General features: G+C 53.3%; 39 protein-coding genes and 1 pseudogene. 20 read left to right on the top strand and 20 right to left on the bottom strand.

What is annotated here, in order from left to right:
- Positions 1-278: pseudogene (locus PEL01S_RS30360) on the bottom strand (hypothetical protein); the annotation flags it as partial.
- A gap of 58 nt (positions 279-336) precedes the next feature.
- Complete coding sequence (locus PEL01S_RS30355) at positions 337-2385, bottom strand: alkaline phosphatase (protein WP_127462894.1); 2049 nt, start codon at positions 2383-2385, stop codon at positions 337-339.
- Between the two features lie 265 nt (positions 2386-2650).
- Between PEL01S_RS30355 and PEL01S_RS30350 the strand changes: the two genes are divergently transcribed.
- The 5 genes from PEL01S_RS30350 (at position 2651) to PEL01S_RS30330 (ending at position 9784) form a co-directional block, all read left to right on the top strand.
- On the top strand, positions 2651-3595 hold the full coding sequence (locus tag PEL01S_RS30350; RefSeq protein ID WP_255320175.1) for an ABC transporter permease: 945 nt from the start codon (positions 2651-2653) through the stop codon (positions 3593-3595).
- A gap of 19 nt (positions 3596-3614) precedes the next feature.
- Positions 3615-4502: a carbohydrate ABC transporter permease gene (locus tag PEL01S_RS30345; protein ID WP_108532792.1), complete on the top strand. Its 888-nt coding sequence runs from the start codon at positions 3615-3617 to the stop codon at positions 4500-4502.
- A gap of 45 nt (positions 4503-4547) precedes the next feature.
- A complete protein-coding gene (locus tag PEL01S_RS30340; RefSeq protein ID WP_127462896.1) occupies positions 4548-6230 on the top strand; it encodes a type 2 periplasmic-binding domain-containing protein in 1683 nt (560 codons plus the stop codon).
- Positions 6231-6336: 106 nt separating this feature from the next.
- Positions 6337-8241 (top strand): cache domain-containing sensor histidine kinase, encoded by a 1905-nt coding sequence (locus PEL01S_RS30335; protein WP_127462892.1) that lies wholly within the window; start codon positions 6337-6339, stop codon positions 8239-8241.
- The gene (locus PEL01S_RS30330; protein WP_127462891.1) at positions 8219-9784 is read left to right on the top strand and encodes a response regulator; all 1566 of its coding nucleotides are present in this window, start codon (positions 8219-8221) and stop codon (positions 9782-9784) included. Before PEL01S_RS30335 ends, PEL01S_RS30330 begins: the two co-directional genes overlap by 23 nt.
- A 140-nt stretch (positions 9785-9924) precedes the next feature.
- Here PEL01S_RS30330 and PEL01S_RS30325 read toward each other — a convergent pair whose 3' ends face one another.
- The 5 genes from PEL01S_RS30325 to PEL01S_RS30305 form a co-directional block, all read right to left on the bottom strand.
- The gene (locus PEL01S_RS30325) at positions 9925-10767 is read right to left on the bottom strand and encodes an Rpn family recombination-promoting nuclease/putative transposase (protein WP_127462890.1); all 843 of its coding nucleotides are present in this window, start codon (positions 10765-10767) and stop codon (positions 9925-9927) included.
- Between the two features lie 73 nt (positions 10768-10840).
- On the bottom strand, positions 10841-11314 hold the full coding sequence (locus PEL01S_RS30320; protein WP_127462889.1) for a VanZ family protein: 474 nt from the start codon (positions 11312-11314) through the stop codon (positions 10841-10843).
- Between the two features lie 7 nt (positions 11315-11321).
- On the bottom strand, positions 11322-12293 hold the full coding sequence (locus tag PEL01S_RS30315; protein WP_127462888.1) for a nucleotidyltransferase domain-containing protein: 972 nt from the start codon (positions 12291-12293) through the stop codon (positions 11322-11324).
- Positions 12294-12373: 80 nt separating this feature from the next.
- A complete protein-coding gene (locus tag PEL01S_RS30310; protein WP_127462887.1) occupies positions 12374-12925 on the bottom strand; it encodes a hypothetical protein in 552 nt (183 codons plus the stop codon).
- Positions 12926-13287: 362 nt separating this feature from the next.
- Positions 13288-13569 carry a GYF domain-containing protein gene (locus PEL01S_RS30305; protein ID WP_127462886.1) on the bottom strand — a complete coding sequence of 94 codons (282 nt, stop codon included), beginning with the start codon at positions 13567-13569 and terminating at the stop codon, positions 13288-13290.
- Positions 13570-13647: 78 nt separating this feature from the next.
- Between PEL01S_RS30305 and PEL01S_RS30300 the strand changes: the two genes are divergently transcribed.
- Positions 13648-14931 carry an NCS2 family permease gene (locus PEL01S_RS30300; RefSeq protein WP_063182636.1) on the top strand — a complete coding sequence of 428 codons (1284 nt, stop codon included), beginning with the start codon at positions 13648-13650 and terminating at the stop codon, positions 14929-14931.
- A gap of 4 nt (positions 14932-14935) precedes the next feature.
- On the opposite strand, the gene PEL01S_RS30295 is transcribed toward PEL01S_RS30300, so the two are convergent.
- The 6 genes from PEL01S_RS30295 to PEL01S_RS30270 all read right to left on the bottom strand — a co-directional run bounded on the left by PEL01S_RS30295 (position 14936) and on the right by PEL01S_RS30270 (position 18831).
- The gene (locus PEL01S_RS30295; RefSeq protein ID WP_127462885.1) at positions 14936-15829 is read right to left on the bottom strand and encodes an ATP-grasp domain-containing protein; all 894 of its coding nucleotides are present in this window, start codon (positions 15827-15829) and stop codon (positions 14936-14938) included.
- Positions 15830-15903: 74 nt separating this feature from the next.
- A complete protein-coding gene (locus PEL01S_RS30290; RefSeq protein ID WP_204343680.1) occupies positions 15904-16614 on the bottom strand; it encodes a GNAT family N-acetyltransferase in 711 nt (236 codons plus the stop codon).
- Between the two features lie 83 nt (positions 16615-16697).
- Positions 16698-17339, bottom strand: coding sequence for a histidine phosphatase family protein (locus tag PEL01S_RS30285; RefSeq protein WP_127462883.1), 642 nt, complete (start codon positions 17337-17339; stop codon positions 16698-16700).
- A gap of 10 nt (positions 17340-17349) precedes the next feature.
- Positions 17350-17874: a hypothetical protein gene (locus PEL01S_RS30280; protein WP_127462882.1), complete on the bottom strand. Its 525-nt coding sequence runs from the start codon at positions 17872-17874 to the stop codon at positions 17350-17352.
- A 4-nt stretch (positions 17875-17878) separates the two neighbouring features.
- Positions 17879-18394, bottom strand: coding sequence for a GNAT family N-acetyltransferase (locus tag PEL01S_RS30275; protein ID WP_127462881.1), 516 nt, complete (start codon positions 18392-18394; stop codon positions 17879-17881).
- 5 nt (positions 18395-18399) lie between these two features.
- Positions 18400-18831, bottom strand: coding sequence for a GNAT family N-acetyltransferase (locus PEL01S_RS30270; protein ID WP_127462880.1), 432 nt, complete (start codon positions 18829-18831; stop codon positions 18400-18402).
- A gap of 340 nt (positions 18832-19171) precedes the next feature.
- Between PEL01S_RS30270 and PEL01S_RS30265 the strand changes: the two genes are divergently transcribed.
- From PEL01S_RS30265 to PEL01S_RS30210, 12 genes are all read left to right on the top strand, one after another.
- Positions 19172-20173, top strand: coding sequence for a PHP domain-containing protein (locus PEL01S_RS30265; RefSeq protein ID WP_127462879.1), 1002 nt, complete (start codon positions 19172-19174; stop codon positions 20171-20173).
- A 12-nt stretch (positions 20174-20185) separates the two neighbouring features.
- The gene (locus PEL01S_RS30260; RefSeq protein WP_127462878.1) at positions 20186-20959 is read left to right on the top strand and encodes an MgtC/SapB family protein; all 774 of its coding nucleotides are present in this window, start codon (positions 20186-20188) and stop codon (positions 20957-20959) included.
- Between the two features lie 112 nt (positions 20960-21071).
- Positions 21072-22001 (top strand): metallophosphoesterase family protein, encoded by a 930-nt coding sequence (locus tag PEL01S_RS30255; RefSeq protein ID WP_127462877.1) that lies wholly within the window; start codon positions 21072-21074, stop codon positions 21999-22001.
- Positions 22002-22349: 348 nt separating this feature from the next.
- On the top strand, positions 22350-24623 hold the full coding sequence (locus PEL01S_RS30250; RefSeq protein WP_127462876.1) for an AraC family transcriptional regulator: 2274 nt from the start codon (positions 22350-22352) through the stop codon (positions 24621-24623).
- The gene (locus PEL01S_RS30245) at positions 24620-26146 is read left to right on the top strand and encodes an ABC transporter substrate-binding protein (protein WP_127462875.1); all 1527 of its coding nucleotides are present in this window, start codon (positions 24620-24622) and stop codon (positions 26144-26146) included. The genes PEL01S_RS30250 and PEL01S_RS30245 overlap by 4 nt, the downstream gene beginning before the upstream one ends.
- A 365-nt stretch (positions 26147-26511) precedes the next feature.
- On the top strand, positions 26512-27864 hold the full coding sequence (locus tag PEL01S_RS30240; RefSeq protein WP_127462874.1) for an ABC transporter substrate-binding protein: 1353 nt from the start codon (positions 26512-26514) through the stop codon (positions 27862-27864).
- A 75-nt stretch (positions 27865-27939) separates the two neighbouring features.
- A complete protein-coding gene (locus PEL01S_RS30235) occupies positions 27940-28866 on the top strand; it encodes a carbohydrate ABC transporter permease (RefSeq protein ID WP_063182612.1) in 927 nt (308 codons plus the stop codon).
- The gene (locus PEL01S_RS30230; protein WP_127462873.1) at positions 28866-29753 is read left to right on the top strand and encodes a carbohydrate ABC transporter permease; all 888 of its coding nucleotides are present in this window, start codon (positions 28866-28868) and stop codon (positions 29751-29753) included. The genes PEL01S_RS30235 and PEL01S_RS30230 overlap by 1 nt, the downstream gene beginning before the upstream one ends.
- A 30-nt stretch (positions 29754-29783) precedes the next feature.
- On the top strand, positions 29784-30647 hold the full coding sequence (locus tag PEL01S_RS30225) for a sugar phosphate isomerase/epimerase family protein (RefSeq protein ID WP_063182608.1): 864 nt from the start codon (positions 29784-29786) through the stop codon (positions 30645-30647).
- A 32-nt stretch (positions 30648-30679) separates the two neighbouring features.
- Positions 30680-31735, top strand: coding sequence for a Gfo/Idh/MocA family protein (locus PEL01S_RS30220; RefSeq protein WP_127462872.1), 1056 nt, complete (start codon positions 30680-30682; stop codon positions 31733-31735).
- 29 nt (positions 31736-31764) lie between these two features.
- The gene (locus tag PEL01S_RS30215) at positions 31765-32442 is read left to right on the top strand and encodes an N-acetylmannosamine-6-phosphate 2-epimerase (protein WP_063182606.1); all 678 of its coding nucleotides are present in this window, start codon (positions 31765-31767) and stop codon (positions 32440-32442) included.
- Positions 32443-32471: 29 nt separating this feature from the next.
- Positions 32472-33998 (top strand): DUF4127 family protein, encoded by a 1527-nt coding sequence (locus tag PEL01S_RS30210; protein WP_239551465.1) that lies wholly within the window; start codon positions 32472-32474, stop codon positions 33996-33998.
- Between the two features lie 64 nt (positions 33999-34062).
- Here the strand turns inward: PEL01S_RS30210 and PEL01S_RS30205 are convergent, their stop codons facing one another.
- The 7 genes from PEL01S_RS30205 to PEL01S_RS30175 all read right to left on the bottom strand — a co-directional run bounded on the left by PEL01S_RS30205 (position 34063) and on the right by PEL01S_RS30175 (position 38667).
- Positions 34063-34521, bottom strand: a complete 459-nt coding sequence (locus tag PEL01S_RS30205; RefSeq protein WP_127462870.1) for a DinB family protein — start codon at positions 34519-34521, stop codon at positions 34063-34065.
- Positions 34522-34563: 42 nt separating this feature from the next.
- On the bottom strand, positions 34564-35181 hold the full coding sequence (locus tag PEL01S_RS30200) for a hypothetical protein (protein ID WP_127462869.1): 618 nt from the start codon (positions 35179-35181) through the stop codon (positions 34564-34566).
- 206 nt (positions 35182-35387) lie between these two features.
- Positions 35388-36239, bottom strand: a complete 852-nt coding sequence (locus tag PEL01S_RS30195; RefSeq protein ID WP_127462868.1) for a hypothetical protein — start codon at positions 36237-36239, stop codon at positions 35388-35390.
- Positions 36240-36337: 98 nt separating this feature from the next.
- Positions 36338-37288, bottom strand: coding sequence for a Gfo/Idh/MocA family protein (locus tag PEL01S_RS30190; protein ID WP_127462867.1), 951 nt, complete (start codon positions 37286-37288; stop codon positions 36338-36340).
- A gap of 33 nt (positions 37289-37321) precedes the next feature.
- On the bottom strand, positions 37322-37663 hold the full coding sequence (locus PEL01S_RS30185) for a cupin domain-containing protein (RefSeq protein WP_127462866.1): 342 nt from the start codon (positions 37661-37663) through the stop codon (positions 37322-37324).
- Between the two features lie 32 nt (positions 37664-37695).
- On the bottom strand, positions 37696-38469 hold the full coding sequence (locus tag PEL01S_RS30180; RefSeq protein WP_127462865.1) for a methyltransferase domain-containing protein: 774 nt from the start codon (positions 38467-38469) through the stop codon (positions 37696-37698).
- Positions 38470-38484: 15 nt separating this feature from the next.
- Positions 38485-38667 carry a hypothetical protein gene (locus tag PEL01S_RS30175; protein WP_127462864.1) on the bottom strand — a complete coding sequence of 61 codons (183 nt, stop codon included), beginning with the start codon at positions 38665-38667 and terminating at the stop codon, positions 38485-38487.
- 456 nt (positions 38668-39123) lie between these two features.
- Between PEL01S_RS30175 and PEL01S_RS30170 the strand changes: the two genes are divergently transcribed.
- Both PEL01S_RS30170 and PEL01S_RS30165 read left to right on the top strand, forming a co-directional pair.
- Positions 39124-41526: a fibronectin type III domain-containing protein gene (locus PEL01S_RS30170; RefSeq protein WP_127462863.1), complete on the top strand. Its 2403-nt coding sequence runs from the start codon at positions 39124-39126 to the stop codon at positions 41524-41526.
- Between the two features lie 22 nt (positions 41527-41548).
- On the top strand, positions 41549-41864 hold a 316-nt coding region (locus PEL01S_RS30165; RefSeq protein ID WP_164824340.1), incomplete at its 3' end, for a hypothetical protein.

The raw sequence follows: 41864 nt of genomic DNA, 5'->3' as shown, positions 1-41864 counted from the left end.
CCCGCTTGCCCTGCATCCGCCGCCGCCGCTGGCAGAGCGGCTTTGCCGGCCTCTCCCGCGCTTGTCGCGGCCTGGCTCCCCGCCGCAGCGTCTGCCTGCTTCGGCTGCGCTCCGACAGCCGAAGTCTCCGCCGCCGGGGCGGACGCTGCCGCCGAAACGGAAGAATCAACCGGCCCCCCGGAAGACAGGGGAACCGGTTGATTGCAGCCGGAAACGAGGAGCGTAACGGCGATCAGGCCGACGGTTAAGGCGGTCATGCCTCTTGGTTTAAGCCGCATGGGTAACGCCTCCATTCACTCCGTAATTTCCATTTATCGTTTGATCTTGCGAGCCTGCTTACTTCGCGAGCACTTCCAGGATGGAGCTGCCGGACACGAACGTCGTGCCGTTCTCGAATTTATGCTCCAATGTAACATCCTTGCCGTTTTTCGTTGCTTTGCCGCTGTTCAGATTCAAAACAACCGTGCTGTCGTTCATTTGAATCGTAATTTCTCTTGTCGACGCGTTGAACTTCACCGTACCGCCCATCATATTGACGAAGCTGGCCAGCGGAACCCAGTTTTTGCCGTCCGATTTCGCATCGGATGCATTTAGGCCAAGCGCGTTAGCCATGCCAAAGAACACATCGGTGTTATCCATCGTGCCTTTGAAATATTGCGATCCCGGGCCGTAGGCCATCAGCGGCACGTCATCGGCCGTATGGACGCCTTGGCTGTCCGCCTGACTAATGGTGCCCGATCTCAGGAAACGGTCGCGGTTCGGATCGTCCGGATTCGCCAGCTTGGCCGGATTGGCTATATATTGGCCGTCTTTGTTTTTCACCGTCGGGGAAGTCGGCACCGCATCGAATTTGTAATCTTCATAGTAGTCGGGGTGAGAGCCGAACACGACAGCCAGCTTGCGGTCAACGTCCGGCGTGTCCGGGAACCCGTCACCGTTGCTGTCGACATACGTCGGGAACTTGGAATCCTCGTACGTGCGCAGCGCTTCGCGGCCGGATTTGCCGTCGCCTTCCCAATACGTTCCTGCTACGCTGACGGAGTGCGAATGGTCCGCCGTAACGATGATCATCGTCTCGCCGTTCTGCTCGGCGAACCGCTTCGCGACGCCGATTGCTTTGTCCATCTCGATCGTATCGTAAGCGGCGCGCTCCCAATCCAGCGGGTGAAGCTGCTTGTCGATGCTTGCGCCTTCGACCATCAGGAAGAAGCCTTTGTCATTTTTGCTGAGCGTATCGAGCGCTTTTTGCGTCATGTCCCACAGGTTCGGCTGATCCGTGAACGATTTCAGCTCCGCTTTGTTGTTCGTCGAGCGGTCGTAGTATACGCTCATGTCCGACGTATGGAACAGGCCGAGCAGCTTGTCCGGCGCATTCGCCGCTTTCAGTTGGGTGGCGTTTTCTGCGATCGTGTAGCCTTTTTGCTGGAACATATCGAACAGGTTTTTCTCGTCTTTCCGTTTGGAGCCCGGCGTCGTTTTCGGAAGGAAGTACGCCGATCCGCCGCCCAGAATCACTTCCGGCTGCAGCTTGTACAGCATTTCGGCGATTTCCGGCTTGTCCGAGCGTCTGCGCGTATGGGAGACGACGGCCGCCGGGGTGGCATCCTCGATTTCCGACGTCGTGACGACGCCGACCGACATGCCGCGGGTGCGCTTAAGCATTTCCGCCAGCGTCTCGACCTTCGGATCGTCAAGCGAGCTTTCCGTATTGTCCGGGTAGATGCCCAGGCCGTTGACCGCGGACTTGTGTCCGGTATTGTACGCGCTGGCGCTGTTGGCGGAGTCCGTCACGAGCGCATCCATGCCGGAGGTCGTCACGACCGCGCGCTGATCGAATTTATCCATTTCGAGCAGACTGTTGTACTTGCCCTCGGTGATGCCTCTGGACATGATGCGGGACATCGTAATATCCGGGAAAGCCATGCCGTCCCCGACGAACAGGATGACGTTTTTCGCCTTTTTGCCGCCTTGGTCGGCGAGCACGACTTCGTATTTCACGGTTTTCGCCAAGCCGTTGTCGGCTTTGACGGCGACTTCATAGGTGCCGGGTTCATTGATTTTGACGTCCCGGATCGTGAACTCCTGGCTTTTGTCTGTGTTGGTTTTGACAAGAGGCTTGCCGAAAAATTGCTCGGCATCTTTGCCGTTCACCGTAATGCTGACGGACGACGGCATCGCCGTCAGGTGATTTAATTCCACACGGAAGTCGAAGAGGCTTCCGGCTAAAAATTTCGCTCGGTCGATAGGTGCGATATACACGGATGGAGCTTGCGCGGTTTCCGCCGCATAAGCCGCCGGTACAGGCTCGGTAACGAATCCCGTGCCGCTTGCAAGCAGGCTGCCGGTGACCGCGATGGTGGTTAAGACTTTAAAAGCCTTTTTCATTATAAATAAGCACCTCCACTAGAATTGGACAACTCGATTATAGGCAAGTTGTGTAAAGGGGGATGAATGATTACGTTAAGAAATTATGAAGAATTTGACTTGCTTGTCCCAAAACGAACAAAACCCGAAAAAAAGCAACCTCAGCTGAAATTTTCCTCCTTACGCCGGAAGCGGCGGGCCACTACAATGAAAGTGATGAAAATGCTTACATACGAAAGTGCGAGCCGGAGGTGCAGTAGATTTGAGCTCTAACACACATACGCCGATTCGGCGACAGGAGCCGGAAGCCCTGAGCCGTTCGGCGTCCAAGCTGCTTCGCAGGCTCTACGGACAGCGTCATCTGCAAGTCATGGCGCTGCTTGGCGTCCTATGGATCGTCGTTTTCAACTATGTCCCCATGTACGGCATTGTCATTGCCTTCAAGGATTTCAATATCACGGCGCCGATTTCCGCAGCGCCCTGGGTGGGACTGGAGCATTTCAAAGCTTTTCTGGAAGACGACAGCTTGGCCGATGTGGTCAAAAATACGATCGGAATGAGCGTGCTCAAGCTGCTCTTCGGATTCCCCCTGCCGATCGTCTTCGCGCTCTTCCTGAACGAGCTGCGTTCCGTGCGCTACAAGAAGGCGGTACAAACGATTTCTTATTTACCCCACTTTTTGTCTTGGGTCATTCTGGGAGGCATCTTGGCGACCTGGCTGGCCGACGTCGGGATCGTCAACCGGCTGCTCCTAGCGATGAACCTGATCGAGGAGCCGATCAGCTATTTGGCCGAGCCCGGATATTTCTGGACCATTATCGTCACCTCGGACATATGGAAGGAGCTGGGCTGGTCCGCTATCATTTATTTAGCCGCCATCTCCGGCGTTTCTCCGGAAATGTACGAAGCGGCGACGATCGACGGCGCAGGCCGGTTTCAGAAAATGATTTATGTGACGCTTCCGGCGATCAAAGGCACGATAACCATCCTGTTCGTTCTTGCCGTCAGCGGCATTTTGAATTCGAACTTCGACCAGATTCTCGTGCTCAAAAATCAATTGAACGAGAGTGCCAGCAACGTCGTCGACGTGTACGTGTATCAGGTCGGGCTGAAGCAAAGCCGCTTCTCCTATGCAACCGCCGTCGGCTTGCTCAAATCGTTCATTTCGCTCGCTCTTCTGCTTTCGGCAAACTACATCACGAAGCGATTGAACAACACGTCCTTATTCTAGGAAAGGAGAGGATCGCAGGATGATTTCCATGAGCCGCAGAACGCTGCGGGAGGTTATATTCGACCGGCTGAACGATATCTTCATGCTCGTGATCTGCTTCGTTACGCTGTACCCGATCTGGTATGTGCTCGTGAATTCCCTTAACGATGGCAACGACGCGATGCGGGGCGGCATTTATTGGTGGCCCCGCATGTTCAGCTTCGACAGCTATTTTGCCGTATTCGCCAACGACGGCATCATGCTGGCGATGGGCGTGACGATCGCCAAGACGGTCGTCGGGACGGTCGTGCACGTGCTGTTCACCGCCATGGTGGCGTATGCGTTCTCACGTAGAGAACTGATCGGGCGCCGGGCCTATATGATGCTGGGCACAGTCACGTTGTTTTTCAGCGGAGGGCTCATTCCCTCGTACTTGCTCATTCGGGATCTGGGGCTGCTCGACAGCTTCTGGGTTTACATTATTCCGGTGATGTTCAGCTTCTTCGATCTGATCGTTTTCCAGGCGTTCTTCCGGGAGATTCCCGACGGGCTGGAGGAGGCGGCGAAGCTGGACGGCGCGAACGATTTCAAGATTTTCCGCTCGATCATTCTCCCGGTCTCGATGCCTGTCGTTGCGACGATTGCGCTTTTCCACGGGGTGTACCAGTGGAACGATTACTTTACGGGAATGATCTACATCAACAAAAGCGAGCTTCAGCCAATCCAGACGTATCTGTACAGAGTCGTGGCTCAATCCAGCTCTAATCAGATGATGGCCGCCACCTCCGGCACGATCGCGAAGTCCGTGTCCTCCCAGTCGATCAAGCTGGCGACGATGGTCATTACGTCCTTACCGATTGTGATCGTGTATCCGTTTTTGCAGAAATATTTTGTGAAAGGCTTCATGATCGGCTCCATCAAGGGCTGATTCCATATAATTACGAATACAGAAAAGGGGAAAATACAGATGGGAATGAGTAAAACGCGCAAAACGTTCGCTATGCTGCTTGCCTTGGTCACGGCCGTATCCGTGAGCGCCTGTTCCGCAGATCGCGGCAACGAACCGGCCAAAGAGGCAAAAACCGCTTCCACAGACCCGGCGGCTCCGGTCGGAAATCCCGATGAGCCGGGCTGGAAGTCCGACACGAAGCCGATTACGTTCGACTGGTATTTGAACTTCTCCTGGTTTCCGAACAAGTGGGGCGTCGATCCGACCTCCCAATACGTCACGAAGAAGACGGGCGTGAACATCAATTTTATCGTTCCGGCCGGCAACGAAAACGAAAAGCTGAATACGATGATCGCTTCCGGCAAGCTGCCCGATTTCATTACGCTGGGGTGGTATGAAGACGCGGTCAAGAAAATGATCGAAGGCAATATGGTTCTGCCTCTGGACGAATTGGCGAAGCAATACGATCCGTATTTCTTCAAGGTGACGGACCCGGCCAAGACGACTTGGTATACGCAGAAGGACGGCCATTTTTACGGGTATCCGAACGCGTCCTCTTCCCCGCAGGATTACAAGAAATACGGGGAGAATTTCGTTTCCAACCAGACCTTTATGGTCCGCAAGGATATGTACGAAGCTCTCGGCAAGCCGGATATGAGAACGCCGGAAGGCTTTCTGAAGGCGCTGCAGGCGGCCAAAGAGAAGTTCCCGAGCGTGAACGGCCAGCCGCTCATTCCGCTGGGGCTGAGCGAGTTTGGAGATACCGGCAACTACTCGCTGTTCGATGCAAACCAGAATTCCTCCATGCTGGCTAACTTTCTGGCCATTCCTTACGAAAAAGACGGCAAGCTCTACGACCGGTACACCGACCCCGAATTCGTGAAGTGGCTGAAGACGTTCCGTCAAGCGAACGAGCTCGGCTTGCTCGCCAAAGACATCTTCATCGACAAGCGTCCGCAGATGGAGGAGAAAATCGCCCAGGGCCGTTACTTCGCCATGCTGTTCCAACGCTCCGATATGGCCAACCAAAATATTTCGCTGTATCAAAAAGATCCGAACACGGCGTACATTGCCATCGATGGACCTGCTAACGCGAAGCAGGACCCGCCGACGTTGGCAGGTCCGGGAATTGCGGGCTGGACGGTGACGCTGATCTCCAAGGATGTGAAAGACAAGGCGAGAGCGATCAAGTTCCTCAGTTACCTGATCAGCGAAGAAGGGAATAAGGATCTGTTCTTGGGCGAAAAGGGCGTCAGCTACGATACCATTGACGGAAAAGACCAATTCAAGCCTGAAGCGCTCGACCTGCTGAACAAGGACCGCTCCGCTTTCGATAAGAAGTACGGTTCCTCTCATACCTTCTGGATGCTGATGGATACGAACATGAGCCTCAAATGGGCGCCGCCCAGCGTCGATCCGATCAAGCAACCGGAAGCGTGGACCCGGGGCAAGACAAAGAGCTTCTCGCAATACGATAACATCGTGCCGACAGGCAACTCCGTCGAAGGGATCGCCAACACGAAGATTGCCCAGCTCTGGGGCAAGGCGCTGCCGAAGCTGCTGCTTGCCAAGTCCGATGCGGAATTCGATCAGCTCTTCGACAAATTCCAGAAGGATCGGCAGGCCGGCGGATGGGAGAAGGTAAGAGCGTATCAGCAAAAAGAATTCGAGGCCAATACTCAAAAGATTGCGCAATTTGCCAAGTAATTCAAGCGGTTCGGCCCGCGAGCCCGGCTTCCGGGGGCTCCGGGCTTTTTTCTACTTTCCGTATTACAATAAGGGAACAAACGTTGGATAAAGGCTGGGGACGGAAATGAAAAACATGCGGAGCATGAGGCTCGCTCGATGGACGGACCGCATTTCGATACAGTTCAAACTGATCGGGGCGTATATTTTCATTATTTTGATCCCTATCATTTTGTTTTCATGGTATATATTCAACGGCTTTTATCATAATACGATTCAAGATACGCTCAAGAAAAATCAATATGCGCTGTCCAGCGAGAAAACGTATATTTTGAATAATATGGAAATTATGATGCGCACGGCACAGTTCTACACGGCGAACAAAGAGCTCATGAATTATATGCAAAGTCCGGACGATCTGGAGGTTCCCGAGCTCGTCGATTTCAATACGAAGTCGTTCTCCAATTTGCAAAGGCTCATGTTCAATAACCCGAACATTACGAATGTCCGCCTGTTTACGGACAATCCGAATACGATGGAAATCTGGCCGATGATTTTCCATGAAAGCCGAATCTCCAACAGGCCGTGGTACAAGAGTGTGCTGGAGCAGCGGGGCGAATTGCGCTGGGAGATTTTAGAGGACGAAAAAGACATCATGAACCGGGCCACGGCGGACAACCGGGCTGCGTCGACCTATGTCTCGCTGTTGAAAGAAATTGAATACCCGAGCGACAGGCATGTCGGCCTTCTTGAGGTAGACATGAAAATCGATAAGTTTTTTCAAAAAGTGTTCAGCCCTCTTCAAGACGACCAATCCCGCATGCTGGTCATCGACCGTTCGGGCCGAATGTTTACCGATACGGGCAGCACATTTTTCAAGGACATCGACATGGAGCGGCTTCGGCGCGATTGGGCGGAGCGTCCTCATGAGGAAGGGGCCAGCTTCACGTTCACGGTCGGGGACACGCCGTATTTGTGCCTGACGACGCCGATCGACCAGATGGACGCCCATCTGCTCAATATCGTATCTCTGGAAAACCAGGTGACGCAAATTCGGCATACGCGCAATCTTTTCATCGCCGCAGCGGTCGTCCTCATCGCGCTGTTGTCTGTGATCACTTATTTTTTGCAGTCGCTGATCTTGAAAAAGCTGCACATTTTGCGCGATTCGATGAAAAAGGTGCGCCGGGGAGATCTGAATGTGCAGATCGATATCGATGCGGGCGGCGAGGTAGGCGAGCTTGCGCATCATTTTCGGCAGATGATGAAGAAAATGAACGAGTTAATCGTGGAAGCGGTGAATAAACAAGCGGCGAAAAAGGAGGCGGAGCTGCATGCCCTTAAAAATCAGATCGATGCCCATTTCCTCTACAATACGCTGGAAAATCTGAAGATGCTGGCCGAAGTGGAGGCGCAGTACACCATCTCGGACGCGCTGACCTCTCTCGGGGCGCTGATGCGCTACAGCCTGAAGTGGTCGAGTGAGTACGTGCAGCTTCGGGACGAACTACAGCACATCCGCAATTACATCGCCATTATGAATATGCGCTACGACGATAAGCTTGACCTGCAGCTGGATGTTCCCGAAGGATACCGGGAGCAGGAGATGCTGAAGATGTCGCTGCAGCCTCTGGTGGAAAATGCGGTGAAGCACGGCATGCGGACGGAACGCACGCGACGGGAGGGGATGGCGATTCGGATTCGCGCTTGGCGAGGGGACGAATCGACGTACATTGAGGTGACGGACAAGGGGGCCGGCATGTCGGAGGAGAAGCTTACCGAGCTGCGCGAGAAGCTCGCTATGGACGACGTTCGATTTCAGGCCCGATATGGGCACAGGCTTTCTGGAGAGCAAGAAGGCAGAGGGATCGGCCTGCGCAATGTGATGCAAAGAATCGCCATGCATTACGGCGGCGAGTATGGACTGGCCGTGGACAGCGAGGAGGGAGCTTACACCCGGGTAACGATAAAGCTGCCCTATTTGATTTTATCGGGAGGGTTGTCTGCAGATGAGAAAAGTGCTTATCGTTGATGACGAGAAAAATATTAGGCTCGGTCTGCGAGCGATGATCGACCGTCTGTTCCCGGATGCTTATACGTTCGATTTTGCCGAAGACGGGGCGGAGGCGCTGGAGCTTTTGAATCGGGCGCCCGTGGACGTCGTGATTACCGACATCCGAATGCCGGTGATGGACGGAATTGCGCTGATTCAGCGGATTCAGGAGCTGGAGCGGAAGCCGGCCGTCGTTATTTTGAGCGGCCACGATGACTTTCCATACGCGAAAGAAGCGATCCGCTGCGATGTGTCGGAATATTTGCTCAAGCCGATCGTCCGTGACGAGTTGGCGCGGACGATGCTGAAGCTGGAGAAGGAATTGAAGCAGAGGGAGCGCATCGACGAACAATTGACAAGCTCGATGCGGCAGCAGGAAGCCTATCGGGAAAGTCAGCTAAGCTATTTGCTGCGCCATCCGCATCCGGAGGAACCGGGGCTGCCGGATCGGTTGAAGGGATGCGGTCTGGAGTGGCTGGAGGAGGGCTTTCAGCTGGCGGTGCTGCAATATCGCGGTTCTGTCCAAGGCATGAGGCCGCCCGAATTTCTGGGGCGTATTCAAGCCGAGCTGGAAAACGCTCCGGAGTCGGCCGGACAGCGTCGCGCGCATGTGTGGGATAAGGAGAATCAGCTTGTGCTGATCGCCCAGCGCCGCGAGCTTTTTCAGTTTTTAGCCGGACGCATTGCGGAAACGGGTTATTTCGCCTACAGCATGGGGCTGAGCGGCTATACCCAAGGCGTGGCGCGCGTACGTGCGGCCCATCAAGAGGCGGAGCAGGCGCTGAAATATACGTTTCTTCAATCCGCGCCGGGGGTCGTCTCCTACGAGCGCATCGCCGGGAAAAGCAGGGACTTTACGATCCCTGCGGACAAGATCAGAAAGCTGGGCAATATGCTGGGAGCCGGCCGGGAGAAGGAAATGACGTCGCTGCTCATGGAAGTGCTCGATATCCGGACGGTGGCGCGATACGATATTGCGTATTTGGAAGGCGTCAGCCGCGCGTTCAACGAGCTGATTTTTGACAAAGTGTTTCATATTTACGGGGGCGAGTCGGTCGAGATTCTCCGGTTATTCAAGAAGGTCGGAGATCTTTGGAATTTTTATTATTTTCATGATTACTACCACAGCGTGGAGGGGCTGCTGCATCGGCTGGATGATTATGTGCGCAGCATGAAGACATTCCATATCGATCACAAGGAAATGAAGCAGGCCGTGCAGTATATGCAGGATAATTTCCATAAAGATTTGAACATGGCCGTCGTTTCCAATCACGTGTCGTTGAACTATTCCTATTTCAGCCAAGCCTTTAAAGAATATACAGGCGAAAGCTTCGTAAGCTATTTGAAAAAGCTGCGTATTGATAAAGCCAAGGAGCTGCTTGTCACGACCGGGCTCAAAGTGTACGAGATCAGCGGGCTGACCGGGTTCGAGAATACGAAGCATTTTAGCCGCGTATTCAAGGAAATGGAGGGGGTCAGCCCGCAGGATTACCGGGAGCTGCATGAAGCGCTGAAGCGGTAGCGGTTTACGCTGGACGAAGTGTGCGGTTTTTCGTCGGGGGCAGGGACTGGCGCCGGAAGCGAAAACGACTGTGATTCAGGAAGACACGCTCTCAATTGAACGTGTTTCCTGAATTGCGGATGAAATTCTATACATGGCAATTAATGAAGCTGCTCTTTTAGTTTTTTGACTTCGCTTTCGGGCAATCCCGTCGCTTTAACGATCTTAGCCACGTCCATGCCCATCTCCAGCAAATTTTTGGCGACTTCAATTTCTTTTTCCCGTTTTCCTTCTTCTCTGGCTCCATCGATCATGGACGCTTCGTCGTGCAGCGCTTTTTGCCGCATTTCATACAATCGCCGGGCTTCTTCGTTCTGGCTAAGAAAATCCAGCGTATCCATCGCTTTTTGCAATGTCGGTTCGTTCATGGCGATGACCTCCCATAGTTCTTGTTTATCCACGCCTTTCAGGAACAATAACCATTTCACCAGCTTATCGGATAAGCTAGCCCTCTGCGATTGCAGCTTAGGCAGCTCCATGAAATGAATCTCGATATCATCGGTAAGCCTCAATCCGCTATGGTGTTCCCTTAAATGAAAAAGATTATAGTAACGATCATTCGCGATAAAATTGAAATTTAAGATATTAATGGTAATCGTCTTTTTCAAATCTTTATATTTTTGTCCTTCTTCAAGCTGGCTGGAATACATTTTGCTCCAGTAATACAACGTCCGTTTCTCTATATCGTACCGGTTGAACAGTTGAATTTCGATGTTCACTTGCTTTCCGTCTGCCGTACGGGCATGCAGATCGAGAATTGATTGCTTGTCGTGCAGCGCGTTTTTATCAATATACGGATTGAGGATCTGAATATCCGTGATCGGAGAAGGCTCGCTTTCTCTCAAGGTCACATTCAAAAAATCCAACAGTACGTCTTTATTTTCTTCAACACCGAAAATGCGTTTGAAAACGAAATCGACTTTAGGGTCAAGTCTGTTGGTCATCCTCTCAACTCCATTTCGTCTGCCATATTATTATACCACGACGGAAAATGTTCAGACATATGACAATATATTCTCACACCATGGAAATACCGGACGAACCTTTATGGCCCTTCCTGCCGAACACAACCCTGTACAGCACATACCCGAGAGAGGCGCCTGCGTAGTTAAGAATGACGTCGTCGATATCGCCGGAACCGACGCGCAGCACCGTCTGCAGAAGCTCGACAACGATCAGCGGAACGATGAAGCCGAGCGAAAAGCCGAGAAACGTCCGGCATCTCCGGAACAAGAGCGGCAGCAAAATTCCGAAGGGAACGAACATCCCGATGTTGCCGCCGAGATTGATGACCACAATGGAAAACGCGTAGGAGTCAAAATAAATAAAATAATTGCCGATTGTGCGAAAAGGATGCAGGTTGTAACGGAGCTCGTCCGCATGAACGGACCGCCCGAACCCGACAAACATCATATACAGCATGCAGGCCGTATACAAGATGAATGCGGCGGCGGTCCATAGATTGCGAGCTTCTTTCTTTTTTCTCCTCATGAGATCTTTAGCGCACCCGGCCTTCTTCGCAAAAAACGATCAACTGCTCCGCTTGTTTCAGCAGGGTATGCATTTGCTCCTCCGAATACGTTCGGAAGCCGAGCGTGACAAGGTGCGTCTGCATCGCTTCCGGCAGCTCCCGGACATGCTGTTCGAACGTTTGACCGTCCGCAAGGGCAAGATAACACCAGAATGCCTCGGCATAAAGCTGCCACGCGAGATTATCCGGGTCACCCGTTTCACGATAACGCGCCGCCTTGCGGGCCGCGAGCTCGTCTTGAACGGATTGCAGCGCAAAGGCATCCGCATCGCCGCTCCGCTCCCGCAAGTAAGCGCGGTACGCCTGAAGCGACGCGAGCAGTTTGTCGGGCTCGACACTGCCTGCACCGAACCGAATCTCCCGATAGGCCGGGTACAGATCCAGTTGTCTTATGATCGGCAGTAATCCTCCGGTCGACATCGCGCCATGGACAAAATATGCGTAGGCTTGTGCCGCATCCGCCCAAACGGCATCGGCAGCGAAGCTGGCCGTCAACGGTTCTTCAGCGTCCAGACATTCTTGAAGCCACGCCCGCTGTTCTGCTATTGCGGCCTTGGCCTGGGACAGCATCTTTTCCCGGCCTTGTGGCGATTGAAAATACTCCGAAGCATCGGCGATCAAAGCTTGCAGCAGTCCCGAAGGGTCCGAGACGATGCGGGCTTCCCTCAGAAAGCGGAAATCCCACGGAGAACCGATAACCTGCTCTATTTGCGGCAGCGGGTGGACATGAAGCTGAATGACGTGCTCCTGAAACAGCACATTGGCGCTGTAATGCGGCTGTTCTTGGTTTGACGAATAGACATTTAAATCCAAGTCACTGAACCGGTCCGCTTCGCCCCGCCCCACGGAGCCGCCAGCCAAAGCGCCAATCTGCTGCGCGATCGGCTGCTGCTGGGCATATTGCCGAGCCAGATCAACATAAAACGAAGTAAAGTTCAATGACGTGACCTCCCGAAAAATAAAAGTAGTAGCTTTTTAAATACAGACGGTTCGTTTTAATAAGAAGTTCCAGTTCTTGCTTAAATCCATTCATCGCGTCCGAGCATGCCCGAAAGATCGCTTCTAAGGGCGATTCGCAGCTCATAAGCATGACGAAGCGGCAGCCTTTCGTTTGTTTCGGCATCGTAAACATTTCCGCAGCTGCGGCATTTTTTCAGGACAATTTGCCTGCACTCTTCAATATAATAAAACATGGCCCCTTGGCATAACTCGCAGCACTCATCCCAATCTTTATTGAACAGCAGCAATTCCTCCAAGAGCAGGAATAACCACGAATAAAACCATTTAATCTCTTTTTCGTGTTGCCAAGTATCCTTTAAACGTACAAATTGGCCGATAGCGCTTTTATACATCTTTTTCGTAATCGCCAGATCGTCTGCAGGGATGCAATGAACGATATGGGTTAGTTCGGCCGTTTTTGCAGGATAAATGTTCTTGGAATATTTTTCAATATCATGCCAAATGGTCCGTATGCTCTCCAGAATTGATACTTTGTCTTTGGGCGTTTCGCAAACGAATAGATGGGTTTCAAAATGCTTCAATACTTTATGAACAGCTCCGTAAATACTCATGCTTCCTCCGTTATGGCAGCTTCGGCCAATCGTCCGAACTCGTGCTCCAATAATTCGTAATTTGCCACCATCATCTCCGCAACCTCCCCAAAAGAGATCCTACAAAACCAGCCGCCACAAAAAGAGAAGCAGGGTCCAAGGAATGAGGATCGATGGTACTAGCCAATGCTTGCTCTGAATGATCGCGACGAAATTAAGAAAAATGCTCAAAGCCAATCCGTAAGTTGCGGCTGACTTCCATCCCCGATAGGCTGCGACCATCCCGGGATATTCCGGCACCGGCATTCCGCCAAGCATGTGGGAGAGACCCATCATCGACAAGTTCGCCAACTGTCCCAAGGAATTTAGTAATAAGATAACTACTAATAGGTTAACAATAAAGCAGATTGCATAAAGAAAGATGCGGATGCTGAACTTATGCTTCCGTCGTCTTTGGCGGGGCAAGGCATCAAAAGCCGCATGAAAGGCCGTATGAAAAGCCGTAGAAAAGCATTCGTATCTTTGGCAGGCATCCACGGTCCTCCGGTCGTTGCCCTTACGTTTGTGTAACCGTCAATGATGCCGTTTGCAATCAAGTGTTCCATTTCCGTTTGCGAGAAAGGGCCTTCTGCAACGGTTGCTTGATAGTACCAAGTCCGTTTCATTGCCATAATCATCCTTTGGCATTTTAGGTGTGGAGCTAAATGATAGAGGGCGCGGATGTCGCGCGGGAGGGATGCCGCATGCTAACCAAACGGTTTCTTCTGCAACAACACGGTACGACCGTCCGTACGGAAATGACCGCGGGCGTCGTTTCGTTTTTTACGGTGGTTTATATTGTCGCTGTCAACGCATCGATCCTGGCGGATGCGGGCATTCCGTACGGGGCGGGGGTGATCGCGACGGCGCTCGCGGCATGTTTCGGGTCGCTTCTCGTCGGTCTCTGGGCGAACAGTCCGCTGGTCATCGTGCCGGGAATGGGCGTTAATGCGCTGTTCTCGTATACCGTCGTCCAAGGAATGCGCCTGCCGTGGCCGGAGGCACTTGCGGCTGTCTTCGTATCCGGCTTGATCGTCTCGGCGCTTGCCTTTACGCCTCTGACCAAGCAGCTTGCTGCCACGATCCCTGACTCGCTCAAGCATGCGATCGGCGCGGGTGTCGGTTTATTTTTGGCTTTCATCGGACTGCAAAAAGGAGGCATCGTCGTCCCCGGCAGTTCGTCAATCGTTGCGCTCGGCGATTTCGGCAGTGCGCACACGCTGCTGACACTGGCCACGCTGGCCTTGACCTTGGCCTTGTACGTCCGCGGCGTCCCGGGAAACCTGCTGATCGGGATCGCGGCCGGTACCGGCTTGGCGGCCATAACCGGGCAGCTCGATTGGGACGGTGCGGGAACGGGGTTATCGCTGGCGGCTTACGGCTCCGTGTTCGGAGCCATGTCGTTCTCCGGGCTGCCGTACGTCGTATTCTGGACCGCGGTGTTTTCATTCGTGCTTGTCGTGCTGTTCGAGAACATCGGGCTCATCGACGCCCAGCTTCGGCTTATCGGGCAGCCGGAGAAGGCGGCCCGCAGCCTTCAGGCGGGAGCCGTATCCGTAGCCGCCTCCGGCGTCCTGGGCACGAGCCCGACGGTAACGGCGGTAGAGAGCGCCGCAGGCATCTCTGCCGGCGGCCGGACCGGCTTAACGGCTGTAACGGCCGGAGCGCTCTTCGCCTGCGCGGTGCCGCTCGGCCCGGTCATGCGGCTGATTCCTGATTCGGCCATCGCGCCGGTGCTGATTCTGATCGGCGGATTGATGCTTCAAGGCGTGAAAGATATTCCTTTCGACGATTTGTCGGAATGGCTGCCCGCCTTTCTGATCGTGGCCGGAATTCCGTTCACTTCCAGCATCGTAGACGGCATGGGGTTCGGCTTCGTCGCCTTTCCGATCCTGAAGCTCGCGGCGGGCAAACGGCGGGAAATTTCCCTAGTGTTCGCGGTCATCGCGGCTTTATTCGTCTTGAACTTCGCCCTGCCGTTTATATGACCTCTCAGTCCAGAAACGACCGGTAAAAAGCCTCGACATCCGTCCTATCCTGAAGACCGGATACTTGACCATCGCCGACCTCGATGATCAACCATTCGCCCGCGGTCGTTTTTGCAATGTCCATGGTGAAGAAGCTGCTGCGAATCCGCTGCGCGATCGCAACAAACACACTTAGATCCGGCCGTTCTCCGTCGTAGGTAGCTTCCTCCCAATAATTTTGCGCCGCGATCAACCGGTGCCGGTAGAAGAAAAGACGGTATTCCTTCGACAGGGGCATACCGCTTTTTCCGTGCGCTCCCAGCTTTTCGAGCTCAACGTACTCGCGGAACACGACTCCGCCGTTCAACCCGTCGCCCTGCCGTTCAATGAAGGTTCGCAGCACCTTTTCCACCTGCTTCCGATCGGACGCATCGGGAATATAGCAGGCTTCCTCCCATTCGTGCTTCCGCGATTTGACGTAATCCTTCAGAAGAAGCGGCTGGCTGCCGAACGAAGCCAGCATGTCATAGACGCGGTTGATGTCCGAGTGGACCGCAGCGATATCTAGCCAGCGGCTCTCGGGGGTATGCTCTTGAATGAAGCTGTAGCTATGCGGAAAATGGTGACAGAGCACATATTGTTCCGGCGTATTGATCAGATGGATGTTTTTTTGCTGCAACGCCATATAAAGCTGCTCGTAATGCTCAGGCTTCATCATCCATCCGCGGTAAATCGCAGGCTCTGCCGTGGCCGCTTTCCGGACCCGTCGGACGGCGCGGGCCGCCTGTCCGTCCAGCAAGTCTTCGAGCGAGATCAGCTCGATGGGGAGTCCCAGTTCTGCGGCTGTGCGGTATTCAAGCTCGTAGTCGGCATCCGCCGTTTTCGGGTCCAGAGGATCGCTGCAAAATATAATGTTCACCGTAAGTCTCTCCTTCGGCTCTGGATCGGGGGACCTCCCGAAGGCGTCTACCCGGGACGAAACCGCACCCGCTTCTAGCCCTGAGATTTCCCGAGCGTGTTCCACAGCTTATCGAATTTGGCTTTCGTCAAAATCTCGTGCGTGACAAACTGTCCGTTATAAAACGCGCTGTACGTCGTGAAGGCGGACGGGGCGTTTTGCGCCTGCTCCTTGGTCGTGAGCTTCACCCGCTTCACCGGAATTCCGTACGCCCGTTCAATGGCATCAAGCTCTCCGCCGGTATAATGATCGGTAAAAGGGCACTGGTTCGTATACAGCACAACCAGACCGTCATCGTCAGCAATCGTCTGCTGCTTGGCGCTTTCCTTGAACCGGGGAAGCGGGGCATCGGGATCGAACCGCTTGACGAGCAGCTCGAAATAGGGAGGAGCAGTATCGCACACCTCGAACCCGTGTTTCACGTAGTAAGACTTCTCCGAGAGGTAAGGCCGCTTCTTGTGGCTCGATACCGCAACAATGCCCGCTTTGCCCTCCGAGTCCCGGATGCATTCCTGCAAAAGCTGCGCCCCATAGCCGTGTCCCTTGTAGCTTCCGGACACCCAAAAGCAGTTGATGAACGTGTAATTCGGCGCATCGATGGGCACCCAAGCGTTCTCGGCAGGCAAGTATTCGATGAACACTTTTCCTTTGGCGTCCAGCTTTTTAAAGACAAGCCCTTCTTGAAAACGGCACGCCAGCCAATCTTTCTTCAGACTGACGCCGTGTTGGGTTTTCTTGTCTGACATGGCGCAGCAGATGTGTTCTCTAGCGATATTATCTGAGGTAACTTGTATGATGCTCATTCCCAGACCTCCCGATCCTACGTCACTTATCCTTCTACAGGCTGAATCACTTCCTGATAATGGCTGATGTCGCCGTGCAGCTTGATGTCCGGCTTGCCGTTCTCAGTAAACTCGATCTTACACAGGCAGGCCGGATGTATATAGGGCGGCTCCCATAATTGCTCGATCGGCCTTTGCTCAAAAGCGGCCATTAGCAATTTGACCACGACCGTATGGGTAACGACCAGCACGGCTTGCCCGGTATGGTCGCGTAGAATGTGCCGAAGCTTGCCGAGGGCGCGCCGCTCCACCTCGGCGAACGTCTCCGCTTGAGCCACGCGGAAGCGATCCGGCTGACGCCAGAAGTGCTCGTAAGCCTCGGGGTAGAGCTCCGCAATTTCGGCAGCGATCTGTCCTTCCCACTCGCCCAGATTGATTTCCTTCATCTCATCGCATTTCGTTATGGCAATCGGCCGGCTGCCTCGGATCAACTCGGCGGTCTTGACGGCCCGGGGGCTGGAGCTGCTGTAGATCCAATCGAGCGGCTGCTCCAGCAGTGCTTCGCCAAGCCAACGGGCCTGCTTCAAGCCAAGCTCCGTCAGCGGAGAATCCTGATGACCTTGAAACCGGTGCTCCACATTCCATTCCGTTTGTCCGTGCCGGACCAAATATAAAGTTGTTTTGTTCATCCGAAGCCTCCTAGCTGATCCAATGATCCGTAACTTTAACGGTTTCCCAGCCATCCTTCGTTTTCTTCCAAGTGGCCGTGAATCCTGCAGCTCCTAAAGGAGAGCGGTATTTCCCGCCGATAATCGACACGCTTTCCGGCGAATGAATCTCCAGCTTCTCGATATTGAGGAGGATGCCGTAGAGGCTGTTCGTTTTCGGGTCCAGCTTGTTCTTCTCTATTAATTGATGATAGGAGTTGAACAGGATCTCCACGCCGTACTTCGTATGAAAATGATCGATAAGTTCGTTCCGTTCGTCCTCGGACAGATTCCAGTCCGTCATCTGCCAGTCCAGGGAAATAAACTGCATTTTGGAGTCCAAGCTTGGCTCCAGGGCCATCAGCTTTTCGAACGCATGGGTTAATAGGGAAACCTTATACGGGAAATGATCCGGCGCGGCCTGGTCGACTCGCGCGGGCTGCGTGACGATCTCCGGAGTAGTCGTGACAGGTTGGCTTGCCAGCAGCCATGCTAGAAGGAGCAAGAGGTGCTTCATGGCGCTAAGCCTCGACCTCCTTGTAATAAAATACGGTATCGTTCAAGCTGCCGTCCGCGGAGCGGGCGTAACCGGGAATGCGTCCCGCCTCCACATACCCCAGCGACCGGTACAGCAGGTTGGACGGATCGCCTGCGCGCGTATCGAGCACAAGCAGCGTTCGCTTTTCGGTGCGGGCCCGTTCTTCGGCGGCCAGCATTAGAGCGCGGGCAATGCCGTTTCTGCGGCTGCGCGTATGGACCATCAGCTTGGCGATTTCCGCCCGGTGGGCCGCATTCTGTTTTTGCGCGAGCTGGAGCTGCACGGTGCCGACAATCGCCCGGTCGAGCTTGGCCGCCCACAGGACGACGCCCGGCTCCAGCGCGCTTTTCCAATAGTCCACCGCTTCTTCCTGGCTTAACGGGGGCAAAAAGCCGACCGAAGCGCCGCTCTCCACGGCATCGATCAGCAGCTCGGCCAGCTGCTCCAACGATTCCGGCTCGTACGCCAGGATTTCGACGATTTCAACAGCTGCACTCATGCTTCCTATTCCTCCTCCGGCTCAACCTCATAGGTGCAGCGAAACCGCTCCGCACCCGGATAGTTTTCACCCAAGCTGACGACCTCGAACCCGATGTTCCGGTAAAAATCGACTGCATCCTCATCCGTTTCCGCGACGATTTCAGCGGGGTTTTTGAGGTGGATCAGCTCCAAAATTTGGCCCCGGCCATAGCCTTGTCCCCGATAGTCCGGCTGGACCGCAATGTGCCGCAGCTCCATCACACGCCCGGAATCGATCCGGAAGCCGACGAGGCCGATCAGCTTCCCGTCTTTTTCGTAGCCGTACATTTCAAGCTCTTCGCTGCGCTTGTAGTCATCCAGAGTTTGCGCCAGCCGCACCGGGTCCGGAAAAATGGAATATTCGAGAAGCTCCGCAACTTCGGGCTGGTCCAGTCTGGATTTGATATCGATTAGCAAGGGGATCGCTCCTTTAGGTGTTTTACTATTAATCATCATGATGATAAATCCCGTTAACCGTCTGATCGGCTTTGGCAGAAAACTTCTTATTTATTCAGTATAAAGGATTTGAAAAGTTTTTCCAAAGCCATCCATGCCCGTCCAGTCAAACTCCATTGTCAACGCCCGATTCATTTTGAGATTGACGGATAATGAAGAAAGGACTACAATAATCAACAAGAAACAACAACAATAAATTGATATGTGCAACAATAAACAACAAAAACATTGTTCATCATCAAAAGCAGAGAAAACCCTTTCAATCAAGTTTTTCAAATCGACGGAGTGAGGAGGAAGCGGGATGAAGCTGGATTTTCATTTTCACCTGGAGGAGGGGCCGTACTCGACCGGCTGGCTGCAGCGGACGGCGCGGGCACTGGAGAACGTGCACCGGGAGAGCGGGCAGTTGGGTGACCGGCCGCACTCGCTCGAATGGATGAACAAGCTGGGAGAGCTGCTTCAACAGCGGCTTGCGGCGGGTTGCTTCAGCGACGAATGGCTCGCATTCTATTTCGAGCAGGGGCGGCAGCGCGGGATTGAGCGGTTCGGGATGGTGGACCACCTGTACCGGTTTACCGAGTTCCGGCCGTATTACGAACGGCACATGATTGTGGACGAGACGCCGCTTGGCCGGCTGCAGCAGTATTGGCTGGACCGCGTCTGTGTAAGCTCCATCGAGCCGTATCTTCAGGCGGTGCGCCGGGCGAAGGCTGCGGGCGTGCCCATATCGCTCGGGGTCGAGGCGGATTTTTTCCCGGGCGGCGAGGCGGAGCTCGGCGAGCTGCTGTCGCGGTACGAGCTGGATTACGTGATCGGGTCCGTCCATTTTCTGGAAGGCTGGGGCTTCGACAACCCGGAAACCCAAGAGCTTTTCAAGGAAAAAGACCTGCCTGCGCTGTACCGGCAATTGTTCGACTACGTGAAAATGGCGGCTTCCAGCGGCTTGTTCGACATTATCGCGCATCTGGACAATCTGAAGGTGTTCAATTACCGACCGGAGGAGAAGCTGCTGCTGCCGATGTACGAAGACGTGGCCCGTGCGCTCAAGCAGGCGGATGTGGCAACTGAGATCAATACCGGGCTTGCTTACCGATACCCGGTCAAGGAAGCTTGCCCGAGTCCGGCTTTTCTGGACATTTTGCATAAACACGGCGTTCCGATTACGTTGAGCTCCGACTCCCATTTTCCGGACGACATCGGAACGCAGCTGGACGAGGCGATGGATTTGCTGGCCCGGACCGGGTATAAGGAAATCATCTACGTGCACGAGAAGAAACGGATCGCCGTTCCGCTCGGGCGGTAAGGGGAGGTCCCCATGGAGTTGTCGTTGACCCCGGATGTATGGCATATCGGCTATGTGGAGCTGACGCTCCGTATTGTTACGGCGCTGGTGCTGGGCGGTCTGATCGGCTTGGAGCGGGAAATCGGCGGGCATTCGGCCGGATTTCGCACGCATATTCTAGTCTGCATGGGCTCGGCTCTGATTGTGCTGCTGTCGAGCTACGGTTTTTCCGATTTTGCGGTCGAAGCGAACGTGAGGCTGGACCCGGCCCGTTTGGCTGCCCAGGTGATCAGCGGCATCGGCTTCCTCGGGGCCGGAACGATTATACGCACGGGGCCGACCGTGTCGGGGCTGACGACCGCGGCTTCGCTATGGGTTGTAGCGGCCATCGGCCTTGCGGTTGGCGCCGGTTTTTACTATGGGGCCGTCGTCTCGACGGCTGCGGTCATCGTCAGCTTGTTCCTCTTGAACAAGGTGGAAAAGGCGGCGTTGGCGAAGACGAAACGCAAGCGCGAGGTGGAGGTCGAGCTCTGGGACGGGGATGGAAATCTCGGCGCGATGCTGAACCGGATCAAGGCTGCGGGTGCTTCCGTCACTGTGCTGCATCTGGAGAGCCGGGCGAAGGAAACGGAGGGAGGCTTCCGCCAAGCCTTATGCGTACGTATGGCGCTCAAGACGACGGCCGGGCAATACGAGCACGTCGTGCAGGAGCTGGTCGTGCTTCCGGGTATGGTGAAGGTCGAGACGCCGGGATGGAAGCCGTTCGAGCACGAAGATAAAGCGAAAGCGGCGGGGAAGACGGCCTGAGGCTCGCTGCCGACACGCGGAGCCGGAGGAACCGATCCGTGTCAACAACGAGGCATGTGCGGCTTCCGGCAAACGGTAACGCGATTGACACTAGCGAAGAGGAGCGATTCAAATGCAAGCTTTAACTTTTCGGGAAGACCGGACGTTTACGATTGTACAGTTCACCGACGTGCATATGAAATCGGGAGGCGACGCGGACCGGCGCACCTTGGAGCTGATGGAGCATATTCTCGAAGCGGAGCAGCCGGACCTGGTCTATTTCACCGGAGACGTCATCGAAGACAAGGAGTGCGATGATCCGCTTAGCCGGTTCGACCGGGCGGTTTCCGTCGTCGAGAAGCGGCGCATCCCGTGGGCGGTCGTCTTCGGCAATCACGATACCGAGATGAAAATCACCCGGCAGCAGTTGATGGACAAAGTGTCGGGCTACGAGTATGCACTAGCGGTAAGCGGTCCGTCGGACATTGCGGGAGAAGGCAACTATGTGCTCGAAGTCCAGGATGCGACCGGCCGTCCTGCTGCGTTGCTGTATGGCTTCGACTCCGGCTGCATGTCTACGCTGCCGCACGTGCAGGGCTACGGCTGGATTGGCCGCGATCAGATCGATTGGTTCGTCCGGCAATCTGCTGCCTATACGTCGGACAACGGTGGCACGCCGCTGCCAGCTCTGGCGTTCTTCCATATCCCGCTGCCGGAGTATGCGGAGGTATGGGAGCGCGAAGTATGCCACGGGCACAAGTACGAGAACGTGTGCTGCCCGAAAATCAATACGGGATTATTCGCGGCGCTCGTCGAAATGGGCGACGTCATGGGCACGTTCGCCGGGCACGACCACGTCAACGATTACTCCGGCACGCTTCACGGCGTCCGCCTGTGCTATGGCCGGGCGACGGGCTACAACACGTACGGCCGGGACGATTTCCCGCGCGGAGCGCGCATCATTCGGTTGCGCGAAGGCGAGCGCGGCTTCGAAAGCTGGCTGCGTCTTGCGGACGGAACGGTCGTGACGGAGCAGCCGGAGCATCGACCGGAGACGCGCTAGGCCCCTTGCAAAAATAAAGCTGCATTTTGGACAGGCGAACGGCTGGAGGAGCACCTCTTCGGTCGTCCGCCTGTTTTCTTTTTGGCAGACGAAGACGGCATCCGTCCGGCAAACTCTGTGCGGAACTTGCGCGGAACCCTTGAAAATAGCGGGTTTTCGCCATTTGAGAACCGTTTTGGGCAAATGAGAACTGGGCGAATCCGGAGGGCAACTGCTACAATGTGGGCAGGAAATCCAATACGCCAACTTGCCATGCCTCGATCCGTCCAATTACGAATGTCCGTAATCGGATGTATAGTATAATGAGGACGTTGACTACGACGACAGACTCGCAAGGAAGGTTGGACGATGCGACATTTATTTTCCAAGAACTACGTTCGGATTTATTTGTGGATCGGAATGATTTTTACGATGATCATTATTCCGTTTTCCATGTTTTTGGCGAACCAGTTCTCGAAATACGCCTACTCGCAAATGGATCTGTTCAACCGCGATACGATGCTGCAAACGGCAAGCCGCACCGAGTTTCTGCTGAACAAGCTCAAAGCGTACGGGCTTCATATGTACCAGGACCGCACGGTGCAGGAATGGCTGCAATCGACCGGCCGCAGTCCGCTGGACGACATGGATGCGCTTCATGCGCTGACGAACTATATGTCGACCGAGCCGTTTATCAAGCGCGCCTATCTGGTGAACGTCCACAAGGAGCAGGTGATCGATTCGCTCAAGGGGCTCGTTTCGTTCGAGAAATTCGGGGATGGGGCGATGCTGAAGAAGATCCGGGAGGATCGGCCGCTCTTTTTGCAGTTTTTTTATCATGAAACCGGCGGCGAGCCTTATCTCGCGCTCATCGTTCCGTCCACGCCGGCCAGGAAAGACCATCGCGGCTATCTCGTGCTCCTGTTGGATAACAGGGCGTTGCAGGAAAATTTGCTTGGTCTGAACAAGGAGCCCGGCATGGATCTGATGATTGTGGACGGCCAAGGCCGGAATGTGCTGGGCACCACGGAGAACGAGGCTGCAATTCTGAACGAGCTGCGCCACCTGAAGCCGGCGGGTTCGGAGACACAGGTCATGACCGTGCGCGGGATGCAATTGTTTGTCAATTCCGCACCGCTGGCCTCGCAGAAATGGACGGTGTATTCGTTAACCGAGTTGAAAGCGTTTAAGCATCAAGCGCAAGCGTTCCAGGCAAAAATCGTCGGCTACTCGCTGCTTCTGCTCGTCCTGCTGCTTCTCGCCGCATTCTGGAATTCCCGCCGGATGGTGAAGCCTTTCCGCAGGCTGGCGGACCAGTTGCAGCGCCGCATCGTGCAGGAGTCGCGCCATTCCGCGCTGGCTCTCCCTGTTGCGGGAGACGAGTACAGCATCTTGAAAAGCGGGATCGAGCTGCTGTCCAGCCGGGTCGACGAAATGCATCAATCGCTTCGCGGCCATTCCGGCTTGATCAAGGCGGAATATTTGCGCCAGTGGCTGCTGCAGGGGAGAATGAACCGGACGCTGCGGGAAGGGATTGCCCGGGAATCGGCTCTCCTGGCGTCGGATCTCATCCGTCTCGCCGTCGTCAAAATCGACGCGTACCGGGACGTTGCCGAAACGTACGATTTTGCTTCCCGCCAACTGCTCAAATACGCGATGGGCAACATTGCCGGAGAAATCATCGCGGGCGAGGGCGGGACGCTGGAGACGATCGATCTGGCCGGCGATCACATCGTCTTCCTGATCGGGCTGGATCGGGACGATGCCGAAGTCCGCAAGCTGCTGGAGACGATCAAGGGGCATATTACTACGTATGTCCGGCTTCAGGTGACCATAGCGGTGAGCGATCTGAAGCATTTGGAGGACGATTTGCGTTCCGTCTATGACTTCGTTCTGGAGCTTACGCTGCTCAAGTTCATCAGCGGCGAAGACAAGGTGTATACGGAGGGCGATTACGAAAGCTACGTTCGGCTGCTGCAGCCGCTATCCGATCCGAAGAGCCTCGACAAGCTGCTTGTCGCGGTCAAGTCCGGGAAGAAGGACCAGATCGTCCTGCTGCTGGAGGAGCTGTTCGGGCAGATGGCGGCGGTCAAATACTCCGAATGCAAGGTAAGGCTGACCGTCATTTTATTTACGATCATGAAGGAATTCGACAAGCTTCGGGCGCTGCAGGGCGTGGACGGTATCGACAAACAACTCGACCGGTTCTCGACACTGCAGGAAGCGCGGCACTGGCTGGAGGCGGAGCTGTTCGCCGTCATGGACCAACTGAGCTCCCGCAAAGGCGGCGACCGGAAGGAGAAGCTTGCGGAAGAGATGATCAACTACGTACTGTACCATATTCACGATCCGATGCTGTCCGTCGAAGCGATCGCGGAGCATGTCTCGCTGTCGGCCAAGTATGCCCGCAGCATTTTTCAGGAAGTGCGTGGCGTGTCGCTCTCGAACTATATCCTGAACACCAGGATCGAGAAGGTAAAGGAGCTGCTTGTCACAACGACCATGTCGGTGGCGGATATCGGGGAGCGTTCGGGATTTTTGACGCGGAGCCATTATTTTACAGCTTTCAAAAAAGCGACGGGGCTGACCCCGAACCAATACCGGCTGCACCATACCGAAGGAGAAGGAGGGGAAGCGGAATGAACCGGACGCTCCGATGGGGATGCTTACTCGCAGCGCTTCTCTTGCCTGCGGGGTGCGGAGGGTCCTCCGCTTCCGATGCGGGCCGGACGGCCCCGGCCGCCACGCCTTCTCCAGTGACGCTCCGGATCATGCTTCCGGGCGATCGGGCCGCCGACTACGACCTAGTGCTGAAGGAAGCGCAGCGTCGTCTGGCGGGAACGCTCAACGTGAGCCTCGACATCAAGTTCGTGCCATGGAACGACTTCGGTCGGGTATCCCAGGTGGCGCTGGCTTCGGGAGAGGAGATCGATCTCGTCTTCGACGCGCCGTGGCTGCATTTGAGCGAGATGATCTCCAGCGGGTACTACGAGCCGCTTGATGTGCTGCTGGAGAAGTACGGCGAGATGATCCTCACCAAGCGGCCCCGGCCGATGTGGGAGGCCAACCGGTACGGCGGCAAAATTATGGCGATCCCGCTCGGTGTCTCGTATGCGATGGGCCACTCGTATTTCGTCCGCAAGGACCTTCGCGAGAAGCTTGGCGTACCGCCGATCCAAAGCTACGAAGAGCTGATCCGGTTCGCCTACCTGCTGAAGCAGAAGGAGTCCGGCATCGTGCCGCTGATCGCAGCGGGGAACACGTCGCAGCAGCTCTACAGTCAGGCGGCGTTCCGGCATTATGACGATGTCCAGAACCAGATCCGGCCGACGCAGGCTTTGGGCAGCAGTCTGATGCTGTATTACCAGCGCAATGACGGCAAGGTATACAATCTGTTTCGCGAAAAGGACTCGCTGGTCCGCGACTGGATTCGCGAGGCGCGCCGGCTGTATGTGGACGGCGTCATGCATCCGAACGTGCTCGGCATCAAAGATTTTCAAGACCCGGGCTTCTCGGGCGAGGCAGCGATCTTCCCGGCAGGCTCGTTCTCGGTTGACGAGGGGAATCAGGAAAAGCTGAAGCGGTATGCAGCTGGCGGAGAGCTGGAGAGCGTGACCTTTTATCAGGACATTCCGAAGGCGAATCTGTCGAATTTCGCCCAATGGAATTTTATCGCGGTTCCGGTGACCAGCAAGCATAAAGAGGAAGCGATCCAGTTCCTTAATTGGGCCAACGAGAAGGACAACTACGACTTGCTGGCGTACGGACTTCCGGGCGTCCATTGGGAGCCCGTAGGGACGGACCGTTACCGGACGCTGAAAAGCGGCTATCAGCAGTTCCCGTACGTCTGGCTGTGGAACCCGGACGACGACCGCGTTCCGGCGACCGATGACCGCACCGAGGCGCTGGACTGGTTTATTCGGCGGGCGGAGCATTTTACGCCGGATCTGCTGACCGGGTTCCAGTTCGACGGAACTCCGGTACAGAACGAGCTGAACGCGTACGCAAGAATCGAGGCGGAGTACTATACGCCGCTGTTTAACGGGGTGCTCGACCCGGAGGAAGCGATGCCGCGTTTCGAAGCCGAAGTCGGTCCGCTGCTGGAGGCGATCGGGACGGAGCTGCAGCGCCAGATCGACGCGTTCCTGCGGAACAAGCGGCGCTGACGAGTCCGGCGCGGCGAGGTCGAAGCGGCTGCGGGTCAGTGGAGACCGCTTCGACGCGAAGCCACTCTCTCTATGTCCGCTATTTCGACGTAGAGAGGGAAGCCACGGCCGGCACCCAAGTGCGACGCATTCGTGCAGAGGGGGCAGACGGAGGAAAATTGTCCCGAAGTATGCCCTTTTGTGGAGGATTATTCCGTTTTTATATTCATTGTAGGAGGTGGTTTTCATTTAATCTTGTCCGTTAATCGGAAGGAGACAGGGCAAGCTACTATTTGCATTTACCCGCATGAAACGGTAAGCCCGGAGCGTTCCGGCGCTCCGTGGTGGCAGAGGAGCATAAACATACGATCGAAAGGGTGGCTGACATGAAACGGAATACAACGCATAAAACGATGACGGCGCTGCTGGCGACCGTGCTGGCGGCGGCAGGACTTAGCGGATGCGCCGGGGGCAAAGACGCGGGCGGAACGGGGTCCGGGTCCGGGGCTGCTTCCGGCGACGGAAAGGCGGAAGGGAAAGTAACGGTTCAGCTCTGGAACCATTACACCGGCGATAAAGCGGCCGTCCTCGATCAGATGGTGTCGGCTTTCAACGCCAGCCAGAACGAAATTACGGTCAAAGCGCTGAGTAACCAGGACCCGCAGAAGCAGCTCACCGCGATCTCCGGCGGCAGCGCACCCGATCTGATGTTCACGTTCTGGAACAACATCGGTCCATGGTCCGAAGCTGGCGCGGTGCTGAACCTTGACGATTTTGTCAAGCAGGCGAACTTCGATACGAAGAAAATCATTCCCGCCGCCTTGGAGCGTATGAAGGTGGACGGCAAAGTATACGGTTTCCCGATCTCGATGAGCATGGCAAGCCGGCTGTACTACAACAAGAAGATGTTTCAGGATGCAGGCATTTCCAAGCCTCCGGAAACGCTCGAGGAGATGTTCGAAGTCTCGAAAAAGCTGACCAAGAAAGACGGCAAAAACGGCTACGAGCAGGTCGGCTTCATCCCCGACTATCCGTGGATCGACAACGTCTTCTGGCCGATCATCTTCGGCGGCTCCTGGGATGACGGCAAGGGCAAGCTGACGGCCGCCCAAAAGGCGAACGTCGATGCGATTGCTTACCAGACGGAGTATTACAAGGAGTTCGGCAGCGAGGGCATCTCCAAGTTCAAATCTGGCATGGGCAAGGCCGACACGCCGCAGGACCCGCTTGTCACCGGCAAGCTCGGCATGATGATCGGCTGGGAGAACATGTACAACGACAAGCGCGGCGAAGGCGGAGCGATTGGCGTCGCTCCGTTCCCTTATCCGAAAGAGCGGCCCGAGCTGAAGAACGCGGGCATGGTCAGCCCGGTCGCCATGTTCATCCCGGCGAAAGCGAAGAACAAGGAAGCGGCCTGGAAAGTAATGCAGTATTTCTTGTCGGAGGATGTGCAGATCGAGTACGCGACCAAAGCGAAGACGATTCCGGTGCTGCTGAGCGCGCTGGATAACCCGAAGCTGACCAAGAATGAAGCGACGAAGTCGTTGTGGGAATTTTACGAGAGCGCGAAGAGCGCGAACCTGAACGGGTTTCCGAACAGCGTCTACATCAACGAATATTTGCAGGCGCTGAACGAAGAGACGGAAAAAGCGCTCAAGGGCCAGATCACGCCGCAGCAGGCGATGGATAACGTCGTAGCCAAAATCCAGCCGAAAGCGGATAAAGCAAGCAAGAAATAAGAAACGGTGAGGTTCGCGCGTGCGGTTATCGTGCCGTTCGCGCGAACCGGACATCGAAGAGGAGGAGGACCGGAGATGGATGCAGTCAATCGAATCGGAATCAAACGCAGAGAGCGTCAGCGTCTCTTCGTCGGGTTGTGCTTTATCAGTCCGTGGCTGATCGGATTTTTGCTGTTTCAGCTGCTGCCGATCATATCCTCGTTCTATTACAGCCTGACGGAGTACAACCTGTTCGAAGCCCCGCAGTGGGCGGGCGCCGCGAATTACACGGAGCTGATCACGGACGGCAAGGTGTGGCAATCGCTGTACAATACGCTATTTATGGCGGTGTTCGGGTTGTTCCCGCATCTGGCGTTCGCGCTCGGCATTGCCATGCTGCTCAACAAAGACGTTAAGGGAAAATCGCTCTACCGTACGATTTATTTTCTCCCAACGCTCGTGCCGACAGTCGCCGCGACGCTGCTGTGGATGTGGCTGCTGAACGCGCAGTACGGGCTGATCAACGAGCTGCTGGGCATGCTGGGATTGCCGCAGCCCGTCTGGCTGCTGGAGCCGCAATGGACGAAGCCCGCGCTGATCCTGATGGGCTTCTGGGGAACGGGGACGGCGAGCATCATGTATTTGGCCGCCCTGCAGGACGTGCCGCGCATGTATTACGAAGCGGCAGAGATCGACGGAGCCAACGCCTGGCAAAAATTCCGCCACATTACGCTGCCGGCGATCTCGCCGATGACGCTGTTTCAGGTCATCATGGGCGTTATCGGGGCGCTGCAAATGTTCACCCAAGGCTACGTGTTCGCGGACGGCAACGGACAGGCGATCGGCGGACCGGAAAATTCGCTTTTGTTCTACGCGGTGTACTTGTACCAGACGGCGTTCTCGTTCCTGCGGATGGGCTACGCGTCGGCGATGGCCTGGGTGCTGTTCGTTATCGTTTTCCTGTTGACCTTTCTTGTCTTTAAAACATCGGCCCGTTGGGTGTACTACGGAGGTGAGCGCTAATGTCCAAGGCAACTGCCGCAACGTCTTCCTTATCCGTTAGCCGGAATAAACGGAAGCGCGCCTTCGGGGCACGTCCAAGCTGGGCGGCGCATTTGCCGCTCGTGTTCGTCGGCCTGCTGTTTCTGCTGCCCTTCGTCTGGCTGGTCATCACATCGCTTAAAACCGATGAAGAAATTTTCGTCGTGCCGGTCCGGTGGTGGCCCGAGACGGTCCAGTGGAGCAACTACGTCAATGCGATGAAGGCCATTCCGTTTTTCCAATACACGATGAATACGGTGTTGATTTCCGGCCTTTGCGTGCTCGGCGTTGTGGTGATCGCGCCGCTTGTCGCTTACGGGTTCGCACGGGTTCATTTTAAGGGCAGAAATGCGTTGTTCCTCGTCATGATGAGCACGCTGATGCTTCCTTTTCAAGTGACGATGATTCCGCTTTATGTGCTGTTCAACAAGCTGGATCTGATCAATTCGTACTGGCCGATCGTGCTTTCCTCGTGGTTCGGCACCGGCATGGCGTACTACATTTTCATGGTGCGGCAGTTTTTTATGGGCATCCCGCACGAGCTGACGGAGTCGGCGAAAATCGACGGCGCTTCGGAGTTCCGCATCTATGCGCAAATCATCCTTCCGTTGGCGAAGCCAGCGATCTTGACCGTGGGGCTGTTCACGTTTCTGGCGGCGTGGGGCGATTTTCAGGGACCGCTCATTTATTTGAACGATCCGGAGAAATGGACGCTATCCATCGGGCTGAAGCAGTTCATCCGCGAGAATCAAGTGGCTTGGGGGCAGCTGATGGCGGCTTCGACCTTGTTCACCGTTCCGATCGTCATTCTGTACTTTTTCGTGCAGAAAAAGTTTATCGAGGGCATCTCCATCACGGGGATGAAATAACATACAACAGCATCCGGGGAGGAAATGACGATGAAGCTGGGCATCAGCTCCTACAGCTTGTATCAGGCGGTGCAGCGCGAAGGCTGGACTATTCTGGACATTATCGAATGGATTGCGGAGAACGGGGGCGAGCACGCCGAAATCGTGCCGCTGGAGTATGACTTGCTGGAGCAGCCGGAGCTGGCGGACCAGATCCGGGAAAAAGCGGCGCAGTGCGGCATCGAGCTGTCCAATTACGCGATCGGCGCGAACTTTGTGACAGAGTCTGACGAGGCGTACTTGGCGGAAATTGAGCGGGTCAAAAAGCACGTCGAGCTTGCGCACCGCATGGGCATCCGGCTCATGCGGCACGATGCGGCGTCCCGGCCGCTGCCGGAAACGACGATCTCCCGATTCGAAGCCGATCTGGAGTGGGTAGCGGAGGCTTGCCGTCAGGTAGCCGATCATGCCGCTTCGTACGGAATCGTCACGAGCGTGGAAAATCACGGGTATTACATCCAGCACAGCGACCGGGTGCAGCGCCTGGTGGAACGGGTGGGCCGGGACAATTTTCGGACGACGCTCGATGTTGGCAATTTCCTATGCGTCGACGAGCTGTCCGTTCCGGCCGTCAGCAAAAATATTTCCATCGCTTCGATGGTGCATGTGAAAGATTTTTACGTGCGGCCTTCGTACCGGAATCCCGGCGAAGGATGGTTCCGGTCGGCGGGCGGCAGTTATTTGCGCGGGGCGATTGTCGGTCAGGGTGACATCGATATGCCGGAGGTGCTGCGCATCGTCAAGGCGTCGGGCTACGACGGATATGTATCCATCGAGTTTGAAGGCATGGAAGATTGCAGGCAGGGAGCCAGAATCGGCATGGACTATGTTCGCGCCTTGTGGAAGGAACTGTAACAATAAGTATATTCGGATCGGGAGGATTCGTCATGAGTAAAGTGAGAATCGGCGTTATCGGAGCGGGAAGCATTTCGGAAATGCATTTGAAGGCTTATGCGGGCAACCCGGAGGTGGAGCTTGCAGCGATCTGCGATTTGAACGGGGAGCGGGCGAAGACTAAGGCGGAAGCCTACGGAGCGGGAAAAGTATTTACGGATTACAAGCAGCTGCTTGCCGATCCGGATATCGACGCAGTGAGCGTGTGCACATGGAACAACAGCCACGCCGCCATCAGCATCGCCGCCTTGGAGGCGGGTAAGCACGTGCTGTGCGAGAAACCGCTGTGCAAGACGGTGGAGGAAGCGCTTCAGGTGGAGGCGGCGGTCGCCCGAAGCGGCAAGACGCTGCAGATCGGGTATGTGCGCCGGTATGGCACCAATGTGCGCGTGCTGAAGAAGTTCATCGATGCGGGCGAACTGGGCGAAATCTATTACGCGAAAGCGACCTGCTTGCGCCGGCTCGGCAATCCGGGCGGCTGGTTCTCCGACATCGAGCGCTCGGGCGGCGGTCCGCTCATCGATCTCGGCGTTCATATCATCGATCTGTGCTGGTACCTGATGGGTAAGCCGAGGGTCAAATCGATCAGTGGCAATGCGTACCGGAAGCTGGGCAACCAGAGCCATATTCAACATTTGGATTATTATAAGGCGGCCGACTATAACGAGCACAATACGGTGGAGGATCTGGCTAACGCGCTGATCCGTTTCGAGAACGGAGCCTCTTTGCTGGTTGATGTCAGCTTTACGCTTCAGACCAAGAAGGACGAGTTCGCCGTCAAATTGTACGGGGACAAAGGCGGGGTCGAAGTGGAGCCGGAGCTGACGATTGTCACGGAGCGGCACGATACAATTTTGAACATAACGCCGCAGATCGATCATCTGACGTTTGATTTCGAACGCGGCTTCCAGAACGAAATCGACCATTTCATCGCGTGCTGCCAAGGCCGGGAACAGACGATCAGCCCGGTGCAGGACGGCGTGGAAATGATGAAAATGCTGTGCGGCATCTACGAATCGGCGCAGTCGGGCGAGGAAATCCGGTTTTAGCATCCTATTTGCGGTTGGGAGATCATAAGATGAGACAAAGAATTACGGAGAGAGGCCTGGTCGTCTCCTGCCAAGCGTATGAGGGGGAGCCGTTGTTCGGCCCCCACCATATGGCCGAGATGGCCAAAGCGGCCGTGCTTGGCGGAGCGGTCGGCATTCGCGCCAACGGGCTCGCGGATATTTTTGCCGTGAAGCAAGCCGTTGCCGTGCCGGTGATCGGCTTGAACAAACGAAGCTGCGATGGCAGCGATGTGTACATTACGCCGACGCTGGAGGATGCGCTCGCTGTCCATGCCGCCGGCGCAGATATTATTGCGCTGGACGGTACGAACCGGACGCGGCCTGACGGACGGACGCTGGCCGATACGGTGAAGGAGCTGAAGCGGCGCGACATCCTGGTTATGGCGGATATTTCGACCGAGGAGGAAGGGCAGTACGCCGCGCAGCTCGGCGTCGACTGGATATCGACGACGTTGTCGGGCTATACGCCATACAGCACGCAATCGGCCGAGCCGGATATTGCGCTGGTGGCCCGTCTCGCCGCAGCCGTGCAGGTTCCAGTTGTCGCGGAAGGAAGATACGGCAAGCCGGAGGACGTCAAGCGGGCGCTGGACGCGGGAGCGCAGTTCGTCGTCATCGGCGGGGCGATTACGCGTCCGCAGCACATTACCGAGCGGTTCGTGCACGCCATTCGGGAGAGCGGCTAGAGATGACGCGGCCGGGGGAGGAGGAAGCCATGCGAACCATTCTGTACGTTCCGCTGGACGAACGTCCGTGCAACTTCGATTTTCCGGCCGATCTGGCCGTCGGTACGGATTTCCGGCTTGTGAGGCCGGAGCCGGGGGCGATGGGGCGTAAAAAATCGCCCGCAGACGTGGAGCGGCTATGGGCTTGGTTGTTCGAGCGGGCAGCCGAAGCCGACGGCGCGATCGTGTCGTTGGATACGCTGGTGTACGGCGGCATCGTGCCGTCGAGACTGCACTGGCTGTCGCCGGAGCAGTGCCGGGAGCGGTTGGATAGGCTGTGCAAGCTGAAGCAAATCAACCCGAAGCTGCGGTTGTATGCGTTCAATCTGATCATGCGCTGTCCTAGCTATTCGAGCGGCGACGAGGAACCGGATTATTACGAAGCGTGGGGGAAGGACATTTTTCGGCGGGGATATCTTAGGCACCGGGCTGAGCTTGGGCTGGCGGACGAGAAGGAGCTTGTGGAGCTGAAGCGGTTGGATAGAGCTATCCCTGACGTCGTATGGCAGGATTACACGGAGCGTCGCGACGTCAATTTGCAGGTCAACCGGTGGGCGGTCGAGCTGGTGAAGGAGCAGATCGTCGACTTCATGATCGTACCGCAGGACGACTCGGCGCCCTTCGGGCTGACAGCCGTAGACCAGCAGCGTGTGCGCGAGCATATTCGAAGCCTGGGCCTGCAGCTTCAGGTCTATATGTACCCGGGAGCCGACGAGGTCGGCTGTACGCTGCTCGCCCGCATGATCAACGAGTTTATGGGCGTCCGGCCGCTGATTTACCCGCATTTTTCGAGCGTGCAGGGTCCTTTCGTGACGCCGTTGTACGAAGACCGGGTGCTGTACGAGACGCTAAAATGCCACATCGTGGCGTGCGGCGCGCTCATGGCTTCCTCCGTCAGCGAAGCAGATCTGATTCTTTGCGTGAATTCGCCGGGAGAGCAGATGATCGAAGCCGGCGAACAGGCTTTGCCGAATCCGAACCGCGGATATACCGTGCTGCGGAACCTCGTCGAATTGACGGAAATGGCGCATGAGGTCGTTCACCGCTGGAAAAAGCCGTGTCTGGTCGCCGATGTCGCCTATGCTAACGGCTCTGATCTGGAGCTGCTTGCGCTACTGCGGCAGAAGGGGCTGATGTTTCGCTTGGCCGCCTACGCCGGTTGGAACACCAACGGCAATACGCTCGGCACGTGCCTCGCCCAAGGGCTGATCTATTACCTATACGGCGATACGCAGGGCCATCGCGATTTTCTGGCCTTGCGGCTCGTGGAGGACGCGGGCTACTGCGCCTCCGTCCGCCAGCAGGTCACCCAGTCATGCCTGCCGTCCATGGGGCATACGTACTTCTCGGTCGATGGAGAGCGTGGGGCGGTGGCGGACCTTGTGAAGCGGGAGCTGCAGCGATTTGCTTGGGAGCAGATCGACGACGAAGGGCACCGCGTCGTGATTGACGACTGCCGCATGCCGTGGAGCCGCATGTTCGAAGTCGGCCTGCGCGTGCGCGTCGAGAGGAGATAGAGGGGCAGGCTTTGCCCCGCAGCTCAGGCAACCGCTGGCCCCCAGAGAGCCGGCGGCTGCCTATCTATAAGCCTCTGCGGATGAAGTTCGCCGAAACTGCCCGCAAGCCCAGTTCCTTGGCCCAGACGGACAATTGTCCGACATGATGGATTTCGTGGGCGATCACATGTCTTAAAATTTCGCCTTGGGTAAACGTTTCTTCCGTCCCGGAAGGCGCAACAGGTTCGCCATCGGACTCATTGGTCCAATGTGTGAGAAAATCCTCGACTTCGCTCCGATACTGCGCGGACAGCTGCCGGACCTTGTCCAAGCTCGCGAAGTCATTGAAATCGGGCTCCGGGTCCGGCTCGCCCTTGATGACCCGAATCCAGCTGCACTCCACATCGACGATATGAAACAGCGTCTTCAGGATGGAGCCGACTCCGCCGGTGCGTTCGCGCAGCAGCTCTTCTTCGCTTATTGCCCCGAAGGCCTCAAACCATTCGTCCCGCACCATCCAATTGTAGCGAAATAACCGAAGCATTCGTTTTCCTCCCCAGACTGTTTTAGATTACTTTCATAAAGCTCAATATGCCGTCTTGCTGCATTGACCCTCCGGCGTCAGCTGATAGAAGCCGTCTTGTACGTACAACCGGTAGGCGCGGCTTTCCTCGTCGTAAGCGGCTGCGTGCTGCCATGCCTCTTCCAGCGATTCCGTCTTGATCAACCGATGGAAAAAGTGCATGATGAACAGCGCGGCCGCTTCTCCCGAAACGTCGATATCGGCGGCAATATACGCTTTAAGGCTTCCTTGCATAAAAGCCTTTCCCGCTTCTTCCACGCCCGCAGAGCAGGCCGTATTGATGACAACCGTTCCCGGCAGGTTAATTGCTTGGCCTATCGTCTCCGGAAGCATAACCTCATCGTGCAAGCTCGAAACGTCGATTTCTTCGATATATTCGCCGAAAATAATCCCGCCTTTGTCCCCATGAGCGCTAATAATAAGGTAAGGGGGAGCGTTCCCTTCCCCTTGCCCGATCACTTGCAGAAAATCCCCCGGCGTGCCGATCGCATGAAACAGCGTAACCGTATTGAATTGTTCCAGAACCGTACGAATAAAATTGGCCTCGCCGCCGTCGTCGATCGCAGCGATCGCAATTGGCAGCCGTTTGGCGTAAAATCGGGTATCGACAGGTTTCCACACGGTGCACCACTCCTCATCTACTTTATATGCTTACGAGGAGGAGGTTTCCAGGGTTTCGCTATTTTTGGATTTAGACTCCAAGCGGACGCAAAAAAGCACCTTCCATAAAAGGACGAGGCCAGCCTTTTCAGGCCGCGCGTCCTCTTTAGAAACGTGCTTTATTTTGTAAGTAGTTGTGTCGGAATCCGACACTTGTACGATTGAGCTTACAGCGTCAGGTTCACGATCGTTCCGACGGGTGATTTATTTCCTTTACGCTTCTCCGAGTACGTCTCGATTTCTTGCACTGTCAGCTGTCTGCTCCCGGATTGCTGCGGCTTATCCGAGCTTTCTTCTTCCTTCGCTTGTTTTGCGGGCTTAGCGGAAGCGATCTTATCGTCTTCCCGGATCGCTTTAGTGAGGTCGCTTGCGATATTACCGGACAGTTCCATAAGCTTGCCGTTTAAGTTCTCGGCTTTTTCCTTCAGTTCGCTTGAACGCGCAGGGTTGCTGTGCTCCCAGCCTTTAGCCTCTGTTCGCAGCGTATTTTGCACCATCCTGATGCGGCCGAAGTTCTGCATCTCCTGGCTCGCCGACACAACCGCTTGCATTGTGTTCGAAGATACAACGGAGTCTTCTTGGGACTCATTCGGGTAGCTCCCACCAAGACCGGAGGTGTTCGACTTCTTGTCCTTTTTTTTGCTCTCTTCGTCCAATCCCGCAGCTTTCCGCTGCTCATCGAGCTGGATTTTTCTCATCTGTTCTTCCAGCTCCCGGATTTGCTTGTCGATGTTTTCGAGTTCTACTTTCATCGATTCCGCACTCGTGCCTTTTTTCAAAGCCTCGCTTAAATAATTGCCTCGTCGTTCCGTTAAGTTTTGCTTTTGTTCCATTAGCCGCTCCAGTGCTGAGGCCGCCGTTTTTTGACCGGGACCGTTAAGGAAAGGCTTGCGGATGGTAACCTTGTCCTGCTGCTGCTGCTTGTGCTCCTGCTGTTCGTTCGCATTGGATCGCCGAGCGTACGTGTGATTACTATGTGCGCCGACTAACGAGGGACGTAAGTCTAAGGAAATGCGCATGAATAGGGTCCTCCTCCGTGAATTTTTTTGTAAAAGAAATCCTCATTTTACTATATCGTCTAATCTCATTAATTTTTAAAATGATTTACTAAAAAAGTTTATTGAAATAGATTTTTTGCTTCCAAAGACTTGAATACGGCGTCCCGTATCTTGATCGCCTGAATGGCGGATGTAATATCGAGAAACTCGCTTTTTTTGTTATATTCCAAACAATCCTTAATATGATGTATAACTTGCTCGTAATCATCCTTCATTTGAGGATGTAACACTTCTTTGCTTCCATCTCGATAATAAATCGCAAATTCTTCTCTTGTGTTTGTACCATATTCAGCATCAAACTTAATAGAACCTTTTTCACAAATCACCTCAAATCCTACACAAAACGGGGCATTCTTCGGTAAATTGGTGTAACTCTCAACAACGGCGAATTTATTTTCATAATTTAATGTTGTGATTGCGACCGATTGGTCCCCGAAGTCTATCCCATTGGAGACGACATGTTCGGGCATCCCCAGAATCTCAATCAAGAAATCAAAATTATGGATGTGGAAATCGGAAACGTTTTTTCGTAGTCCCAGATTCCCCCAAACCGGAGCGGTTTTATTATACGAGCGAAATGAGATTACTTCACCGAATTCAAGGTTTTGAATTTTGTTTATCGTGATATGGTGGGGCGTCGACAATTTAAAAAACAAATCCACAAATACGTTTCTTTGATACTGTTCGGAGGTATGTAAAACATTTTCAGCCTCATCCATTTGATAGCATAACGGGGTTTCGCAAAAAACATGCTTTCGATGCTTTAATGCTTCAATGGCCCACTTAGCGTGAAGAGAAGTAGGCAAGCAAATGTCAACTAAGTCGATTTCCTCATGTTCAATGATTTCGTATAGATCTGTCGTCGTTCCAATGTTCAGTGTCTTATTGATTTCTCTTAATTTGTTTTCATCCCGACCATAGATGAGAACGACCTCAAAGCCCTTTATTTTTTTATACAATTCCGCATGCTGTCTTCCAAATCCCGTCCCCACTATTCCAACTTTAACCACATGGAATCCTCCATTATTATCGTTTTAAGAGACTTAAATAAACACCGTATCCGCGTCCGTATGCTCGAAGCACAGATTAACCGTCCGCACGTTCGATCTGGTCCGGTGAACGACTCCGGCAGGGATGGTGATGGAATCGTTGGCTTTCAATGATACGGTGTCGCGGTCTTGGAAATCGATGAGCAGCTCGCCTTCCAGCACGATAAACAGCTCGTCCGAGGTCGGGTGATAATGCCATTGGTATTCGCCGGTGAATACGGCCAGCCGAAGACAGCTTTCGTTGACGGTACTGACGACGACGTTGCGGTACTGCTCTTCGACGCTGCCGTTTACTTGCGATAGATTGACAATTTCGAGTTCTTGGGCTGATTTCACTGGGTATCATCCTTTGCTATTCGTAGTGGAAGCTATGATTTTTTTCGGGCAATGAGGTGGGTGAATACCGCAATATCTCTATACGGACTTAGACGTCCTAATTCGAGCTCCAGTTTCACGGCCTGGCGATGCCATTCTTCCTTGTGTTTGATTTCGTTATCGGCAATGTATCCGTAAATATTATGGATACCGCATCGGTCAAGAACTTCGTAGCCCGCTTCCTGAAGCCATTGCTGCAGCCGTTTATGGGGATACGTGGTGATGTCCGTTTGAATCACACTGCTGTATTCCCGATCGCTTTCGAGGCCGTGTAAGGCTTCCTCCGGATCTTTAAGGATGACCGCTTTCTTCATTACTTTTCCTACCGGATTATGAGCGATGAGGGATAAAAAGCCGTTTTCGTTCTGCTTGGAGCCGATTCGCTTGAGCAAGTCTCCGGGCTCCTCCACATATTCCAGGACGTTATGGCAAAATATCCAGTCATACCGGCCCGGCAAAGCAAGCTCCTCTTGAAGCGTGGACACCCTGTAATCGATGGTCATGCGATGGTCCGCTGCGGATTGCTTCGCGAATTCGATCATTTCCGGTGTAGGGTCAATTCCCGTCACTTGATTCCTTCTCCTGGCATACTCCGAGCCGGTGATACCGAAGCCGCAGCCGATATCCAGAATCGATTGTCCGGCCTCTTCGAGAAAACGGTCGATTTGATGCCAGGCTGTTGCATAGAATAGCTGTCCCCAAGGCATTTTGGTATAAGTTAAGTAGGACTGGATCGATCGGGAGAACGAGGAGGTCTTGGAAGCCATAGGATATCGCTCCTTTCATAGTTGTTCTTTTTCGGATTTACGAATAAAAGCTGCTGCTATGCAAGCGGCGATACTGACTACTCCGGATGCGATGTACGTGTTCGTATAATACGGAAGCGCCTCCGCCCCAACAAACTGCAGCACGCTTGTCCAATTCACGATTCCGTCGCCGCCGCCTGGCAAACTGCTTTCTTGCATACAGTCCTACTACGATGTAGGGGAGGATGGATACGCTGAATCCAATAATCGCAACTGAAATATGTCGCTGACGGTCGACGGGATGGTCGGTAATCAGCATGTAGGCTTGAGCGGTGACAAACAGGCAGAGAAGATAGGCGATTGTGACGATCTGAATTCGCGATTGATTCCGAGTAACTTCAGACTTACTTGGTAATGTCGAAGGTGTTCTTCAAGCCAATCATGCATATATGGCCGCGTCTGAGGAATTTTTGCACACGTAGCTATTTTTCATTTAACTATACCATATCTTGCCTTCTTTTTTATTTCGTACACTAACTTTTGGTACGAGTTAGACAAATATTTACTAATTATTATAACAATTCTACAAAATAATACATTGATGTCTAATTGTGGCGAATAGTATAATTAATCGGAGTTAGTTTATATTTATAATGAAAAAGTGGGGTAAGAACCATGGCTAAGCTTCTAGTGAGATCATTTACAGTACTGGTGATTTTTATTTCATCGATAGTTTTTTCTCTAGATATCACAAATGCTTCAGACAGTAAGTCTTCAACCAATACCTCTAGTTTAATGCAAAAAGGAATGAATGATGTAGTATACGATGATGGCGAAGGTGTTAGTAGGAAGAAAGTAAGAGAGCTAAACAATATGAGGACAAAGTATAGCAAAACCTATTTAAATGACGATAAAACTGTATCTGTGGTTAAAGCAACATACGCTTTGCACTACGAATCAAATGGCAAGTGGATTGATATTAACAACGAAGTAGTAGATATATCAGAAAATTATTTTGGAGTTAACCGGGATGATAATTTTTCCGTTAATTTTAAAAAAGATTCCCCTACTACTGTAATTTCTAATAAACAATACTTTATTAAATATGAACCTCTTACGAATCGGCTTGTAACTGGAAGTGCATATGGCAATATGGTGTCATACGCGAATGCCTGGACTGATACTACGTTAAAATATCAGATTCAGAATGATTCTGTAAAGATGGAATTGATGCTAAAGACAAATGAAGCCCCAAAAAAGTTTAGTTTCAAATTGGAAACCAATGGATTAACACCATTCAAGAAAAATGATGGCTCAATTATCTTAAAAAACAATCGGGACGAAATAATTTATACTATTCCGAGAATGTGGGTGCAGGATTCTTCAAGTAATGAGATTCGGTATAAAAATTTAACTACCGATATTATCAACAATGGGATCCATTATCTTCTAGAGTTTACACTTGATGATGAGGGGTTACAATATCCTATTCTGATTGATCCAACAACTAATTATGAAAGATATTATGAATATGACAGCGGAACGGCATTTTATGTGGATACCGATGATATAAGTGTAAGTTCATTGGTTGAAATAAAAGTAACCAATCGTCCTACAGAATCTTACGTAGAAAACAACCCAGCACAAATATTTTTAACACGTCAAGAATATGGAGATGTAATTGCACCATACTCACCTACTAATGAAGGAAGAAATGTGACTTGGATTTCTGAAACAACCGCATTTGATAATAAGAAAAATTACTCTGTTATAAAGAAGGCTGATATTGCAAAATTTTTAGGTGATAGTGAGAAATTTTATGGTGTCGTCTTTTATAATGAAAATTTTCTTTCCCGGTATGTGACTGTATCAGTTGAAATTACCTATAATATACTTCCAATTGCCCCAAGTAATTTAAAGGCGACTAATACCTCAAATTCAACTTCTAATATTGAGGTTACTTTAACGTGGGACCCGGCTACTCAGCCTAACCTTATAAAAGAGTATCAAGTATTTATGAACGATAAATATATAAATAGTACAGTGTCAAATAGTATGAAAATTCACGATGTCTTGCCAAATACGCTGCATAACTTTCGTGTACGATCGTTGCTCAAAGATGGAACATTTTCTCCATTTGATACTGCAACAATAAATATCTTTGATGCTGCAGCACCCGGTAATTTACAAGCAATTCCAACTTCTAAAAACAGTATAAATCTAACGTGGAGGCAAGCTGAAGAGCCTAGTATGGTCATACAGTACGAAATAGAAGGGTATGGAAATGACAAACGAATTCTATTAAATACAAGATCAAGCAATATAGAAATAACTGACTTATTACCAAATACATTGTATTCTTTTAAGGTAAAATCATTGCTTGTCAGTGGTTTTTATTCTCCATATACCAATTTAGCAGAAGTGAAACTTTATGATCCTATCACTCCGAGTAATTTAAAGGCTAGTGTAGCTTCGGAAAATAGTGTAAATCTAATATGGGATCCGGCTCCAATGTCCGAGCTTATAGCCGAATATCAAGTCTATATGAATGATATATACAAACAAAGTGTAGCCTCCAACAATGTAGAGATTAAGGATTTGTTGATACATTCAACGGATACTTTTAAGGTAAGATCCTTGCTCAAAGACGGAAAAACTTCCATGTTTTCCAATTCAGTAACAGTTGACAGAACTCCTCCAAGTTTATCCATTGATGTCTCTTATTTATCACCTTCATCCGTAAAGGTTGAAGTAAATGGAAAAGACGATAATTTTGGTTTGAACTATAAATATTATTTGAATGATAAAGAAATTTATTCTTATCCAGTTAATTCAGGTTATACCATTAATAACCTTATCCCAGGAGTTAAATACATAGTTTATGTGAAAGTAACTGATCTATCCGGCAATAGTACAGTTAGTGAGAAGAGAACAGTAATCTACAGCGGAGGTAATCTGACATATGTTCACGATAATACAGGGAAATTGGATTATATAAGTGACATTGATGGAAGAAGAGTATTTGACTACATATATGATAGTAATGGTAATTTAATATCAAAAGTTATGTTTCCTTAAAATTCAATCTAGGAGCCAAACTATGAAAAAACTACTAAGACATATCTTGTTATTCACTCTAATTACGCAAACGCTATCCCCTGCGGCATTAACTTACGCTAATGAGGAACCAGCAGCGGTTCCAACTACGGATCAAACTGCAACCAAAGAAGTTCTAACCATCGAATGGTTAAGCCGGAAATATAATATGCCGGAGAGCAGTTTGCTAAATGAGTTGAACAAAGGATATTCCATGCAGGATATCCATTCCGCTTTACAGACAAGGAAAGAACCGAACCAATCTCTTGAAGAGATACTGAAACAGATCAATCCAAGCGTGTCAGAGCGATTGCAAAAAA

The organism is Paenibacillus elgii NBRC 100335 (genome assembly GCF_004000865.1).
GTDB lineage: Bacteria > Bacillota > Bacilli > Paenibacillales > NBRC-103111 > Paenibacillus_G > Paenibacillus_G elgii.
Note: the sequence above shows the minus strand (reverse complement) of the source record. Positions and strands in the feature narration are given on the sequence as shown.

Coding starts and splice junctions, on each gene's coding strand:
- PEL01S_RS30355 (WP_127462894.1), bottom strand. CDS start 2,385: ATGAAAAAGGCTTTTAAAGTCTTAACCACCATCGCGGTCACCGGCAGC.
- PEL01S_RS30345 (WP_108532792.1), top strand. CDS start 3,615: ATGATTTCCATGAGCCGCAGAACGCTGCGGGAGGTTATATTCGACCGG.
- PEL01S_RS30340 (WP_127462896.1), top strand. CDS start 4,548: ATGAGTAAAACGCGCAAAACGTTCGCTATGCTGCTTGCCTTGGTCACG.
- PEL01S_RS30335 (WP_127462892.1), top strand. CDS start 6,337: ATGAAAAACATGCGGAGCATGAGGCTCGCTCGATGGACGGACCGCATT.
- PEL01S_RS30330 (WP_127462891.1), top strand. CDS start 8,219: ATGAGAAAAGTGCTTATCGTTGATGACGAGAAAAATATTAGGCTCGGT.
- PEL01S_RS30325 (WP_127462890.1), bottom strand. CDS start 10,767: ATGACCAACAGACTTGACCCTAAAGTCGATTTCGTTTTCAAACGCATT.
- PEL01S_RS30320 (WP_127462889.1), bottom strand. CDS start 11,314: ATGAGGAGAAAAAAGAAAGAAGCTCGCAATCTATGGACCGCCGCCGCA.
- PEL01S_RS30310 (WP_127462887.1), bottom strand. CDS start 12,925: ATGAGTATTTACGGAGCTGTTCATAAAGTATTGAAGCATTTTGAAACC.
- PEL01S_RS30305 (WP_127462886.1), bottom strand. CDS start 13,569: ATGAAACGGACTTGGTACTATCAAGCAACCGTTGCAGAAGGCCCTTTC.
- PEL01S_RS30300 (WP_063182636.1), top strand. CDS start 13,648: ATGCTAACCAAACGGTTTCTTCTGCAACAACACGGTACGACCGTCCGT.
- PEL01S_RS30290 (WP_204343680.1), bottom strand. CDS start 16,614: ATGTCAGACAAGAAAACCCAACACGGCGTCAGTCTGAAGAAAGATTGG.
- PEL01S_RS30285 (WP_127462883.1), bottom strand. CDS start 17,339: ATGAACAAAACAACTTTATATTTGGTCCGGCACGGACAAACGGAATGG.
- PEL01S_RS30280 (WP_127462882.1), bottom strand. CDS start 17,874: ATGAAGCACCTCTTGCTCCTTCTAGCATGGCTGCTGGCAAGCCAACCT.
- PEL01S_RS30275 (WP_127462881.1), bottom strand. CDS start 18,394: ATGAGTGCAGCTGTTGAAATCGTCGAAATCCTGGCGTACGAGCCGGAA.
- PEL01S_RS30265 (WP_127462879.1), top strand. CDS start 19,172: ATGAAGCTGGATTTTCATTTTCACCTGGAGGAGGGGCCGTACTCGACC.
- PEL01S_RS30260 (WP_127462878.1), top strand. CDS start 20,186: ATGGAGTTGTCGTTGACCCCGGATGTATGGCATATCGGCTATGTGGAG.
- PEL01S_RS30255 (WP_127462877.1), top strand. CDS start 21,072: ATGCAAGCTTTAACTTTTCGGGAAGACCGGACGTTTACGATTGTACAG.
- PEL01S_RS30250 (WP_127462876.1), top strand. CDS start 22,350: ATGCGACATTTATTTTCCAAGAACTACGTTCGGATTTATTTGTGGATC.
- PEL01S_RS30245 (WP_127462875.1), top strand. CDS start 24,620: ATGAACCGGACGCTCCGATGGGGATGCTTACTCGCAGCGCTTCTCTTG.
- PEL01S_RS30240 (WP_127462874.1), top strand. CDS start 26,512: ATGAAACGGAATACAACGCATAAAACGATGACGGCGCTGCTGGCGACC.
- PEL01S_RS30235 (WP_063182612.1), top strand. CDS start 27,940: ATGGATGCAGTCAATCGAATCGGAATCAAACGCAGAGAGCGTCAGCGT.
- PEL01S_RS30230 (WP_127462873.1), top strand. CDS start 28,866: ATGTCCAAGGCAACTGCCGCAACGTCTTCCTTATCCGTTAGCCGGAAT.
- PEL01S_RS30225 (WP_063182608.1), top strand. CDS start 29,784: ATGAAGCTGGGCATCAGCTCCTACAGCTTGTATCAGGCGGTGCAGCGC.
- PEL01S_RS30220 (WP_127462872.1), top strand. CDS start 30,680: ATGAGTAAAGTGAGAATCGGCGTTATCGGAGCGGGAAGCATTTCGGAA.
- PEL01S_RS30215 (WP_063182606.1), top strand. CDS start 31,765: ATGAGACAAAGAATTACGGAGAGAGGCCTGGTCGTCTCCTGCCAAGCG.
- PEL01S_RS30210 (WP_239551465.1), top strand. CDS start 32,472: ATGCGAACCATTCTGTACGTTCCGCTGGACGAACGTCCGTGCAACTTC.
- PEL01S_RS30205 (WP_127462870.1), bottom strand. CDS start 34,521: ATGCTTCGGTTATTTCGCTACAATTGGATGGTGCGGGACGAATGGTTT.
- PEL01S_RS30195 (WP_127462868.1), bottom strand. CDS start 36,239: ATGCGCATTTCCTTAGACTTACGTCCCTCGTTAGTCGGCGCACATAGT.
- PEL01S_RS30180 (WP_127462865.1), bottom strand. CDS start 38,469: ATGGCTTCCAAGACCTCCTCGTTCTCCCGATCGATCCAGTCCTACTTA.
- PEL01S_RS30175 (WP_127462864.1), bottom strand. CDS start 38,667: ATGCAAGAAAGCAGTTTGCCAGGCGGCGGCGACGGAATCGTGAATTGG.
- PEL01S_RS30170 (WP_127462863.1), top strand. CDS start 39,124: ATGGCTAAGCTTCTAGTGAGATCATTTACAGTACTGGTGATTTTTATT.